General features: G+C 54.8%; 51 protein-coding genes (1 of these 51 cut by a window edge). 22 read left to right on the top strand and 29 right to left on the bottom strand.

Annotated elements, in window-relative coordinates; genetic code table 11:
• A partial coding sequence (locus tag Q0N43_RS04825; protein WP_295443291.1) for a hypothetical protein occupies positions 1–563 on the top strand: 563 nt, incomplete at its 5' end.
• A 27-nt stretch (positions 564–590) separates the two neighbouring features.
• Complete coding sequence (locus Q0N43_RS04820) at positions 591–857, top strand: hypothetical protein (protein WP_295443289.1); 267 nt, start codon at positions 591–593, stop codon at positions 855–857.
• A gap of 48 nt (positions 858–905) precedes the next feature.
• On the opposite strand, the gene Q0N43_RS04815 is transcribed toward Q0N43_RS04820, so the two are convergent.
• Positions 906–1250: a hypothetical protein gene (locus Q0N43_RS04815; protein WP_295443286.1), complete on the bottom strand. Its 345-nt coding sequence runs from the start codon at positions 1248–1250 to the stop codon at positions 906–908.
• 239 nt (positions 1251–1489) lie between these two features.
• Between Q0N43_RS04815 and Q0N43_RS04810 the strand changes: the two genes are divergently transcribed.
• Entirely contained in the window at positions 1490–2086 is a 597-nt protein-coding gene (locus Q0N43_RS04810; RefSeq protein ID WP_295443311.1) for a DJ-1/PfpI family protein, read from the top strand.
• On the opposite strand, the gene Q0N43_RS11490 is transcribed toward Q0N43_RS04810, so the two are convergent.
• The 6 genes from Q0N43_RS11490 to Q0N43_RS04785 all read right to left on the bottom strand — a co-directional run bounded on the left by Q0N43_RS11490 (position 2044) and on the right by Q0N43_RS04785 (position 6729).
• Complete coding sequence (locus tag Q0N43_RS11490; RefSeq protein WP_366845947.1) at positions 2044–2388, bottom strand: 3'-5' exonuclease; 345 nt, start codon at positions 2386–2388, stop codon at positions 2044–2046. The two genes, Q0N43_RS04810 and Q0N43_RS11490, sit on opposite strands and share 43 nt — an antisense overlap.
• Positions 2385–2831: a hypothetical protein gene (locus tag Q0N43_RS04805; protein ID WP_295443283.1), complete on the bottom strand. Its 447-nt coding sequence runs from the start codon at positions 2829–2831 to the stop codon at positions 2385–2387. Before Q0N43_RS04805 ends, Q0N43_RS11490 begins: the two co-directional genes overlap by 4 nt.
• A gap of 79 nt (positions 2832–2910) precedes the next feature.
• Positions 2911–4395: a tyrosine-type recombinase/integrase gene (locus Q0N43_RS04800; RefSeq protein WP_295443280.1), complete on the bottom strand. Its 1485-nt coding sequence runs from the start codon at positions 4393–4395 to the stop codon at positions 2911–2913.
• Positions 4396–4556: 161 nt separating this feature from the next.
• Complete coding sequence (gene rpsI, locus Q0N43_RS04795) at positions 4557–5048, bottom strand: 30S ribosomal protein S9 (RefSeq protein ID WP_295443277.1); 492 nt, start codon at positions 5046–5048, stop codon at positions 4557–4559.
• Positions 5048–5527: a 50S ribosomal protein L13 gene (gene rplM, locus Q0N43_RS04790; RefSeq protein ID WP_183938967.1), complete on the bottom strand. Its 480-nt coding sequence runs from the start codon at positions 5525–5527 to the stop codon at positions 5048–5050. Before rplM ends, rpsI begins: the two co-directional genes overlap by 1 nt.
• 143 nt (positions 5528–5670) lie before the next feature.
• Positions 5671–6729 carry a COX15/CtaA family protein gene (locus Q0N43_RS04785; RefSeq protein ID WP_295443274.1) on the bottom strand — a complete coding sequence of 353 codons (1059 nt, stop codon included), beginning with the start codon at positions 6727–6729 and terminating at the stop codon, positions 5671–5673.
• Between the two features lie 124 nt (positions 6730–6853).
• Between Q0N43_RS04785 and Q0N43_RS04780 the strand changes: the two genes are divergently transcribed.
• The 3 genes from Q0N43_RS04780 to dxs are packed head-to-tail and all read left to right on the top strand — an operon-like array spanning position 6854 to position 9717.
• Positions 6854–7219 carry a MerC domain-containing protein gene (locus Q0N43_RS04780; protein ID WP_295443271.1) on the top strand — a complete coding sequence of 122 codons (366 nt, stop codon included), beginning with the start codon at positions 6854–6856 and terminating at the stop codon, positions 7217–7219.
• 53 nt (positions 7220–7272) lie between these two features.
• Positions 7273–7731: a transcriptional repressor gene (locus tag Q0N43_RS04775; protein WP_295443268.1), complete on the top strand. Its 459-nt coding sequence runs from the start codon at positions 7273–7275 to the stop codon at positions 7729–7731.
• A 54-nt stretch (positions 7732–7785) separates the two neighbouring features.
• Positions 7786–9717 carry a 1-deoxy-D-xylulose-5-phosphate synthase gene (gene dxs, locus Q0N43_RS04770; protein ID WP_295443265.1) on the top strand — a complete coding sequence of 644 codons (1932 nt, stop codon included), beginning with the start codon at positions 7786–7788 and terminating at the stop codon, positions 9715–9717.
• Between the two features lie 21 nt (positions 9718–9738).
• On the opposite strand, the gene Q0N43_RS04765 is transcribed toward dxs, so the two are convergent.
• From Q0N43_RS04765 to Q0N43_RS04710, 12 genes are all read right to left on the bottom strand, one after another.
• Positions 9739–10152, bottom strand: coding sequence for a DUF3035 domain-containing protein (locus Q0N43_RS04765; protein WP_295443263.1), 414 nt, complete (start codon positions 10150–10152; stop codon positions 9739–9741).
• A 24-nt stretch (positions 10153–10176) separates the two neighbouring features.
• Positions 10177–10434, bottom strand: a complete 258-nt coding sequence (locus Q0N43_RS04760) for a DUF3035 domain-containing protein (protein ID WP_295443260.1) — start codon at positions 10432–10434, stop codon at positions 10177–10179.
• Complete coding sequence (gene lspA / locus Q0N43_RS04755; protein ID WP_295443308.1) at positions 10431–10943, bottom strand: signal peptidase II; 513 nt, start codon at positions 10941–10943, stop codon at positions 10431–10433. The genes Q0N43_RS04760 and lspA overlap by 4 nt, the downstream gene beginning before the upstream one ends.
• A gap of 232 nt (positions 10944–11175) precedes the next feature.
• Entirely contained in the window at positions 11176–14160 is a 2985-nt protein-coding gene (gene ileS / locus Q0N43_RS04750) for an isoleucine--tRNA ligase (RefSeq protein ID WP_295443257.1), read from the bottom strand.
• Between the two features lie 244 nt (positions 14161–14404).
• The gene (locus tag Q0N43_RS04745; protein WP_295443254.1) at positions 14405–15337 is read right to left on the bottom strand and encodes a bifunctional riboflavin kinase/FAD synthetase; all 933 of its coding nucleotides are present in this window, start codon (positions 15335–15337) and stop codon (positions 14405–14407) included.
• A 138-nt stretch (positions 15338–15475) separates the two neighbouring features.
• The gene (locus Q0N43_RS04740) at positions 15476–16657 is read right to left on the bottom strand and encodes a dipeptidase (RefSeq protein ID WP_295443251.1); all 1182 of its coding nucleotides are present in this window, start codon (positions 16655–16657) and stop codon (positions 15476–15478) included.
• Positions 16658–16680: 23 nt separating this feature from the next.
• Entirely contained in the window at positions 16681–17178 is a 498-nt protein-coding gene (locus tag Q0N43_RS04735) for a dihydrofolate reductase (RefSeq protein WP_295443248.1), read from the bottom strand.
• Between the two features lie 23 nt (positions 17179–17201).
• Positions 17202–18272 carry a 5-(carboxyamino)imidazole ribonucleotide synthase gene (locus tag Q0N43_RS04730; RefSeq protein WP_295443245.1) on the bottom strand — a complete coding sequence of 357 codons (1071 nt, stop codon included), beginning with the start codon at positions 18270–18272 and terminating at the stop codon, positions 17202–17204.
• 9 nt (positions 18273–18281) lie between these two features.
• Positions 18282–18770, bottom strand: a complete 489-nt coding sequence (purE, locus tag Q0N43_RS04725; protein WP_295443242.1) for a 5-(carboxyamino)imidazole ribonucleotide mutase — start codon at positions 18768–18770, stop codon at positions 18282–18284.
• 103 nt (positions 18771–18873) lie between these two features.
• Positions 18874–19557, bottom strand: coding sequence for a 2,3-diphosphoglycerate-dependent phosphoglycerate mutase (gene gpmA, locus Q0N43_RS04720; protein ID WP_295443240.1), 684 nt, complete (start codon positions 19555–19557; stop codon positions 18874–18876).
• A 108-nt stretch (positions 19558–19665) separates the two neighbouring features.
• Positions 19666–20802, bottom strand: a complete 1137-nt coding sequence (locus Q0N43_RS04715) for a M14-type cytosolic carboxypeptidase (protein WP_295443238.1) — start codon at positions 20800–20802, stop codon at positions 19666–19668.
• A 25-nt stretch (positions 20803–20827) separates the two neighbouring features.
• Positions 20828–21427, bottom strand: a complete 600-nt coding sequence (locus Q0N43_RS04710; RefSeq protein WP_295443235.1) for a DUF4136 domain-containing protein — start codon at positions 21425–21427, stop codon at positions 20828–20830.
• A gap of 153 nt (positions 21428–21580) precedes the next feature.
• On the opposite strand from Q0N43_RS04710, the gene ykgO reads away from it, so the two are divergent.
• The 5 genes from ykgO to Q0N43_RS04685 all read left to right on the top strand — a co-directional run bounded on the left by ykgO (position 21581) and on the right by Q0N43_RS04685 (position 25655).
• Positions 21581–21706 carry a type B 50S ribosomal protein L36 gene (gene ykgO, locus Q0N43_RS04705; RefSeq protein WP_125229386.1) on the top strand — a complete coding sequence of 42 codons (126 nt, stop codon included), beginning with the start codon at positions 21581–21583 and terminating at the stop codon, positions 21704–21706.
• 123 nt (positions 21707–21829) lie between these two features.
• The gene (locus Q0N43_RS04700; protein WP_295443228.1) at positions 21830–22441 is read left to right on the top strand and encodes an HAD family phosphatase; all 612 of its coding nucleotides are present in this window, start codon (positions 21830–21832) and stop codon (positions 22439–22441) included.
• 165 nt (positions 22442–22606) lie between these two features.
• On the top strand, positions 22607–23815 hold the full coding sequence (gene sucC / locus Q0N43_RS04695) for an ADP-forming succinate--CoA ligase subunit beta (RefSeq protein ID WP_295443226.1): 1209 nt from the start codon (positions 22607–22609) through the stop codon (positions 23813–23815).
• A 167-nt stretch (positions 23816–23982) separates the two neighbouring features.
• Positions 23983–24729 carry an electron transfer flavoprotein subunit beta/FixA family protein gene (locus tag Q0N43_RS04690; RefSeq protein WP_295443223.1) on the top strand — a complete coding sequence of 249 codons (747 nt, stop codon included), beginning with the start codon at positions 23983–23985 and terminating at the stop codon, positions 24727–24729.
• Positions 24726–25655, top strand: coding sequence for an electron transfer flavoprotein subunit alpha/FixB family protein (locus tag Q0N43_RS04685; protein ID WP_295443220.1), 930 nt, complete (start codon positions 24726–24728; stop codon positions 25653–25655). The genes Q0N43_RS04690 and Q0N43_RS04685 overlap by 4 nt, the downstream gene beginning before the upstream one ends.
• A gap of 74 nt (positions 25656–25729) precedes the next feature.
• Here the strand turns inward: Q0N43_RS04685 and Q0N43_RS04680 are convergent, their stop codons facing one another.
• Positions 25730–26617, bottom strand: coding sequence for a histone deacetylase family protein (locus Q0N43_RS04680; protein ID WP_366845946.1), 888 nt, complete (start codon positions 26615–26617; stop codon positions 25730–25732).
• A 322-nt stretch (positions 26618–26939) separates the two neighbouring features.
• Here Q0N43_RS04680 and Q0N43_RS04675 point away from each other — a divergent pair, with 322 nt between their 5' ends.
• Positions 26940–27167, top strand: coding sequence for an AbrB/MazE/SpoVT family DNA-binding domain-containing protein (locus Q0N43_RS04675; protein ID WP_295443218.1), 228 nt, complete (start codon positions 26940–26942; stop codon positions 27165–27167).
• 9 nt (positions 27168–27176) lie between these two features.
• Positions 27177–27572 (top strand): type II toxin-antitoxin system death-on-curing family toxin, encoded by a 396-nt coding sequence (locus Q0N43_RS04670; RefSeq protein WP_295443215.1) that lies wholly within the window; start codon positions 27177–27179, stop codon positions 27570–27572.
• Here Q0N43_RS04670 and Q0N43_RS04665 read toward each other — a convergent pair.
• Positions 27569–28891, bottom strand: a complete 1323-nt coding sequence (locus Q0N43_RS04665; RefSeq protein ID WP_295443212.1) for a hypothetical protein — start codon at positions 28889–28891, stop codon at positions 27569–27571. The two genes, Q0N43_RS04670 and Q0N43_RS04665, sit on opposite strands and share 4 nt — an antisense overlap.
• Positions 28888–30108: a Na+/H+ antiporter NhaA gene (gene nhaA, locus Q0N43_RS04660; RefSeq protein WP_295443210.1), complete on the bottom strand. Its 1221-nt coding sequence runs from the start codon at positions 30106–30108 to the stop codon at positions 28888–28890. The genes Q0N43_RS04665 and nhaA overlap by 4 nt, the downstream gene beginning before the upstream one ends.
• A gap of 212 nt (positions 30109–30320) precedes the next feature.
• On the opposite strand from nhaA, the gene Q0N43_RS04655 reads away from it, so the two are divergent.
• The 3 genes from Q0N43_RS04655 to Q0N43_RS04645 all read left to right on the top strand — a co-directional run bounded on the left by Q0N43_RS04655 (position 30321) and on the right by Q0N43_RS04645 (position 33816).
• Positions 30321–31235, top strand: coding sequence for a sulfite exporter TauE/SafE family protein (locus Q0N43_RS04655; RefSeq protein ID WP_295443207.1), 915 nt, complete (start codon positions 30321–30323; stop codon positions 31233–31235).
• Positions 31232–31996, top strand: coding sequence for a TIGR02186 family protein (locus Q0N43_RS04650; RefSeq protein ID WP_295443204.1), 765 nt, complete (start codon positions 31232–31234; stop codon positions 31994–31996). Before Q0N43_RS04655 ends, Q0N43_RS04650 begins: the two co-directional genes overlap by 4 nt.
• A gap of 119 nt (positions 31997–32115) precedes the next feature.
• The gene (locus Q0N43_RS04645; RefSeq protein WP_295443201.1) at positions 32116–33816 is read left to right on the top strand and encodes a DUF87 domain-containing protein; all 1701 of its coding nucleotides are present in this window, start codon (positions 32116–32118) and stop codon (positions 33814–33816) included.
• A gap of 166 nt (positions 33817–33982) precedes the next feature.
• Here the strand turns inward: Q0N43_RS04645 and metH are convergent, their stop codons facing one another.
• The 4 genes from metH to Q0N43_RS04625 are packed head-to-tail and all read right to left on the bottom strand — an operon-like array spanning position 33983 to position 39608.
• A complete protein-coding gene (gene metH / locus Q0N43_RS04640) occupies positions 33983–36607 on the bottom strand; it encodes a methionine synthase (RefSeq protein WP_295443198.1) in 2625 nt (874 codons plus the stop codon).
• A gap of 21 nt (positions 36608–36628) precedes the next feature.
• A complete protein-coding gene (locus Q0N43_RS04635; protein ID WP_295443195.1) occupies positions 36629–37675 on the bottom strand; it encodes a homocysteine S-methyltransferase family protein in 1047 nt (348 codons plus the stop codon).
• Positions 37672–38613, bottom strand: coding sequence for a methylenetetrahydrofolate reductase [NAD(P)H] (gene metF, locus Q0N43_RS04630; RefSeq protein WP_295443192.1), 942 nt, complete (start codon positions 38611–38613; stop codon positions 37672–37674). The genes Q0N43_RS04635 and metF overlap by 4 nt, the downstream gene beginning before the upstream one ends.
• On the bottom strand, positions 38610–39608 hold the full coding sequence (locus Q0N43_RS04625) for a metalloregulator ArsR/SmtB family transcription factor (protein WP_295443190.1): 999 nt from the start codon (positions 39606–39608) through the stop codon (positions 38610–38612). The genes metF and Q0N43_RS04625 overlap by 4 nt, the downstream gene beginning before the upstream one ends.
• Positions 39609–39837: 229 nt before the next feature.
• Here Q0N43_RS04625 and Q0N43_RS04620 point away from each other — a divergent pair, with 229 nt between their 5' ends.
• A complete protein-coding gene (locus tag Q0N43_RS04620) occupies positions 39838–40107 on the top strand; it encodes a hypothetical protein (protein WP_295443187.1) in 270 nt (89 codons plus the stop codon).
• 159 nt (positions 40108–40266) lie between these two features.
• Here the strand turns inward: Q0N43_RS04620 and Q0N43_RS04615 are convergent, their stop codons facing one another.
• Entirely contained in the window at positions 40267–41325 is a 1059-nt protein-coding gene (locus Q0N43_RS04615) for a serine hydrolase (protein WP_295443305.1), read from the bottom strand.
• A gap of 226 nt (positions 41326–41551) precedes the next feature.
• Positions 41552–42010 carry a preQ(1) synthase gene (queF, locus tag Q0N43_RS04610; RefSeq protein WP_295443184.1) on the bottom strand — a complete coding sequence of 153 codons (459 nt, stop codon included), beginning with the start codon at positions 42008–42010 and terminating at the stop codon, positions 41552–41554.
• A 150-nt stretch (positions 42011–42160) separates the two neighbouring features.
• On the opposite strand from queF, the gene Q0N43_RS04605 reads away from it, so the two are divergent.
• Genes Q0N43_RS04605 through metC form a run of 3 tightly spaced genes read left to right on the top strand, consistent with a single transcriptional unit; the run spans position 42161 to position 45765 of the window.
• Positions 42161–43684: a cryptochrome/photolyase family protein gene (locus tag Q0N43_RS04605; protein ID WP_295443181.1), complete on the top strand. Its 1524-nt coding sequence runs from the start codon at positions 42161–42163 to the stop codon at positions 43682–43684.
• A gap of 60 nt (positions 43685–43744) precedes the next feature.
• Positions 43745–44587, top strand: coding sequence for a 3-mercaptopyruvate sulfurtransferase (gene sseA, locus Q0N43_RS04600; RefSeq protein WP_295443178.1), 843 nt, complete (start codon positions 43745–43747; stop codon positions 44585–44587).
• Entirely contained in the window at positions 44584–45765 is a 1182-nt protein-coding gene (gene metC, locus Q0N43_RS04595; protein WP_295443175.1) for a cystathionine beta-lyase, read from the top strand. The genes sseA and metC overlap by 4 nt, the downstream gene beginning before the upstream one ends.
• Before the next feature lie 3 nt (positions 45766–45768).
• Here the strand turns inward: metC and Q0N43_RS04590 are convergent, their stop codons facing one another.
• Positions 45769–46638: a 3-hydroxyacyl-CoA dehydrogenase NAD-binding domain-containing protein gene (locus tag Q0N43_RS04590; RefSeq protein WP_295443172.1), complete on the bottom strand. Its 870-nt coding sequence runs from the start codon at positions 46636–46638 to the stop codon at positions 45769–45771.
• Positions 46639–46827: 189 nt separating this feature from the next.
• On the opposite strand from Q0N43_RS04590, the gene Q0N43_RS04585 reads away from it, so the two are divergent.
• Together Q0N43_RS04585 and glpX are read left to right on the top strand one after the other, a co-directional pair.
• Entirely contained in the window at positions 46828–48147 is a 1320-nt protein-coding gene (locus Q0N43_RS04585) for a homoserine dehydrogenase (RefSeq protein ID WP_295443169.1), read from the top strand.
• 307 nt (positions 48148–48454) lie between these two features.
• Positions 48455–48897 carry the start of a class II fructose-bisphosphatase gene (gene glpX, locus Q0N43_RS04580; protein ID WP_295443166.1) on the top strand. It continues 541 nt past the right edge of the window, so 443 of the gene's 984 nt are visible here — the first part of the coding sequence; the start codon lies at positions 48455–48457; its stop codon lies off the right edge, out of view.

Genomic DNA, 48897 nt, shown 5'->3' with positions numbered 1-48897 from the left:
ATGGGGTGCAGGGCAACATAGACACGAACCGTTGGATTGCGAGTGAACCTGAAGATTTAGATGCTGAGCTTAAGGCTAATGGCGAGGGTCGGTTGTCGATTTTTCAGTCTGTTCGATTTTACTGCGCTCTTGCTGGCTTGAAGAATAATGAGGGTCGTATTTCCTACCTACTTAGCAGCAGCGACATTGCAGAACGTTCTGCTGCTTATCGTTGTGGGAAGTTTTCAGCATGGAAAGTTTGGTGGTCGTTGCGCAAGGACGGTATGTTCGCTTTTGGTCAATTTTTAAATAACGACGACATATGGCAAAGCAGAGTAAAAATAAAAATTATTGATCGATACTACACGAATAATGCCACTGATTTGCTGGAATGCGAATTCGATTATGGAGAAATTTTCGAAAAAAGAATGCGAGAAGCCCCGCATAATTTTTCCAAATCCGATTTGGATTTTTATGAAGAAAAGAATATTTCTAGTGCCGATCAAAAACTCGAAAAAATCAATAAAATCATGAGTATAATTTTGATAGTGCTAGCCGTAATTTTATATCAAACTTTTCGTTGAAATTTCAGGCTTTGGGGGAACGAAAAAATGGGACCAAATTCTAGAGCTTTGATCGGGGTTGGTTTGGCGTTTACGTTTCTGCTGGGCAGTTGCGCTCAGGATTCCACAGATAAATCTGAATTCACCGATGCCCAACGAGATGAAATAACCGATATCGCAGGCGATGCAGCAGGGGATGCGATCGCTGACGATGAAAAAATTCTAGAGCTAGAACAAAGCATCGAGGAGAAGGACCAAAAAATTCAAGAAATTGAAGGGCGAATTTATGAGATCGAGCGGCGTTTAGAAATGTAAGAGAAAGGTTGCGGTTCTACAACATTCGATCGGCATCTTTGCCCTTCTTTATGCCTGCAGAAAGCTAGAGAAATCCTCCAGCACCACATCCGTTGGACGACAACATTCAAGCTGTGCATTCGTCACACCCAAGATACTCTCGGCTTCTGCGGACAAAGCCACAGACGGCTTCGCCCACTCATCAAATTCGTCCTCTTCATCCCAACGATTGACAGCGTAGTAGTGAATTATCTCACCCTTCTCTGGCGTAAGTGCGCTTGTCTCAAGCCGTATGATCAACTCACGCTTCAAGCCACGAGTACCAGCAAGATAGAGTTCCAAGCCACCATCAATGTAGAGTTCAAACAGACTGTCATGGAGCCGCTTCTGGCTTTGGACGAGCTTTTCACTCATCGTGAGATTGCCTGTGCAGCTTTGCGAAACGCAACCTCATCATTCTGAGCTCCATAGACATAACCGCGCAACGCATACAAGCTGCTCTATGGCGAGAGCCTGATATCGCAATCTGCAAACCTTTCTTGAGCTTATACGTACAAAGAGCTATCGCATCTGATTGCGCTTTGAGCTAAGAAATCTTCTGTGGCTCTCGAGGTGATCGATTGATCGCAGATCAGAGATTTATGGAGGTTTTTGTGCAGATTGCAGTTCTCACTTTCGATGGCTTCAACGAGTTGGACTCGTTCGTGGCTGCTGCAATCTTGAATCGTCTCAAAGCTAAGGGGTGGGCAGCACACATCACTTCGCCTTCACATGAAGTCACGTCGATGAATGGCGTAACGATTCAGCGTCAAAAGCCTCTTGAGTTCGCAACTGAAGCAGATGCCGTGATTATTGGCAGCGGCATCAAGACGAGAGAAATCGCAGAAGATCAAGAGCTTATCTCGAAGATTGCGCTCGACCCTTCGAGACAACTGATTGGAGCGCAATGCTCAGGCACGTTGCTACTCGCAAAGCTAGGTTTGATTGGAAGTCTCCCTGCTTGCACTGATCTGACGACAAAGCCTTGGGTGATAGAAGCTGGTGTTGAAGTGCTAGACGCACCGTTCGTTGCTCACGGCAATATAGCAACAGCAGGTGGCTGCTTGGCATCGCAGTATCTTGCAACATGGATCATCGCTCGTGGCGCATCGATGAAGGACGCAGAAGAAGCGATGCATTATGTTGCTCCAGTTGGTGAGAAGCAGATTTACATCGAACAAGCACGATCAGTTGTGGCGCCGTTTCTGTAGCTCATTACAGCTTGCTTCAGAAATCGTAGGTCAAAGTCTACGCTATCAGACATAAGCTCTGCACCATCGAGAAAATTCGAAAAATGGGGCATTACAGCTTCAATGGAGGGCGCATCTCCAAGCATTTCGTTCGTAATCTCTGTGATTTGCTGAACAAGATTCGATAGTGGGTGTTTGGGCTTCACGAGCTGATTGAACGTTGAGCAAGGGTCATCGAGATCACGAGCATAGAGACGAATAATCTCGCCACGCTGAGGTGTCAGCGCAGTCGTCTCAATGTCGATCAAAACTCTGCGCTTCATCGTGTGATAGCCTGTGCAGCTTTACGAAATGCGACTTCATCATTCTGAGCTCCATAGACATAGCCACGCAACGCTTGTTGCTGATCTGCAAGCGATGGCTCAGCTTGACGAATGCCCTGCTGAATTGAAGAAATCGCCTTAGAACGGTCCTCAGAGTCATTCTTACTATGAAGGGTATCTGCATTGCTTGGCTTGGGCTTTTGTGTCTGAGCAGTCTTCTGTGGAGCGGGTTTCGGTGGTTTCGCGGCACGGGGTTGTTTCTGGTTCGCTAGCTGAACGCATCTTCGTTGGAAAATCGTTCCAAGCTGCGAAGTGCCAGCCAGCAATATATCCATCGCCAGCTTCACATTATCGTTACTAGCATCATCAGCCATATCTATGACCGCAATCACAGCATCTCGTAGTAAATGAATTGCGTCATTTTCGTCAGTTTTAGCGCCCATATTCTACACTCCGTTACGAGTGTATTTATCACGATGGTGCAGAGCAGCTGGGCAGATGAGCTTACTTAAAAGTTTTAAGTTAGCTCTGGGTTTCGTTGGGTTTCAGCAACGCAAGCAATGTCTCTTTATCAATCTGCCCAGCTTGGAATCGCTTCATAGCTTCAAGCAAAAATGGGTCGCTCGTATCAGTAGCGACAGGAGCAGCAGCTTTCGCTTTTGGGTTCACTTTCACAATATTACTACGACGGCTGTTGGATGTAGAATGGTCATAGTGCTTCTCTAACTGCTCACGCCTGCAGCCCATGTTCAAAGCTAAATCGGGGTATTCTACGCCATGTGATCGTCGGATTGTCGCATATGTATGCCGAAGTGAGTAAATAGAACGCTTTTCGTTTTCCTTGTTGTAGAGCAATCCGTCTTTGGCGCCTTCAACAGGAACACGGCTCAAAAAGGTCTGGAAGGACTTGTTCAGGTCGGTGAACGGCTTCGGTGCGCTGCCTGCTTTCTGCTGACCAAACCACACCAGATCGTTATCGCCAGTATATGGTGATTTGTCTTTCCATTCTTTCAATGTCTTGTTCGCATTGGGTTGAGTCTGAACATCGCGGTTCTGGCTGGTCTTGGTCGCTTTTCTGACACCGACAACGCAAATTGGCTCAGCATGCTCCTTATCAACTTCATCAAACTTAATGTCACGCCAACGCATCTCACGAGCCTCTCCCAGCCTTAGACCTGAGTTCAGCATAAAGATGATAAAGTGATAGAGTTGCGTTCGTTGCATCTTGTGCCAAGCATTCACTTTATCATTCTTAAAGTGACCTATCACGTCGCGGTAGCTTCGCAGGTAAGCTGTCAGTGACTTGTGTTCGTCTGGTTCAAAATGCGGTCTGCGATTATGTGGTCTACTGTCAGCTGGCGGCTTGAGCTTGAACACTTGCTGTATGCGTCCACGCTCCCGCGCATCGTGAAAAATCTGATTGAGCGCAGTCTGGTCCATTTGCAGCGTCTTTTTACTAGGCACTTTAGCTGCGTTATGTGTGGAGACGGTTTTGGCTCGGCGTCGTTTAGGGTTGTAGTCAGACAGATTCTCTCCGCGCTGCGTTGACCAGTAGCTAATTCGCCAGTCCCAATATGCGTGTGCAAAAATCGGGGTAATATCGTTGAGTCGCATGGATGTGCCGTCTGCATAACGGAAATACGCTTTGTAGTAGCGACCAGCTTGATTCTTGTGCCAACGCTGACGATCAGCAGCCCAAGTGCGATTGTTCAAATTGCGCTGATACCAATCTTCCCAGTGCTTCTCAAAAGTGAAGTCCTCCAGCGTGTGACCCAGCGCCACCGCATTACTAAGACGATCATATTCCTTACGAGCGAATGCATAAGCATCTTCATAAATCGTCAAGCCAGTGCTGCGATTTACAAATTTGCGCGGACCTAATCGCAGTTTCATATACCATTTAGCTTTGCGATGGGTTTTCACATTGGGAGCGGCAGTGGCAAGATTGCGTTGATAGAGAATCAGATCCCCATCCAGATGCTCCATCCTGTTCTCATAATATGCCATCGCAGATCCCCAAAAGATGCCCTGACTGCTATGATACTGCTATATCTGAGAACCCAGAACGTCAACGTTTCTGCGAACCTGCTACGATTCTGCTACATAGAAAAAGGGGCTGCGATTTCTCGCAACCCCTTGATTTTGTTCGGAAAAACCGACTTTTCGGTTTAACGCTTCGAAAATTGGAAGCTCTTACGCGCTTTGGCCTTGCCGTATTTCTTACGCTCGACCACGCGGCTGTCGCGGGTCAGGAAGCCTTCAGACTTCACGGCGCTGCGCAGCAGTGGCTCATATTTCGACAGTGCTTGCGCGATGCCGTGCTTTACGGCGCCGGCTTGGCCCGAGAGACCACCGCCCTTGACGGTTGCGATGACGTCATATTGACCGGTACGCTCGGTAACGCCGAACGGTTGGTTGATCACGAGACGCAACGAAGGGCGTGCGAAATAGATTTCCTGATCGCGGCCATTGACGACAATCTTACCAGTGCCAGGCTTCAACCATACGCGGGCCACCGCGTCCTTGCGGCGGCCAGTTGCATAAGCGCGGCCTTGCGCATCGATTTCCTGTTCACGAATGACAGCAGCGATCTGTGCAGGCGCTTGAACGTCGGCGCCCAAGGTTTCGAGATCAGCGAGCGAAGTTGCAGTATCAGACATTATGCACCCACCTTATTCTTGCGGTTCATGGAAGCGACGTCGAGCGTCGTTGGCTGTTGACCGGCATGAGGATGCTCGGTGCCATTGTACAAATGCAGCGCGCGCATTTGCGCACGACCCAAAGGACCGCGTGGAACCATGCGCTCAACGGCCTTTTCAAGGACGCGTTCAGGGAATTTGCTGTCCAGCACCTTGCCAGCAGTGATACCCTTGATACCGCCAATGTAACCAGTGTGACGATAATAGACCTTGTCGGTCAATTTCTTGCCTGTGAACTTCACCTTGTCCGCATTGATGACAACCACATGGTCGCCGCAATCCACATGCGGGGTGTAGCTTGGCTTGGTCTTACCACGCAGGATGTTGGCGATAAGGCTGGCCACACGGCCGACAACCAAACCTTCTGCGTCAATGAGGATCCACGATTTCTCGACGTCCTGTGGACGGATCGATTTCGTAACTCTGGATAGCGTTTTCATCGCTAATCGCACCTTTCGAAATTTTGTAGATATGTAGAATCATCACTGACCCACATGCGAAGCGGAGCCAATGGCGATGAAAGCCCCTTTAGTCAAGCAAAAGCAAGGGTCTCACGACGGGTATAATAATACCTTTTGGAAAATTATGCGGTTTTGTTCCCCAATATATGCGCACCCCAAACGGTGGACGCGACCAGCAAAGCGCCGACCGCCTGATGCGATACCGCCAACACAATGTTCACGCCGGTAATGACGGTAGCAATGCCTAAGATAATCTGAACGCCAAAGCTGCTGTGGATGGCAATAAAGGCGCTACGGCCGCCTGCTTTTTTGACGCGGCGCGCCAGCAGGATCAAGGCAAACACCGCGACCCACGCCCACCAGCGATGAACAAAATGCGTGAGATAGGGGTCGTTCACCAACGCATAGAACGCGCCTTTGGTGGTATCTACCCCGTCAGGGTACAGCCGGTCATTCATCAAAGGCCAACTGTTGGACACATAGCCCGCGTTTAAGCCCGCAACCCATGCGCCAAATAGCATCTGGATAAACAGGATGGCAAAAACCAACGCCGTAAAAAGGTTGATCCTCGCTGGCTTCGCAGCTGGGTTTTTGACCAGCGCCTTTAGGTCAAGCGCTGTCCAAACCAGCCCGCCAAGAATGATGAAAGCGGTGAGCAAATGGACCGCAAGGCGGTAATGGCTGACATCGGTGCGCGCAGAAAGACCCGAAGATACCATCCACCAGCCAATGGTGCCCTGAAGCCCGCCCAAGGCCAGCAACGCAAGCAAGCGCGGCTTGTACCCTGCGGGAATGGCTTGCTTTACCCAGAACCATGCCAACGGAAGCGCAAAGGCCAAACCAATCACGCGGCCAAGCAAGCGGTGCACCCATTCCCAGAAATAGATAAATTTGAATTCGGCCATCGTCATACCAGCCGGACCGTTAATCTGGGTATATTCCGGAATCTGCTTATATTTCTCAAATTCCGACATCCAGGTGACCTCGCTGAGCGGAGGAAGCGTGCCGGTTATGGGTTTCCATTCGGTGATAGATAATCCCGATTCGGTCAGACGCGTGATGCCGCCGACGACGACCATTGCAAAGACCAAGGCAGCAACGCCCATCAGCCAGTTGATCAAAGCAGTGGGTCCTGCTGATGCGGTTTCGGACGCGGGGTGTGAGGTGAGCGCAGTATCCATGCGCAGCGATATGCCGCTTAATGCGGATTGCCGCAAGCAAAGGAGGTTGCAAAATTTGCTAACCAAGCTGCAATTTAGCGATGTAATGTTGTAACGTGCATCGAATCGGTGTAGGGACCACGTCATGGCACAGGTATGGCAAAAATGGCGGTGGGACGGGCTTGGCCTCAGCATCGCCGGACTGTGCCTGTTGCATTGCCTGATAACGACGGTTGTGCTGGCCATTCTTGCGTCTGCGGGTGGCGCTTTATTGAACCCCATGATCCATGAGGTAGGGCTGGTTCTCGCCATCCTCTTGGGTGTTTTGGCATTGGGCCAAGGCTTCCGCATGCATGGCTTGTTCCTGCCCGCCTTTGTCGGCGCGCTTGGTATCGGCATGATGGGCGGCGCACTGACGCTGCCACATGGCACCATGGAAATCGCTTGGACGGTAATTGGCGTCGTCTTTCTTGGACTTGGCCATTTGCTTAATCATCGGGCCAAAGGCTGAACCTTAATCGCGCAGTGATTGACCCGCCGCATGCCAGCGCCTACATCGACAACATGGCAGCACATCACCATCATGAGCATGCAGGCGCATCGCTTGCGCAAGCCGCAGAAGCCGCGCTGGTCGAGGCTGGCGAACAATGGACAGATATGCGGTCAGATATTTTCGCGGTACTCGCAACATTTGAAAAGCCGGCGTCGGCTTATGATATTGCCGACCTTGTGTCGCAAAGGCGCGGCAAACGTGTTGCCCCCAACAGCGTCTATCGCATCTTGGACCTATTTGTGACAACTAACCTCGCGCGCCGCGTGGAAAGCGCAAACGCATATATCGCCAACTCGCACCCAGGATGTTTGCATGACTGCATTTTCCTGATTTGCAATAGCTGCGGCACCGCAACGCATATTGACGATGATGCACTAACCATGAGCGTGCGTGCAGCAGCCGAACATGCTGGCTTTGCGCAAGTACGCCCCGTCATCGAAGTGCGCGGCAAATGCGCCGATTGTGATTGAAATATTTGCAATTACCCGTTCGACAGCCAGATAAAACGCCGCTAAGCTTAAACAATGACTCATTCGCCTGACACGCCGTTACTTGATACGGTTAAAGTGCCCTCGGACCTTCGTAATCTTGCCGCATCGCAGCTTCGCCAGCTTGCCGACGAATTGCGCGCCGAAACTATTTCCGCCGTATCCGTCACGGGTGGCCATTTGGGCGCTGGGTTGGGCGTTGTCGAACTGACGACCGCCATCCATTATGTCTTCAATACACCCGACGATCGGTTGGTCTGGGATGTGGGCCATCAATGCTATCCGCACAAAATTCTTACCGGACGCCGCGGCCGCATCCGCACCTTACGCACTGGCGGAGGGCTCTCGGGCTTCACGAAGCGCAGCGAGAGCGAATATGATCCGTTCGGTGCAGCCCATAGCTCAACGTCGATTTCCGCAGCTTTGGGCTTTGCCGTCGCCAACAAGATCGCTGGCAAACCCGGCAAGGCGATTGCCGTGATTGGCGATGGGTCCATGTCCGCTGGCATGGCGTATGAGGCCATGAACAACGCGCAAGCCGCGGGCAACCGCTTGGTCGTCATCCTGAACGACAATGACATGTCAATCGCGCCGCCCGTCGGCGGACTGTCGGCGTATTTGTCGCGTTTGGTATCGTCAAGCGAGTATCTGGGCCTGCGCAGCCTGGCGAGCAAAGTCGCCAAGCGCCTGTCGCGCCGTATCTATACTGCGGCGTCAAAGGCCGAAGAATTCGCCCGTGGCATGGCGATGGGCGGCACCTTGTTTGAAGAGCTTGGCTTTTATTATGTCGGCCCCATTGACGGCCATAATTTGGACCAGCTGATTCCCGTCCTCGAAAATGTCCGCGACAATGCCGACGGTCCTGTCCTGATCCATGTCGTCACGCAAAAGGGCAAGGGCTATGCCCCTGCCGAAGCAGCCGCCGACAAATATCATGGCGTTGTGAAATTCGACGTCATCACCGGCAAGCAGGAGAAAGGCCCCGGTGGCGGGCCACCTTCTTATCAAAATGTGTTTGGCGAAACACTGGCGAAGCTTGCGGAAACCGACCCCAAAATCTGTGCGATCACCGCCGCCATGCCCGGCGGGACGGGCGTTGACAAATTCTCCGCCGCGCACCCCGAACGCTCTTTTGATGTAGGCATCGCAGAACAGCATGCCGTGACCTTTGCCGCTGGCCTCGCGGCGCAGGGGATGCGCCCATTCTGTGCGATTTACTCGACCTTCCTGCAACGCGCTTATGATCAAGTCGTCCATGACGTCGCGATTCAGAATCTACCCGTACGTTTTGCCATCGACCGCGCTGGCTTGGTCGGTGCCGACGGCAGCACGCACGCCGGATCGTTCGATATTACCTATTTGGCGACGCTACCAAATATGGTCGTCATGTCACCAGCCGATGAGGCGGAGTTGGTCCACATGACCTATACGGCCGTCTTGCACGACAGCGGCCCAATCGCGTTCCGCTATCCGCGCGGAAATGGCACGGGCATTGCCTTGCCCGAAGTGCCTCAGCAGCTCGAAATCGGTAAGGGCCGCATTGTCCGTGAAGGCAAAAAGGTCGCGATCCTGTCGCTCGGTACGCGCCTCGCCGAAGCGATGAAGGCAGCGGACACGCTGGACGCTAAGGGTCTTAGCACCACCGTTGCAGATTTGCGCTTTGCCAAGCCACTTGACGAAAAACTAATCCGCCACCTTATCGCCACGCATGAAGTTGTCGTCACTGTCGAAGAAGCGTCAATTGGCGGCCTTGGCGCGCATGTGTTGACGCTGGCCAGCGACGCTGGCCTGATGGACGCAGGCCTAAAAATCCGCACTATGCGTCTGCCAGATTTTTTCCAAGAGCATGATAGCCCACAGAAGCAATATGACGAAGCGGGCCTCAATGCGCCACAGATCGTTGACACTGTGTTGAGGGCCCTGCGCCACAATAGTGCAGGCATTGAGGAAGCGAGCGTGCGCGCTTAAGGGCGCGCCGCTGTCACCCCATTAACCCGGTATAATCGCCTGCGCGGTTTGGCCATCGCCTTCCGGTGCGGCGATGATATCGCGTGTGATGCTGCCTTTATTAACCGTGGTGGTCTGCGGATCACCGACCGATGAACGGATGCCCAATTCGGCAGTACCCGACGTCGTCGAAATCGCACGTTCAGCAGCAGAGCGCGTCGCAGTACCGCCAAACAAAGTCTCCAACATCTGCTCTTGCCCTGCCTGAGCAGGGCGAATGGCCGAGGCTACCGTTGGTTCAAGCGCAAAATCAGGCGGAACCACCAAGGGCGCAGCGCGGCCAACCGACGGCGCAGCGGCTTTATTGCCGCCTAATATGTTACCCATCGACCCACATCCCGACAGCAAAGGAAGCGTCATCAGGGCAACGGCGAAAAGGACAGGTTTTGTGTTCATATATTTATCCACTTTCAGGCCGGGTTACGGGCGGGGCGCAGTTGCAGGCGCAGTGCCGCCAAACATGGCGTCCAAAACCTGCTCCTTCGTGTCTCCATCCTGCGGACGCGGGGCGTTAGGGGTCGGCGTTGGCAGGGTGAAGGTCTTAGGGACCTCGATTGGCTTTGACCGGCTAACGGCAAATTCATCGGGGCGATCACGGTCATAGATACTGGTCGTTCCGCAGCCCGACAGCGCAAGAATAGCAACTGACGCCGCCGCTAAGATAGATATCCGCTTCATGACTTCTCCACTATATCGGCATTGCTTGCAGGTTCCTGAACATCAGGCCCGCGATCATTATCCTTGTCACTTATCAGGAACGCGCGGGCAAGCAATATCAATACGCCAATGCTAATGCAGGCATCGGCCAGATTGAAAATATAAAAAGGCCGGAAAGCGCCAAAATGCAAATCGGCATAATCCACAACATAGCCATAACGCGTCCGATCAACGATGTTACCAAGCGCACCGCCCAAGACCAACGACAAAGCCAGTATATCGCCGCGCAGCTTCTCACGCCACATCCATACCCCTACGCCAGCCGCAATCACCGATGTGAGTGCAACCAGAGCCCAGCGTTCGCCATCACTGTCCGCAGTTAGGAAACTCATCGAGACACCACGATTTTCGGCATAGCGCAGGTCGAAAAACGATATGATGTGAATGACGCCACGCTCTTTTAACTGCAGCGGCCCAAGCATCGCAAGCTTCACCATTTGATCGGCGATGAATACGAGGCTGGCAAGCATGAGGCCCTGAAGGCGGAATTTAGAATTGGGGTTCATGCGTGCGTCCTAACCCACCAAAGCTGCATCGTCACCCTGAACTTTTTTCAGGGTCTTAATATTAATCCGTCCAAAGTAAGATGCTGAAACAGGTTCAGCATGACGGGCTTTAGTCGGTCTTCGTGCCGTCGTGGCTTTGTGCGAGCCCTTCATGCTTTTTGGTTCGCACAAAGGCACAAAGGCACGAAGAGGATCATTACCCACCAACAACATCCGCACACCGACCGCACAATGCGCCGTCGTCCAAAACCTCAGGCAGATGCCGCCAGCAACGACCGCATTTATGGTTGGTGGTTTTTTCCACTTGGACGTTCCCATTAAAGTCCTCAGGAATTGCCCAAGCGAAATCAGAAACGATGGCCACCTCAGCCATATCTACATTGGACAAATCGGAGCGGACATCGGTATTCCGCAGTTCGACCTTAACGGCTGCTTGAAGACTTGAACCTACCACTTTGTCTCGCCGAAGAGGTTCTATCGCCTCATTGACGGCATGTCTGAAATGTCGAACGTCAGACCATTTAGTGGAGAGTTCGTCGGACCAATCTACTTCGGCGAGTTCCGGCCAATCCGAAAAATGCACGCTGTCCGCATCGGGGAAACGCGTCTGCCACACTTCTTCGCTGGTAAACACCAACACCGGCGCGGCGTAGCGGACGAGGGCGTGGAACAGCGTGTCCAACACCGTGCGATACGCCATCCGCTTTGCGTCGGTCGGCGCGTCGCAATAGAGGCAATCCTTGCGGATATCGAAGAAGAAGGCCGACAAGTCTTCGTTGCAAAACTCGGTCAGCAAACGGACATAAGTATTGAAGTCAAAGTCATTGACGGCGACCTTCAACTTCGCATCCATGTCGGCGAGCAAATGAAGCATATAACGCTCCAGCTCGGGCATATCCGCAACCGCAACCTTTTCCGCGTCCGTGAACCCGTCGAGCGCGCCGAGCAAATAGCGGAAGGTGTTGCGCAATTTGCGATATTGGTCGGAAACGCCCTGCAGGATTTCCTTGCCGATCCGATGATCCTCGGTGAAGTCCACGGTCAACGCCCATAGCCGTAAGATATCCGCGCCATTATCACGCATCAGGTCCAACGGGTTAATCGTATTGCCCAAGGATTTGGACATTTTCATGCCCTTTTGGTCCATGGTAAACCCATGCGTCAGCACGGCATTATAGGGCGCACGGCCACGCGTGCCGCAGCTTTGCAGCAGGCTTGATTGGAACCAACCGCGATGTTGGTCGCTGCCTTCCAAATAAAGATCAGCAGGCCATTGCAGATCAGGCCAGCGTCCGCTTTCGAGCACAAATGCATGCGTGCAGCCTGAATCGAACCAGACGTCGAGAATGTCGGTAACACGCTCATAATCGGCAAGCGCATAGTCGCTGCCCAGATATTCCTGTGCGCGTTCGTCGCTCCAGCCATCGACGCCATTTTCGCGAATGCCCGCGATGATGCGGGCGTTCACGCCTGCGTCGCAGAGATATTGGCCGGACTTGCGATCCACAAAAAGCGTGATCGGCACGCCCCATGCGCGTTGGCGCGACAGCACCCAATCGGGACGGCCTTCGACCATCGCAGTGATGCGGTTCTGGCCCTTTTCGGGCACCCAGCGGGTTTCGGCGATGGCGGTCATCGCGGTTTCTCTCAAAGACCGAAGCCCTGAGCCTGTCGAAGGGCGGCTCTCGTCCGTGGGGCGTGCTTCGACAAGCTCAGCACTACGGTTTAGGTCTAACGGCTTATCCATCGGCACAAACCATTGCGGGGTGCAGCGGTAAATGACTTTCGCCTTTGACCGCCAGCTGTGCGGATAGCTGTGCTTGTAATCCGCCGATGCCGCAAGCAATCCGCCAGCCGCGTGCAACGCAGTGCAGATGGGGCCATCAGGCGCGTTGAATTTGGGGTTGATGACGCTGCCCTCACCGCCGAGCCAGAGCCAATCGGCGCGATATTTGCCATCGCCTTCAACCGCGAAGACCGGTTCAATGCCATTGGCCTTGCACAGGTCAAAGTCATCCTCGCCATGGTCAGGCGCCATATGGACAAGGCCGGTGCCGCTGTCCGTGGTGACGAAATCGCCTGCAAGCATCGGACGCGGCTTAGAAAAGAAACCACCCAGTTCGTGCATCGGGTGGCGGACGATGGTTCCGGCGAGGTCGGAGCCTTTGTATCTTGCTCCAGCAGTCTCAAAGATTGGATAACCAGTCAAATCGACAGCTTCCCCATGCACCTCCTTCAAACGTTGCCGCACCAAACTTTCAACACGATTAAAGAACTGACCTTCAAGGTCAGATGCAATCAAAAACCTTCTGTCTCGCAACGAAGAAAGAACAGGATCTTCGGCAATCCCAAAAGGATCAGGTCTACCAATTTCAAATCCCTTGCCGCGGATGCCGACAAGCACATAATCAACATCCGGCCCGTAAGCGATCGCCTGATTGACCGGAATCGTCCAAGGCGTCGTTGTCCAGATCACCGCGTGCGCGCCAACCAATTCATCAATCGGCGATCCAACAATCTCAAACGCCACATCGATCTGCGTCGATGTGATGTCCTCATACTCAATCTCAGCCTCAGCCAAGGCGGTCTTTTCAACCGGCGACCACATCACGGGCTTTGCGCCGCGATAGAGCTGCCCGCTTTCGGCAAATTTCAGCAACTCGGCAACAATCGTCGCCTCGGCCTGAAAATCCATCGTCAGATAGGGATTGTCCCAATCGGCATTGATGCCCAGACGCTTCAATTGTTCGCGCTGCGTATCGACCCAATTTTGTGCATAAGCGCGGCATTCGGCACGAAACTCTTGCTGCGGCACTTCATCCTTGTTGAGCTTTTTCTTACGATATTGCTCTTCGACCTTCCACTCGATGGGCAAACCGTGACAATCCCAACCGGGCACATAAGGCGCGTCTTTGCCCAACAATGTCTGCGTGCGGACAACCATGTCTTTCAGGATATGGTTCAACGCATGGCCAATATGCATGTCGCCATTGGCATAAGGCGGGCCATCATGCAGGATGAACTTTTCGCGCCCACGGCGACGATTGCGCAACTCAGCGTAGAAATCCTGCTCTTGCCAGCGTGTGAGAATGCCCGGCTCCTTCTGCGGAAGGCCAGCCTTCATAGGGAAATCTGTTTTCGGCAGGAAAACGGTGTCGCGATAGTCGATAGGATCAGTCATGTTAGAAGCGCCCTTAGCGCAAAGATGAGGAGAATTGAAACCTCCTTGTCACTCCACGCGTGTGTCATTCCCGCGAATGCGGGAATCCATGGCATGACATGTCAGCGTAAACTGCGCAGACAGACCATGGACCCCCGATCAAGTCGGGGGTGACAAATGGTATAACTATCAATTATCGCCATGCACGCAGAGTAAATACACCGCATCGAACTACCGCCGCAACGCCGGGCCAAGCTCTTCGATATTATGCGCTCAATATCCGGCGGGCTTCGTCGCAATCCTTTGCCATTTGCTTTATCAACGCGTCGAGGCTGTCAAACTTCGCCTCCCCGCGAATGAAGGCATGAAATTCGATTTCGATATTTTGGCCATAGAGATCTTCGGCAAAGTCAAAGAAATGTGGCTCAAGCAATTCCTTGGGCGGGTCAAAGGTTGGGCGGATGCCCAAATTTGCCGCGCCGTTCAAAACGCGGCCATCGGGCAAGCGGCCCTTCACCGCATAAATGCCGTAACGCGGGCGTAAATAATGGCCCATGTCGATATTGGCGGTGGGAAAGCCCAGAAGACGACCATTTTTGTCCCCATGCTGGACAACGCCTTGGACGGTAAAGGGTCGCGTCAGCAAGGCAGTGGCGGTTGCGCAGTTGCCATCTTGCAATGCCGTGCGGACGCGGCTTGACGAGATGATGCCCGCGTCATCGACCACAGGGCCCATCGCCGTCGCGGAAAGCCCGTGCGCGCCACCAATATCGCGCAGCACATCGATATTGCCGCCGCGCGCTTTGCCAAAGGTGAAGTCTTCGCCTGTAACAACAGCCGAAATCCCCAGCCGTTCAACGAGCAATTTGACAATGAAATCTTCCGCGCTGGTCGCCGCCAGTTCAGCATCAAAATCAAACACCAACATGGCGTCCGCGCCCGCATTTTCGAACAACCGCTGCCGCTGGTCCAATGTCGTCAACCGGAACCAAGGCGATTGCGGCGCGAAAAAACGCACAGGGTGCGGGTCAAATGTGGCGATGATGGCGGGACGGCCTGCTGCCTTCGCCTGCGCGATGGCTTCACCTGCGACGGCCTGATGCCCCAGATGGAATCCATCAAAATTGCCCAAAGCAACGACAGCGCCGCGCAAGGCATTGGGCATGCGATCTTTGGCGGAAAGGCGGGGAATCATCATGTCAATATTACCTTAGCCCTGAGCAGCAATCGTTTTGCGATTGCGTCCGTCGAAGGGTGGCTCTCGACCTTGCAACGCCCTTCGACTTTTCGCCGACGCTTCGCATCGACGGCTCAGGGCTAAGGTTTTGCTTATTGGTCATTTTGCAACATTCACCTTCGGTACCAAGCCAGCGCGGATAACGCGCAGTGCATTTTCGCCCATCACGGCCCGGATTTCTTGCGCCGTAAAGCCTTCGTCCAGCAATGCTTGCGTGACTTGAACCAGTTGCGAGGTGTCGAACCGCACGGTGGTCGCGCCATCATAATCTGAACCTAAGGCGACATATTCTATGCCCACCAGATCGCGGACATGCTTCATTGCTTTTGCGGCCGCACGCGGGCTGGTATCGCACAAGGCGCCGTCCCAATAACCAATGCCAATGATGCCGCCCGTTTTGGCCACACCGCGCACTTCGTCATCGGTCAAGTTGCGGTTGACCTTACAGGTCGCCTGCACGCCGCCATGGCTAGAGACGACCGGCCGCGTGGCCATCGCCAGCACTTCGGCAACGCCGCTATGCGACAAATGGGCGATGTCGATGATCATGCCCTTTGCTTCCATCCGCCGGACAATGTCCCGGCCAAAGGGGGTCAATCCGGCTTTTTTCAGGCCATGCATGGAACCGGCCAGTTCATTATCAAAGAAATGGGTGAGGCCAGCCATACGAAAACCAGCGTCATACAAACGGTCCAAATTGGCCGCCTTGCCTTCCAGATTCTGGAGGCCTTCAATGGTCAGCATGGCGCCGACGGGGCGCTTATCTTTCTGCCGCGCGGATAGTAACGCATCCAACTGGCCTGCGGTATCGACGGCCTTGATCGCGCCGGCGGAAGCAACAACGGCGTCATCACGCTTTTGGGCATGATATAAGGACCGCTCGGCCAAAGAGCTCCAGGTCTTCACTGGTTGCAACTGCGCAATAGTCAACAAGGTGATGTTGTCGGTATCGGCCCCATTGCCGTCATAATTTTGGTTCTTTGGCGTCTTTGTCACCGACGAGAATAATTGCAGGGCAACATTGCCGTCTTGCAAACGCGGCAAATCCATATGGCCGCGTGATACACTGTCGTTTAGGTCGCGGTTCCACATCAACGTGTCGCTATGCAGGTCAACGATGTTAAGTGTCTTGTGCAAAGCCTTGGCTTCGGCGCTGACCGCGATCAGTGGCTTGTCATCGATCTGGTTCATTGACCCTTCGACATAGCCAGGTGCAAAACCGAAAAATCCCACAGCCGCCGCGGCAATCAACGTCGCCGGTATCCATATTTTTTTACGCATAATCCCCCTATGACCCCCGACGTTTACTCCGCAGCCCGCCGCAATAACGTTACAAAATCATACGCAGGAGCGCCGCCCTGTGCCGCATGGCTTTCGCGTGCGCTTTCCTGCCAGATCGACATGTCAAACGCGGGGACGGTGGCGTCAGCATCGGGGCTGGCCGCGATTTCGGTGAGCTCCACCCGGTCCGCCAGCGGCAGGAACAGGCTATAGATTTCGGCCCCACCGATGACGCAGACATGCGGCCCATTGGCGCGCTTCAATGCTTCTCCGACCGAATGCACAACTTCGGCGCCCTCTTCTTCCCAATCTGGATCGCGAGTCAGCACAATATGGCGGCGGCCATCCAGTAAGCCCGGCAGGCTGTCAAAGGTCTTGCGTCCCATAATCATGGGACGCCCCTTGGTAACTTGCTTAAAATGCCGCAGGTCGGCCGGGATATGCCATGGCATGCCGCCATCCTTCCCGATTGCTCCATTGGCGGCGCGGGCGAGGACAAGAACGATTTCGGGATGATTCATGCGCCCGTCTTGCCGACTTTTTCTTACCTATACAAGCGGGTGACATGGCCTATTTTTCGGCCAGGTCTTGCTTCTGCCTTGCCATATAGATGCAGATGCGCCGCAGGATCTGCTAAAATTTGTTCAAAATTATCGCCATCTGCGCCAAGCAAATTTTCCATTTCAACCCGCGCAGCAATCGATTCTGTGGCACCTAAGGGCAGTCCGCAAATGGCACGGATATGGTTCTCAAACTGGCTGGTGGCCGCACCTTCGATGGTCCAATGCCCGCTATTATGCACGCGAGGCGCTATTTCGTTGAATAAGGGTCCTTGCGCGCTAGCGAAGAATTCAGCGGTAAAGACGCCGACATAATCCAGCGCCGATGCAACAGAAGCTGCCATATCCCGCGCCGCTTGCTGCTGGCTTTCTACCAATGGCCCGGCCGGCAGCGTCGATTTTGCGAGGATACCGCCGATATGCAGATTTTGCGAACTGTCCCAAAAACGGATTTCACCGTCTTGACCGCGGACCAATATCACTGAGAATTCTGCATCAAACGACACCATGGCTTCGGCGATGAGCGGCTGTCCGCCTGTGCGTTCCCACGCACCTGCTATGTCACCATCGTGGGTGATCCGCGACTGGCCTTTGCCGTCATAGCCCATGCGTATGGTTTTGAGGATGCACGGGATGCCAACCGCTCCAATCGCCGCCGCCACGGCGCATTCGTCCTGCGCAACCGCAAACTCCGCCGTTTTCCCGCCAAGGGCGCGGACAAACTGCTTCTCGACGGCCCGGTCCTGCGCAACCTCCAATGCCTTGAGCGGCGGGTAGACCGAAACAAGGCCAGTAATCGATCCCAGCGGCGTCACGGGCACATTTTCAAATTCAAAAGTCACCACGTCGCAGGCCATTGCAAACGCCTTTAGCGCGACCAGATCATCATATTCGGCGACCGTATAAGCAGCAGCGACATCGCAGGCGATATTGTCCCCCGGCGGCGCGTAAATATGGCAACGATAGCCCAATTGCGCAGCCGCAGTCGCCAGCATGCGGCCAAGCTGACCACCGCCCAATATGCCAATCGTCGATCCCGGGGGTAACGCCGCCATAAATGAACCTTATTCAGGCGTTTCGGCGACTGAGGCCGTCTGTGCCGCGCGCCAAGCGTCCAACCGTTCGGCCAGTGCGGCATCTTCATTCGCCAACATGGCCGCCGCCAAAAGCGCGGCGTTTGTTGCGCCCGCTTTGCCGATGGCCAATGCACCAACCGGAATGCCAGCGGGCATTTGCACGATGGACAAAAGGCTATCCATGCCATCCAGCGCCTTCGACTGTACGGGTACGCCCAACACGGGCAGGCGCGTCATGGATGCTGCCATGCCCGGCAGATGCGCCGCGCCGCCAGCGCCCGCGATGATGCATTTTAGACCACGGTCAACGGCAGTTTTGGCGTAATCATAAAGACGTTCAGGCGTGCGATGCGCAGACACCACTTTGCATTCATGCGGAATGTGCAGCGCAGCAAGCGTCGCCGAAGCCTCTCGCATCGTTTCCCAGTCCGAACGGCTTCCCATGATGATGCCAATGATCGGCGCTGCGTCGGTCATATGTCACTCCCCTGACAAGTTCGTTGGCGATGGCCTTAGCCTTGTGGTGCAAAAGGCGCAATCCAGCAACTAGGCGTTAACCGGCCAAGTGGTTAAAGCGAACTTAACGCTCGGACAGATAGTAATATTCACCGTTCAGATGGTCATCCAATTCATACACAATTGGCTGCCCCGTCGGGATTTCCAAGCCGTTAATGTCCGCATCAGAAATACCCGACAAATGCTTGACGAGCGCGCGCAGGCTATTGCCATGCGCCGAAATCAATACGGTTTTTCCGGCCTGTAACTCCGGCACTATCGCGCTGTCCCAATAAGGCAGCACACGATTGATGGTGTCTTTGAGGCTTTCAGACGCCGGAATATTGATACCGGCATAACGCGGGTCAGACGAAAGATCATATGGCGACCCTGCCGCAAGCGGCGGCGGCGGAATGTCGAAACTGCGGCGCCAGATCTTCACCTGATCTTCGCCATGCTTTGCTGCTGTCTCTGCTTTATCGAGACCCGTTAGCCCGCCATAATGCCGTTCGTTCAACTGCCAATTTTTGGTTGCCGGAACCCACAGGCGCCCCATCGCCTCAAGCGCCAGATTGAGCGTCTTGATTGCCCGTGTCTGCACGCTGGTAAAGGCGGTGTCGGGCGCGATGCCCTTTTCCTTCATAAGCTCGCCTGCCGCCCAAGCCTCTGCCGCACCTTTTTCGGTGACATCCACATCCCACCAGCCAGTGAAGCGGTTTTCAAGGTTCCATTGCGATTGGCCGTGACGGATGAGGATAAGTTTTGGCATGAGAGGCTCCTGAATTATGTTCCCACGCCCTAACGCAAGTTGGTTAAATCGCCAAGGTCATGAAACAACTGAAAGGGGTTTTGCGCGCGACCGAGCACACAGCTATATCTACACCATCTCCGCAAGGGTCGCGAGGCATTCGCGGGCCAATAAGCGGCAGCGTTCGGGGGACCAGCCTTGGTCGGGGTCGTTGCCGTGGACGGTGTCCTTATAGGGCATTTCCAACGTCATGGAGACGCACTGATGCGAAGGGCCAAAACGTTCGGCCAGTTGGTTGGTGGACATGGAAAGATTGGCCCTGCCGGGACCAGCTTTGGTGTAGCCGAGCTCGGTCTGGAAATCGGGGGTGCGCGCCGAAAGGCGGTTGATGAAAGCATTATAGCGATCACCCTGATCATCGGTCCATGAAGGAATACCTTCAAACCCCGCCATAAACGCGGCTGGAATGGCTTCGTCGCCATGCACATCTATGGCCCAATGCACGCCTTTTTCATCCATGGCGTTGCGGATGGACAACACTTCGGGGCTACGCTCTGCGGACGGTTCAGCCCATTCGCGGTTCAGGTTGACGCCCAGATAATTGGTCCGCAAATGCCCGCGACAGCTTCCATCCGGATTACAATTGGGTACAATGTGGAAGCGGCATTTATCGAGCAGTAGGCGCGTGTGCGGGTCGCTGAGGTCCGTCAGCATGTCGATGGCGCCTTCCATCCAATATTCGGCCTGAGTCTCGCCGGGATGCTGCCGCGCATAGAGCCAGACCTGCATATCGCCATGGCCCATTTCGAGGCAATCAATGGGCTGGCCTTCAATGCTATGGCCAAGGCAGCGATAGGTCACGCCTTCCAGCGATGCCGTCTCGGCAATCAAGTCATGGTGCCGTTCCATGCTGTAAGGGGCGAAATAAGCAAAGCATGCAAGATCGCTTGCAGGGGTGTAACGGATGGTCAACGTGCCGCCGTCCTTCGCCTTGTCATAGGTCGTATCGGCGCGGCCCCAATAATCGCGGTCTTCAGAAACGCAAGCGCGGTAATCGGGCCAGCCACCGGGATAGGCGCTGCTTTCCAGTCCAGTAATCCGCAATTCCAGTTCTTCGCCTGCGGTAGACGCCACGCGGAAGTGAAACCATTGGGCGAATTCCGAATCCTTGTCCTTGCGGATGCCCAGCGTCGCAACATTGCCATCAATGGCATGAACGATGATGTTACCGCTATCTAAGACGGCATTGATGTCCGTAATTGGCATTTTGGGTTCGCTCTCGCAATGAAGTTTATGGCACGCGGATAGTCTCCCCCGACACGCCGGGGAAGTCCTTAAACAAGGCTTCGGCCAATTTTGATGCAGCGATGCCAGGTTGCGCGGCGGGTGAGCCGGCCTTGGCAGATTGCACCGCCGTACCTTCCCAAATCACCACTTGGTCGCTGCGCCGCAATATGCGGACGGCCAAGCTGGATTGTAACTGCGCCGCTGAACCGCTAGCCAGATTGAAACCAAGGCTAACACCCGCCCCCGATCCATAGCTACCTGTCGACCCTCCGACGCCAACCGACACGGGCGCGGGCACAGGGCCGTCGGGGCGGATCACGGTTGTGCCAAAACGCACTTCGGCCATGAAGTCCGCGTTGTTTATAGTGTCGCCATAGCCAATGTGCTGCATCTCGCGCGCCACAGCGGCCAGATAGGGCGATCCGGCAAGTGACCGGTCCGAAGCCGATTCGCCCGTGAGCGTGACCATGAAACTTCCCTTGCCATAGGACACCCCTTCGGCAGCGCGGTTGAAGCGGGTAACCTCGACTGGTCCCGTTGGCACGACGCAAGCGGTCAACACAGAAAGTATGATAAGTGGCAAAATTCGGACAATTTTCATCATGCACCTATCCTTAGGCTTGTCATATTGCATATCAAGCCATGTATGGGGGCCGAATCCGCAAAAAGGGCCAATCCCGCTTGACTTTCCGGTGCCCGACCCATAGGAGCGCGCCTTCAATTCAAGCTTCTTGCATTTATTAGACGGGTAAATCCGATGAAAGTCGTTAATTCTCTTAAGTCGCTCAAGGGCCGCCATCGCGATAACCGCGTGATTCGCCGCCGTGGCCGCACCTATGTCATCAACAAGACCCAGCCACGCTTCAAGGCGCGCCAGGGTTAATTTGGCCCTGCCTGCGCGATGCGGGCGGTTGGATCAGGCAAAATGCCGCTCCGGATCTGACTCGTGGGCGGTTTTTTTGCGCCTTAACCTCGACAAAATCCCTTCTGCGAAGAGGTGGTATGCATGACCAAAATAACCACTGCGGTCTTTGATGTCGGCAAAGTGCTTTTTGAATGGGATCTCAGGCATCTTTTTGCAAAGCTGATCACGGACAAGGACGAGCTGGAATATTTCGTCACAGTCATTGTGACGCCGCAATGGCATTTTCAACATGATGCGGGTCGCGCTTTGGACGATATGGTTGCCGAGCGGGTCGCTGAATTTCCAAAATATGCAGCTTGGATTGCGGCTTACGCCAGCCGTTTCAATGAAACCATTCCCGGGCCCATCACAGGGTCGCTGGAGATTATAGAGGAACTCGCCGAACGCGATGTGCCGTTATTTGCGATCACCAATTTCGGCGCAGAATTCTGGGATAGTTTCCGTCCGACAGAGCCGATATTCGACCGTTTTCAGGACATAATTGTATCAGGAGTCGAAAAATTGGTGAAGCCGGACCCAGCCATTTACGCGCTGGCGTTGCAGCGTTTCGGACTAAAGCCGGGCGAGGCGATTTTTATCGACGATAATCATGACAATGTCATCAGCGCGCGCCAAAACGGTTTTGTTGCCCATCACTTTATGGACGCCAATTCACTTCGTCGTGAATTGCTTGCCCTCGATTTATTACATTGAATTTTTGCACGCAGCTGCGTGAATGACGCAAAAATTAGTACAGATTCTCCGCACGCTCTGCCCCTGTGCGTGAACCAAAAAACATGAGCGCAAGCCCTTCCATTCAATGCCCTTCTGTGCTTAAGCGACCGGCGATACTTTCCATTTGCAAGGATGCAATCTCCCATGAATATCCATGAATATCAGGCCAAAGAACTGCTCGCAAAATTCGGTGTGGCTGTGCCTGCCGGCATTGCGGCGTTGAGCGTGGAGGAGGCGGTTGCCGCCGCGAAACAACTTCCTGGCCCGCTTTATGTGGTGAAATCCCAGATTCATGCCGGTGGACGCGGCAAGGGCAAGTTCAAGGAACTTGGACCCGATGCAAAGGGCGGCGTGCGTTTGGCCTTCAATCTGGATGAGGTTGAGGCCCATGCAAAAGACATGCTTGGCAACACGCTGGTGACAATCCAGACTGGCCCCGAAGGCAAGCAGGTCAATCGCCTCTACATCACTGATGGCGCCGACATTAAGCAGGAATTCTACCTCGCTTTGCTCGTCGACCGCGCGACGAGCCGTATTGCCGTCGTGGCGTCGACCGAAGGCGGCATGAATATCGAAGACGTGGCACATGACAGCCCCGAGAAGATCCACACCATCGTCATTGATCCGGCCGCTGGCCTGCAACCCCATCATGGCCGCAGCGTTGCCAAGGCGCTTGGCCTGACTGGTGATCTGGCCAAGCAAGCGCAGACTGTGCTTGCTGGCCTCTACAGCGCGTTCATCGGCACCGATGCCGAACAGATCGAAATCAACCCGCTTGCGGTTTGCGAAGGCAAGAATGGCGACGAGCTTCTGGTGCTTGATGCCAAGGTCAGTTTTGACGGCAATGCGATGTTCCGGCACAAGGATCTCGCCGAACTACGCGATTTGACCGAAGAGGACCCTGCTGAGGTTGAAGCTTCGGAATATGACCTTGCGTACATTAAACTGGACGGCAACATTGGCTGCATGGTCAATGGTGCGGGCCTTGCCATGGCAACTATGGACATCATCAAGCTGAACGGTGAATTCCCTGCCAACTTCTTGGACGTGGGCGGCGGCGCATCGAAGGAAAAGGTCACGGCCGCCTTCAAGATCATTCTGAAGGACCCCGCCGTAAAGGGTATCCTCGTGAACATTTTCGGTGGCATCATGAAATGCGACATCATCGCCGATGGTATTGTTGCTGCGGCCAAGGAAGTGAATCTGTTAGTGCCGCTCGTGGTGCGCCTTGAAGGCACCAATGTGCAGCAGGGCAAAGACATTTTGGCCAATAGCGGCTTGCCCATCGTATCGGCCAATGATTTGGGCGATGCGGCGGAGAAAATAGTCGCTGAAGTACGCAAGGCGGCGTAAAATTGACTTCTGGCGGTTCCTGCAAGGTGCAAGAATCGTCAGCATGTTAAACGCTTGGCAGGGTGTGTAGATCAGGCACTTGACGTTCACGTAAACGTTAAGCATAGGCGCAACAGTTTAAGCAGGCATCCAATTGCCTTATTGAGTCGGTATGGAAGGATGAGCACATGAAGATCATCGTCCCCGTGAAGCGGGTCATCGATTATAACGTAAAGCCGCGGGTTAAGCCTGATGGTTTGGGTGTGGATTTGGCGAATGTCAAAATGAGCATGAACCCGTTTGACGAGATTGCGGTGGAAGAAGCGCTGCGTTTGCGTGAAAAGGGTGTTGCAACCGAGGTTATCGCGGTGTCGATTGGGCCGGACAAGGCGCAAGAGACGCTGCGCACGGCCTTGGCCATGGGCGCGGATCGCGCGATCTTGGTTGTTGCTGAAGATGTTGAGCCTTTGGGCGTTGCCAAGATCCTTGCAAAGATCATGGGCGAAGAACAGCCCGGCCTTGTCATATTGGGCAAGCAAGCGATTGACGATGATAGCAACCAGACAGGCCAAATGCTCGCTGCGTTGACGGGGCGTCCGCAGGGCACATTTGCCAATACGGTAAATGTATCGGGCGATGCAGTGCATGTCGCACGCGAAGTCGATGGCGGTTTGCAGACCGTGGCGTTGAAGATGCCAGCAATCATCACGACGGATTTGCGCTTGAACGAACCACGTTATGCGTCGTTGCCAAACATCATGAAGGCAAAGTCCAAGCCACTCGCGCAGAAAACCCCTGCCGATTATGGCGTCGACGTCAGCCCACGCCTTAAGACGTTGAAGGTAATCGAGCCACCTGTGCGCAGCGCAGGTATCAAGGTTGCCGACGTCGATGCGTTGGTTGCAAAGCTTAAGGAAATGGGAGTGGCCGCATGAAGACCCTCGTTTATGCCGAACATGACAATGCATCGTTGAAGGATGCAACATTGGCCGTCGTCACCGCTGCATCGCAAATTGGCGAAGTGCATATCCTCGTTGCAGGCTCTGGCTGCGGCGCGGTTGCCGAAGCGGCTGCCAAGATTGCGGGCGTGACCACCGTGCATGTTGCCGATGATGCGGCTTATGCGCAGCAATTGGCCGAAAATGTCGCGCCCTTGGTTGCGTCATTGATGGCAAGCTATGACGCGTTTTTGGCGCCTGCAACATCGAACGGCAAGAACATCGCACCACGCGTTGCGGCTTTGCTGGATGTCATGCAAATCTCGGACATCCTCAGCGTTGAAAGCGCGGACACGTTCACGCGCCCGATCTATGCCGGTAACGCGATTGCCACGGTGCAGTCGTCAGATGCCAAGAAGGTTATCACTGTGCGCGGCACGGCCTTTGCCAAGGCACAAGAAAGCAGCGGTTCGGCGACGATCGCAGCGGTTGCAAGTACAGGCGATGCTGGCACCTCGACGTTCATCTCGGCAGAGATTGCTAAGCAAGAACGCCCTGAACTCACATCTGCCAAGATCATCGTATCGGGCGGTCGTGCGTTGAAGGATGCGGACACTTTTGCGGCAACCATCTTGCCTTTGGCGGACAAGCTTGGCGCAGGCGTTGGCGCAAGCCGCGCGGCCGTGGACGCAGGCTTTGTGCCCAATGACTATCAGGTTGGCCAAACGGGTAAGATCGTCGCGCCAGAAGTATATGTCGCGGTCGGCATCTCCGGCGCTATCCAGCATCTGGCCGGCATGAAGGACTCCAAGGTTATCATCGCCATCAATAAGGACGAAGACGCCCCGATATTCCAAGTGGCAGATATCGGCCTTGTCGGCGACCTGTTTACCGTCGTGCCTGAAATGGTTGGCAAGCTGTAAGTACGTTCAATTTGAGCTTTAAGGGGGCGGTCAGAGATGGCCGCCCTTTTCTTTTGAGCAACAGAAACGCAGCTTCAAAACCCGCTTAAAAAGCTGCCGAGATTTTCGCCCAAATTATCGACCGCATAGCCGCCTTCGGTCAGGACAACTGTCGGCAATCCGGTCGCGGCAATGTCCCTGGCCAGCGTGGCATAATCCGATGTCTTCAGTGCGAAATTGGCGATGGGGTCGCGTTCAAACGTATCCGCGCCGAAGCTGACAATCAGCAAGCCGGGGTCAAACCGGGCAATGGCGTCTAGCGCTGTCGCTTGTGCGGCGCAAAAGGCATCGAGCGTTGTCCCTTGCAGCAATGGCAGATTCAGCGTTGCGCCTGCCCCCGCGCCGTCGCCGACTTCATCGGCATGGCCCCAGTAAAACGGGAAATCGGTCGCCGGATCTGCGTGGACAGAGGCATAAAAAACATCGCCCCGGTCCCAGAAAATGTCCTGCGTGCCGTTGCCATGATGATAGTCAATGTCGAGAATGGCCACGCGCGCGATACCTGCGTCGCGCGCCGCTTGCGCCGCAACCGCTGCCTGATTGATGAAGCAATATCCGCCAAGATAGTCGGCCCCTGCATGATGCCCCGGCGGACGGCACAAAGCGGTGGCAACGCGGTCGCCAGCCAGCACCGCATCAAGCGCCGACAAGGCCGACTGCGTGCTCCAATAGGCCGACGTCCAGCTATCGGCGGTCAATGGCGTAGAGCTGTCCATGCTGTAGCGACCGGCCAAGGCGTCAATACGCTTTAAGTCCAACGCGCGCCAACGCACCACTGGCCATATATAGCCCATCACATCACCTGACCGTCCGGCGGCAACCCAACGGTCATGCGCAGTCTTGAGATATGCGATGTAACCAGCATCATGCACCGCCAATATCGGTGCCTCTCCATGCTCGGTGGGCCGTGCCGTAGCGGGCACGCGTGCACATAGCGCCTATGCGCGTGCGGGCGTTTCGGCATAAGGGACGAACGCACCATTATGGAGCTCTTGAACCGGCGCATGGTCAAGCTGGCGGGGATCAAAAAACAGGCGCATCGTTCGGGATATTCCAGTTTACACTATGCCACCGCACAGCCCGTCAAAATGCACTTTGCGAGAGCTTGCGCGGCTCTGGTAAATGACCGATGCAACCGACATCAGCTTTATGGCGATCTTCGGCACGGCCAACATGATTTCGCAATCGGTGAATGTCAATATGCCGGACTTGCAGTTGTAGCAATGTTTGCGTTATAACATATGTATGAACAAGCCAATTAAAGTTATAAAAGTCGGCAACAGCGCCGGTATGATTCTTCCCAAAGAGATACTCGCCAAGCTGCGGGTGTCGCTTGGCGACGACCTGTATCTGACGGAAACCGCTAACGGCTTTCACCTTACCCCAAGCGACCTCGGCTTTGAGACAAAGATGGCGTTGGCTGAAACGATCATGCGTGAGGACCGCGACATATTGCGCGTGTTGGCGCAGTAAGGGCCGCAATTGCCACCGGCCATTCGAATTGAGCCCCATTGGCTCGACGCACGCGATGCGCTTGCCATCCACGACCGGCAGATTGCCGAGCATGGCGGGATTAGCGGTGTGCGCGATTCCAACTTGCTGGACTCGGCATTAGGACGACCCGTGAACCAGTGGAATTATGGCACGGACGATCCCGCTGCACTGGCAGCGGCTTATGCTTATGGTGTTGCTCGGAACCATCCTTTTGCCGATGGCAACAAACGCACAGCATGGGTACTTGCGCGTTTGTTTTTGGCGCTCAACGGGCATGCACTGACATTCGACCCACAGGACGCGACACGCATTGTTTTGGCTTTCGCCGAGGGTGAATTGTCCGAAAAAGAACTAACGGCCTGGTTCCGCGATCACCTTGCCTAGGGTAGCAAATCGGCGGGCTGCGTTGGCTCGCTGAGTATCTTTTCCATCCGGCGCCAGCGCTCGGCTTGGTCGGGATTGCCGCGCTCGACATAACCACGCACGAGGTCTTTGCCCCAGCCATAGTTGATAACATAGCTGCGATAATGGTCCGTAAACGCCACCGATTGTCCGGCGCGCGCGGGCGACAAGAGCAGATATTTCAGGGTCAGTTCAAGTGCCTGAGCACGGGATATTTCCCCATCGAGATACATTTTCGCAATGGTCAGGCGCGCGCCCGCGAGCGCTTCGGTCATTTGCTGCATTTCCCAAAAGGCTTGAGCAGAATTGGGATTAAGGCCAGCCATCGGGTACAGAATATCGCGTTCAAATGCCAAGCGTTCCGCGGCTGGAAAGGCGAGATCAATGCCGTAATTGGCGCTGCCTTCGGACAAAACGCTGGTCGGGCTGTAGAGTGGATTAACTTCATATTCCTTCCACCCATTTTTTCGTGCGAGCCGTTCTTCAACCATCAGGTTCAGCACATGGTGGCCCGGATAGCCTTCATGACAGCCCAGATCGACGGCATGGCTGATACGGATCGGCAGGTCGGTATTGATCTGGATCAGGCTTTTATAATTGCCCTTATAATAATTATAGCCTGACCACGGCTTGCCCGTGACAAACTCCATCACGAACGTCTCGCCCGCTGGTAATTGGATATATTGCGCCGTGCGGCGCTTACATTCGGCAATGGCGACATCAAACACCATCTGCAAGCGGTCCTTGGGAATGACATAACGCTCATTAAAGGTATCGACGCGTGCGGCGAGTGGGCCATCACCCGGAATCAGCGTTTCAAGATTGGCCAATATGGCGTCATAATGCGACAGAGGTTTCAAGTCCGGCACCGTTGCAAACTGACCCTGCGCTTCATCATTGAACGAAAATTTCCGCCCCTCAAGCATCCGCAGCCGTGTGTCAGCAGCCACCAGCATGCCGCGCAACGCAACCGCGCGGCGGCGGTCCGATTCGGTGCGTAATGATGGCAAGGCCGCATCAATAGACGCCCTCAGCGCGCGGGCTTCAGCAATTAACTGTGCCAAAGATCGCGGATTTGCTTTAGCTGCTTCTTGCAGCGCGGGTGGGCCGTAATATGCATCGACATATTCCGCTTCATGGGTACCTGCATCAAGCGTCAACCGGATATACGCATCAGAAATATCAGCGATCGATATCGCTGGCGTGGCCACATTTGAAGAGGCTGGGGCCATTGGGGCAATAGTGGCGCAACCCGACGCAAGCAGTATCACCGGAATGATGAGGGAAAATCGCAAGTTCATATCCTGCCTCCAGAATGGGTTTTGTGCGGCGCGGCAAAGCGCAAAACGAGATAGCCTAGAATGGCAGAGAGGATAGACCCCATCAAAACCCCAATTTTGACATCATCCACCTGCTCGGGACCAGTGAAGGCAAGGCCGCCGATAAACAAGCTCATCGTAAAGCCGATACCGCACAGCAAGGCTACACCATATACTTGCGTCCAGCTTGCCTTTGACGGACGCGCGGCAATGCCAAGTTTGACCGCGATCCAGACGCTGGTAAAAATTCCAAGTTGTTTGCCCAAAAACAGGCCCATAGCGATGCCGAGAGGCAGCGGCGCAGCCAATGCCGTAAAGCTGATACCCGCCAAGGAAACGCCCGCATTTGCGAACCCAAAGATCGGTACGATAAGGAAGGCAACTGGCTTCGCCAGCGCATGTTCAAGACGGTGGAGTGCCGAATCTTCCGCGTCAGGTGCCGCGAGTGTTCGGCGGAAGGGAGTAGCAAATGCCGCCATCACGCCCGCAATGGTGGCATGTACGCCGGATAATAATGTCGCATACCATAAAAGGGCCGCGAGGATGAGATAGGGCCAAAGGGCATTTACCCGAAAACGGTTCAGCAGCATCATTGCGACCCAAATGCCACCTGCCGCAGCCAGCGCGACGATGTTCAACTCGGCTGTGTAGAATAAAGCTATGATCGCCACCGCACCCATGTCGTCAACAATAGCAACGGTCGTCAGGAACAGTTTCAGCGAAGCAGGTGCCCGACTGCCCAAAAGCGCAAGCACGCCAATGGCAAAGGCAATGTCGGTAGCAGCCGGTATAGCCCAGCCACGCTGTAATGCAGGATCGCCGCCTGCGACCGCAAGATACACAAACGCGGGAACAGCCATGCCTGCCGCAGCGGCAAGCATTGGAAGCGTGCGGTCGGCCCAAGTCGACAAATGCCCGTCGATAAATTCGCGCTTAATCTCCAGCCCGACGAGCAAAAAGAAAATCGCCATCAGACCGTCATTTGTCCAAAGATGGACGGTCATCGGGCCAAGCTTTGGTGTTAACTCCGGCCCGATTAGCAAATGTAGAAAATCATTATAGTTTTCAGCAATAGCCGAATTGGCAATAATGATAGCCAATGCAGCGGCCGCCATCAACAAAATACCGCCCGCGGCTTCACTCGACAAAAATGCCCGCAATGCAGAGTTTTTGGCGGGTTGTTTTATAGTTTCAATCATCGCCATCCCTTATGGCGAAGCAGCCAAAAGATGGCAAGCAAAGGGGGGAAATAGAGCGATTGCCTTGTTGTGGCATCTTATCTTAGTTTATAGTCCTAGGTAAGAGTGGCGTCGCTCGGCACAGCGGTGGTGCCACGATCACCTTGTCCACCAGTTTCTAAAACCCCGCCTTTATCCTGCCGTCAAATGCCGTTAGGGTGCCATCGTCGATCATGGATATTTATCTTCCCATAGCCAATCTGTCGGTCAACGCGCTGGTGATCATCCTTCTGGGTGGCGGCGTCGGCGTGCTGTCGGGTATGTTTGGCGTCGGTGGCGGCTTCCTGACCACGCCTTTGCTCATATTCTACGGTATCCCGCCAGCGGTTGCCGCGGCGTCCGCATCCACGCAGGTGACAGGGGCCAGCGTCTCGGGCGTATTCGCACATATGAAACGCGGCGGGGTGGATTTTCAGATGGGCGGCGTGCTCGTGGTCGGCGGTATATTCGGCACCGGCGCAGGCGCAGCGATATTTGAAATATTGGAGGCGCTTGGCCAGATCGATACCGTCATCAACATCCTTTATGTGCTGATGTTGGGCAGCATCGGTGGCTTGATGGCCAAAGAAAGCTTAACCAGCGTTCTGGCTGTGCGCGCGGGAAAGCCAGTCGCTGCGGCCAAACGGCGGCATCATCCGTTGGTAGCCAATTTGCCGATGCGCTGGCGTTTCTATCGTTCCGGTCTTTATATTTCGCCTATCGCGCCGTTAATATTGGGTTTTATCACGGGCATTATGACAATGTTGCTTGGCGTGGGCGGGGGCTTCATCATGGTGCCCGCTATGCTCTATCTATTGGGCATGGGCGCGCAGGTAGTGGTAGGGACATCCTTATTCCAGATTTTGTTCGTGACGATGGCATCAACGATGATGCACAGCCTGACCACCAAAGCGGTCGATATTGTTCTGGCCGTTTTCTTGCTCATTGGTAGTGTGACAGGGGCGCAAATCGGCGCGCGTCTGGCGCAATGCATGCGGCCAGAATATCTTCGTCTCTTTCTCGCCGCGATCGTTCTGCTTGTCGCAATCCGTATGGCGCTTGGTCTGGGCTGGCGTCCCGACGAAATCTACACGTTGCAGGCGTTATGATCCGTTTATTCGCCCTGATATTGTTTTTGCTGCCGATGACGGCGAGCGCGCAAAATGTGCCCAAATTGGTGCCTGACGTTTCACAACGGCAAATCAACATCCAGTCGGGATTCACGGGCGCCGAAATGCTATTATTCGGAGCCATCATCTATCCACGCGGCGTCGCGCCAGACGGGCAAGTGGATGTTGCGGTTGTTCTGCGCGGGCCAACTCGGTCGGTAACGTTGCGTGAAAAGCAGAAAATTGCAGGCATCTGGATCAACGCCGACAGCACCGATTTCCGGTCCGTCCCCGCATATTACGCAATAGCATCATCACGTCCGCTCGATCAAATCATCAGCAGCAAAACAGCCGCGATTTACGAGCTTGGCCTTGACCGCCTGCAATTGTCGCCCAGCGGCGAAGTCAACGCCACCGAACAACGCCGCTTTGTCGATGGGCTGGTGGACTTAAATCGCCGCAACGGCCTTTTCCGCCAAGATGCGGGCACGGTCGAGATAACCGATCAGGTGCTGTATCGTGCGCGTCTCAACATTCCGTCCAGTGTTCCGGTCGGTGTGTATACTGCGGAAACTTTGCTCATTCGCGATGGCCGAGTCATTGTGGCCGATGATAATGTTGAAGTCCGCATCCGCAAAACAGGGTTCGAACAATTGGTCACCGTATTGGCGCAAGACTATGCCCTTTTTTACGGCGCGATGGCGGTACTTGTATCGTTGCTACTTGGTTGGTTTGCCGGATTTGTCTTCAACCGGCTCTGATTTTTAAAACGATCTAACGCCTTTTAGTTGCCCGACCTTTCTCCTGTTGCGCTGGTAAATATATTTTTACCTTCTTGGCCTATTGCCCGACGCTTCTTTATGAAAGAGGCGGAAACTTTATGGACATTTCGGTATATCGGCAGACCGATGGGATAGGCCGCCCAGATCAATCGGCACCTTTGCCCATAGCCGCACCGGTGGACGCCCCAGTCGTTGACGCAACGCTCAACCCTATTGGCTTCGTCATGGAGATTTCGGGTTCGCAGTCACAAGTGACGCTTGATGCCGCCTTGTTGACAAGCCTCAGCGCGCATAGTGACGCAAGCATCGCGATGTCAGGGCAAGTCGGCAGTCAGATTAAAATCCGCGTCGGTAATATCTGGCTTCTTGCCAACATTCGTACGCAAAAAATGCACGAGCGCGACCATAAAATCATCACGGCGCAAGTCGATTTCCTCGGCGAAGGCGATGAGGAAAAGCTGACGGGCAAGATTTACAATTTCCGGCGCGGGGTAACGCGCTATCCGGTCCCTGGCAGCGAAGTATTTGCGGTTTCCAGCACCGACCTCAAACAAGTCTATGCCGCCGACGCGCGGGCAAATGTCGAGATTGGCACGGTGTTTCCGACGAAGGATATTCGCGGCGCGCTCTATGTTGATGCCATGCTTGGCAAGCATTTTGCGCTGCTGGGTTCAACCGGTCCGGGTAAGCCGACCGGCGCGGCGCTGATTTTGCACAAGATCTGCGACATCGCGCCAGAAGGGCATATCGTGATGATTGACCCGCATGGGGAATATAGCGCCGCGTTTAAAAATAATGGCGCTCTGTTCGACGTCAACAACCTAGCCGTGCCCTATTGGATGATGAATCTCGCCGAACATTGCGAAATTTTCGTCACTTCCGATGGCGACGACAGGCAAACAGATTACGATATTCTCGCCAAATGCCTTCGCCAAGCGCGGTCAAAAAACCGGATTGCCGAGACGATTGGCAAGCTGACGGTTGACGCCCCTATTCCCTACCTCCTGTCCGATTTAACGAACATCATTCAAAATGAAATGGGACGGCTCGACAAGGCGACATCGTCTGCTCCATTCATGCGGTTGAAGAACAAAATTGACGAGTTAAAGCCAGACCCGCGTTACAATTTCATGTTCTCAGGCATGCTTGTTGGGGATACGATGGCAGAGTTTGTCGGCAAGATTTTCCGGCCGCCTTCATATGGCAAGCCCATTTCCATCATCGACGTTTCGGGCGTGCCGTCGGACATCACCTCGACAGTTGTTGCTGTGCTCTCGCGCCTCGTATTTGACTATGCCCTGTGGTCACGCAACGAACCGCAAAGGCCCATCTTACTCGTTTGTGAAGAGGCGCACAGATATATCCCGTCGGAACATCTGTCGAAAGACAGCGCCGTGCGCTCCATCCTTGAAAGAATTGCCAAGGAAGGCCGTAAATATGGCGTATCGCTGGGCCTGATTACGCAGCGGCCCTCAGATTTGGCAGAAGGCGTGCTGTCGCAATGCGGCACAATCATTTCGATGCGTTTGAATAACGAGCGCGACCAAGCCTTTGTTCGCGCCGCAATGCCCGAAGGCGCGCGAGGCTTCCTCGACTCTATCCCCGCGCTGCGAAACCGCGAATGCATTATCTGCGGCGAAGGCGTCAGCATTCCCATCCGCGTTGCGCTCGATACTCTCGAAGAAGAAAAGCGCCCTGCTTCGGACGATCCGCTGTTTAGCCAGTTGTGGCAGGAAACGGGCGGAGAGGCCGAGATGCTGCAACGCGTGGTCAGAAGGTGGCGCGCGCAAGGCCGGTAAGGCCTGCCTCGCTTTTGCAGTGTAGAGATTGCCGAGAGGCCTTCAGTTGGATACGCGCGCCCTGCCCAGAAAGGACAGCGCGAAAGGCAATAATGCCCGATGTCTGCACGGCGCATTGGCGGAAAGCGAGTAGTGTAAAGCGGGGTTTCTAAAACCAAGACCATCCTTATTCGTTAAGGTTGGGCCTTAGATATTGCCGTGCACGATCCATATCCAACCCACGGCGCGCCGCATAATCCAACACCTGATCATCACCAATACGCGCAACGCCAAAATATTCAGATTGCGGGTGGCCAAAATACAGCCCGCTCACCGCGGCGGTCGGTAACATGGCAAAGCTTTCAGTCAACGTGATGCCAGTTGCATGCGTCGCATCCAGCAGGTCAAACAATGTCGGCTTCAGGCTGTGGTCTGGACAGGCGGGATAGCCCGGGGCTGGCCGAATGCCGCGATATTCCTCGCGGTTCAGAGCCTCGGGCGTGAATTGTTCTTCAGGGGCATAGCCCCACAGATCCTTGCGAACATGTTCGTGCATCCGCTCGGCAAAGGCCTCCGCCAACCGGTCGGCCAACGCCTTGAGCATGATGTCCGAATAATCGTCGATATTGGCTTTGAACTGCGCCAAATGCGTCTCAATGCCGTGGCCAGTGGTCACCGCAAAGCCGCCAATCCAGTCGCCATCGCGGCTGATGAAATCGGCAAGGCACATGTTCGCTTTGCCTGCGCGCTTGGTAATTTGTTGTCGCAAGAACGGCAGGCGCACATGCGCCTCAGTCTGTTCGCAATAGACAAGCACATCATCGCCATCACGCCGACAGGGCCAAAGGCCCGCAACGCCCTTTGCGCGCAGCCATTTTTCGTTGATGATCTTGTCGAGCATCGCATTGGCATCGGCAAATAGGCTGGTTGCGCTTTGGCCCACAATTTCATCGGTCAAAATCGCCGGAAAATTGCCATGCAATTCCCACGCACGGAAAAACGGGGTCCAGTCGATATAGTTGCGCAGGTCGGCCAAGTCCCAGTCATCATAGACATGGACACCGGGCTTTTGCGGCGCGGCTGGATTCATGCTTTCGTCGATTTCAAATGCGTTCGCGCGGGCTTCTTCCAGCGTGGCGAGTGGCTTTGCGGTCTTACCAGCGCGCGCTTCGCGGATCTGGCTGTATTCGGCGCGGGTGTCGGCAACAAACTTGTCCGCCATCGTATCGCTAACCAATGTGCCCGCAACACCGACAGCGCGCGACGCGTCGAGCACATGGATGACGGGACCGGAATAGACAGGCTCAATACGTAAGGCCGTGTGTGTTTTCGACGTCGTTGCGCCGCCAATCATCAGCGGCATTGACATGCCTGCTTTTTCCATTTCCTCGGCAACGGTCACCATTTCGTCAAGCGAAGGGGTGATAAGGCCCGACAGCCCGATTATATCGGCATCATGTTCGACCGCCGCTTGCAAAATTGTCGGCCACGGGACCATGACGCCCAGATCAACAATCTCAAAGCCATTACATTGCAGGACAACGCCGACAATGTTCTTGCCAATATCATGCACGTCGCCCTTCACGGTCGCCATGATGATCTTGCCCTTGCCCTTGGCGCCCGCCTCTTTTTCCGCCTCAATATATGGGAAGAGATGCGCGACTGCTTTCTTCATGACGCGCGCGGACTTCACCACTTGCGGCAGGAACATGCGGCCCGACCCGAACAGGTCGCCAACGACGTTCATACCGTCCATCAACGGTCCTTCGATCACTTCGATGGGGCGACCGCCTGCTTCCTTGATCGCAAGCCGTGCTTCTTCGGTGTCATCGACGATATGCGCGTCAATGCCTTTGACCAAGGCATGCTCCAACCTTTTGGTCACGGGCCAGCCCCGCCATTCAGCCTCGGCCTTTTCCTGTGCCACGTCAGTCCCGCGATATTTCTCGGCAAGCGCAATCAGGCGCTCAGTCGCATCGGGGTCGCGATTGAGGATCACATCTTCGCAGGCGACACGCAGTTCCGTGTCAATATCATCATAGATATCAAGCTGCCCTGCATTGACGATGGCCATATCAAGCCCTGCAGGGATGGCGTGATAGAGAAAGATCGAGTGCATCGCGCGGCGCACGGGTTCATTGCCACGGAAACTGAACGACAGGTTGGAAAGCCCGCCCGAATAATGCGCGTGCGGGCACAAGACGCGCAGTTCCTTTATCGCCTCGATAAAGTCGACGCCGTAATTATTATGCTCCTCAATGCCCGTGGCCACCGCAAAGATGTTGGGGTCGAAAATTATGTCCTCGGGCGGAAAACCGATACCAATCAGCAAGTCATACGCTCGTTTGCAAATCTGCACCTTGCGTGCTTGCGTGTCGGCTTGGCCAGTTTCATCGAAAGCCATGACAACGACCGCAGCGCCATAAGCCATGCACAAGCGCGCGTGGTGCAAAAACGCCTCTTCGCCTTCTTTCATCGAAATCGAATTCACGATGGGCTTGCCCGAAACGCATTTCAGCCCAGCCTCAATCACGCTCCATTTGGAACTGTCGATCATTAACGGCACGCGGGCGATGTCGGGTTCTGCCGCGATGCGCTTGATGAAAGTGGTCATCGCTTCATGCGCGTCCAGCAGGCCTTCATCCATGTTGATGTCGATAATCTGCGCGCCATTTTCGACTTGGTCGCGCGCAACCTCAACGGCAGCTTCATAATCGCCAGCAAGGATCAGTTTTTTGAACTTGGCACTGCCAGTGACATTGGTGCGCTCGCCGATATTGACGAAGCGGGAAGAGGAAATAATGGGGGACATTTTTGTTCTGCTTTATAAGGCTTAGGCGGCCATGATGAAGGGTTCGAGCCCCGCTAGCCGTGTCACTATATCCGCCTTGGGAATGGCACGTGGCGCACGGTCCGCAGCCGCCTTGGCGATTGCGGCGATATGCGCAGGCGTGGTGCCACAACAGCCGCCGACGATATTCACCAGCCCATCGTCAAGCCATTGGCCAATCAATTGCGCCGTGGTCTCAGGCAGTTCATCATATTCGGCAAGATCATTAGGCAGGCCTGCGTTCGGATATGCCATGACCAGCGTATCGGCTTGCTTGGACAATGCGGCCAGATGCGGACGCAGCAGATCTGCACCGAACGAACAATTCAACCCGATTGTCAGTGGTTTGACATGCCGGATCGCAGCCCAGAATGCTTCTACCGTATGGCCGGACAGATTACGGCCGGCCATGTCAGTGATGGTCATCGATATCATCAACGGCACATCGCGCCCGCAGGCCGCAGCAGCCTCTTGCGCAGCCATCGCAGCACATTTGGCGTTGAGCGTGTCGAAGATGGTTTCGATCAACAGGAAATCGACGCCGCCTTCGATCAGCGCGTCGCATTGTTCGCGATAGACTTCTTTCAGATAGTCGAAGTCTATTTCACGATAGCCCGGATCGTTGACGTCGGGCGACAAGGACAAGGTTTTATTGGTTGGGCCAACCGATCCAGCGACGAACCGCTTTATGCCATCCTTCGCCTCCACAGCCTCGCAACACGCGCGGGCGAGCTTCGCCGACTCTATGTTGAGCTGCCGCACCAAATGTTCGCAGCCATAATCGGCCATGCTGATCTTGGTTGCGCTGAAGGTGTTGGTCTCGATCATATCAGCACCCGCCTCCAGATAGGCGCTATGGATTGCGCCAACGACATCAGGACGGGTGATAGACAACAGGTCGTTATTGCCCTTTTGATCATGCGTCAGCTCAAGGTCGCCGCGATAATCAGCCTCAGACAATTTATAACCTTGGATCGCAGTGCCATAGCCACCGTCGAAAACGAGTATCTGTTGTGCCGCACGGGCGACAAAGGTTTCTCGCGCGCTCATGCTGCTGCCTTTTGTGCTACAGTGGCTGGCCGCTTGCCCAGTAAATGGCAAATCGCGTAGGACAATTCCGCGCGGTTCAGGGTGTAGAAATGAAATTCCCGGACGCCGCCTGCATATAATTTCCCGCACATTTCTGCCGAGACAGTGGCGGCCACCAATTGCCGTGCGGACGGATGGTCATCCAATCCATTGAACACATCCGCCATCCAGTTGGGAATAGCTGTGCCCGTCAACTGCGACATGCGCGTAATCGCCGCAAAGTTCGACACTGGCATAATACCCGGCACGATCTCCGCATCGATGCCGGCCGCAGCAGCCGCATCGCGGAAACGGAAGAAAGTTTCGGGTTCAAAAAAGAATTGCGTAATCGCGCGGCTGGCACCGGAGCCCAGCTTGCGCTTCAAAAAATCAATGTCTGACGCAGCAGACAAGGCCTCTGGATGGGTTTCGGGATAGGCGCTGACCGATATTTCAAACGGGTGCAGTTTGCGCAAACCTTCGACCAGTTCCGCAGCGCTGGCATAGCCGTCGGGATGCGGCACAAATTGTCCGTCGGAGCCTGGCGCGTCCCCGCGCAGCGCGACGATATGGCGGACCCCTGCTTCCCAATAGGCGTTGGCGACATCGGCAATTTCGCCCTTGGATGCCTCGACGCAGGTTAAATGCGCGGCCGCCGGAATATCGGTCTCGCGGGCAATGCGCGCCACTGTGTTATGTGTGCGTTGGCGGGTTGTGCCGCCTGCACCATAAGTGACCGAAACAAAGCGTGGACCCAACGGTGAGAGAGTGACGACCGATTCCCATAATTGCTCTTCCATCTTTTCCGTTTTGGGCGGGAAGAATTCGAAACTGATCTCGCAATTACCGGCAAGCTCAGCAAAAAGGGGGGAGGCAACAGCTCGGCTTGCCTCCTGCATCTGTGCAAGGGGAAGAATCATGCGACAATCCTTAAATTGTTTTTTGGGCTGATATTATCTGCCGGACGCGGCTGCAAGGCAGACAGCTTTTCGCCCATCCAGACTTTAACCACCAGTTCGCCAGCCTCAAGCGCAGTTTGGTGCACCATCTGCAGGCCGTGACTGATAAATGCTTTTCGCATGAAATCATCGGAAAAGCCTAGCCGGGCATGGGCATGTACCGTGCGTAACTCCTCCAGATCGTGCGCTGCAAAATCAACGATGACGAGCCGGCCACCCGGCGCAAGCGTGCGGATCGCTTCGGCGATAACGGCTTCGGGGTGCTGCGCATAATGCAGGACCTGGTGGAAGATGACGGTGTCGAATTCACCATCCCCCAGTGGCAACATGTTAAAGTCGCCAAGCTTTATGTCGATTTTACTCGCGGTCTCCGGGTGTAAGTTGGCAATTTTTGCGCGTGCAAGCCGAAGCATTTCTGGGCTGCTATCGATCGCCACAAGTCGGCTGGAATCCGCCGCAAACAATTCGACAATGCGCCCCGTGCCCGTGCCGACATCAAGGACTTGGCCTAATGGTGCACTGTGCAGAACTTGCGCCAAGCGTGCTTCAACTTCCGAATCGGCAATGTGCAATGATCTGAGCGAGTCCCACTCTTCCGCATGCGCCGCAAAATAATGTGCCGCCATGTCCGTGCGCGCGTTGCGGACTTCATCAAGTCGAAGCAGGTCCCGCTGGAACGCCTTTGCCTGCGACACATCCGCCTCTGCCAATAATGATGAAAGCGGGCCGTTCGTTAACAGGCCGCTTGGCCTCAGGAATACCCAGCTTCCCTCCTTACGACGCTCCAAAAGCCCAGATTCATCCAAAATCCGGATATGCCGGGAAACGCGCGGCTGACTCTGGTCGAGTATCTGGACCAACTCGCCCACAGACAGCTCCAGCCGAAGCACCAGAAACACGATTCGTAACCGCGTAGGATCGGCTAAAGCCCGCATGATATTTAACAAACTGATCATTTGAAATAGATATAAAGAATTCTTTATATAAAGTCAACCCGCACAAATTAGCCATATTTTCTACTGTTATAGTAGACATAAGCCCCAAACAGCTATGCAACATATTGTCAGAATGAAAAAGCGCATTGCCAGCGAATTATGAACGGGCTAGAGGGCTTTTCGCAGGCAAGCTGCAAGTATTGTAGCGTGCCTGTCAGGTTTTCATAAGTTTTGCTAGGGGGTTTCCCATATGAAGAAAATTGCTGTATCTCTCGTTCTTGCCGCTTCGCTCGGTTTGGCCGCTTGCTCAGGTGCTGAAGAAGCAACCACAGAAGCAACCACAGAAGCAACCACAGAAGCTGCTGATGCCGCTGTTGAAGGCGCTGAAGTAGCTACCGATGCTGCTGCTGCAACTGAAGCCGCTGCAACCGACGCTGCTGCAACTGACGCTGCTGCACCTGCCGATGCGGCCGCTGCTGCTGGTGCACCTGCAGAAGCTGCGAAAGAAGCTGCGAAGTAATATTCGCGCTTTCTAAGCGAAAGCATTTTGAAAAGGGCTGTCCTGTTTACAGGGCGGCCCTTTTCTTTGTCTGCGGCAATTTCTATGTCGGGGGCCCTTTTCCTTATCGGCGGTAACGGGCTGGACCATGTCTTTGGCAACCCGAATGCGCGGCTATGATTATTGTCCGTGATATGTGGCGATCGTACGCGACACGAACTGCATGAATGACATGCGTTGCGGAATAGGCGCGGTTGTGCTGCCCATCATAACGGCCACGGCATAGCGCGTGCCGTCAGGCGCCGTCATTATCCCGATATCATTATAGCCCGTTGAAACCGGAGGCAGAATTTGCCCTGTCCCCGTCTTGTGTACAAACTGCCAACCTGCTGGCACACCAGCCCTCAACCGGTTTGGACCGCTGGATGTGCGTGACATTATCCCCAAAATTAGGCGCGTCGATGAAGCAGAGAGCAGCTCGCCTTTAGCCAATTTCGCAAGCGCACGGACTATCGCCTCGGGACTTGCGCCGTCGACGGGATCAGCAAGATAGCGATCTAACGCTGCTTTGCGCGTCGCCGCTGGAACCTCTGCACGCGCAGCGTAAAAGCGGCGTCCAATGGCATATTCTTGACGCCACTCCAGCCCGGCTATCGCGCTTTGCATCAAACGCTCACCAGGACCAAAACGGATGGCACCCAGTTTTTTGCGCAGCAGGAAATTCTGCACAGCCTGCGGACCACCTGCTGTACGCAACAGAGAATCATTGGCGGTGTTGTCGCTGCCGATAATCGCTTGTTCGAGCAGCGAGAGCACCGTCACTTCGATCTCGCCATTGGCGATAACGCGATCGCGAATGGGTTGATGAAAGACCGCAAGGTCATCGCGCGTAATACGTACTTTTTGGTCCAGCCGAAGCTTATTTTGGTCGACCAAGTCCAAAATCGTCAGCGCCACCCATGTTTTGGATACGCTTTGCTGGGGAAATAGCGCGTCAACGCGTTTGCCGGTTAGCCATTCGCCACCATCGATACGCATAATAGCTACGCCTGTGCGGCCTGGGAAAATACGCCATTGGTCGTTCAGCAGATTTTCAAGTCCCAAAGGTGCGCGGACCACCGCTGGGCGGACTTGAGCGGCTGGTGCAGCTTGCTTTTGCGCGGGCAGCGCGATTGGCGCTGGCTGTGTTCGTGATGGTGCGCGCTCTGCAGCGACACATGCCGACAGCACGGACAGCATAGCCAATGAGATTATGCTTTTGCGACGCGCGCCTTGAACGCATGTTTCCCAAGTTTTTGCTATTTGCACCATGCAGAAGTGATAAAGCAGCCCCTGGGTGGAGAACAGCGATTACAGATATATTGCGACGAACGATTCTTCAGCGTCGACGAAATGAGGAAGTATGGCCCAGCAGGGTTGAAATTGGTTACTATTGACGCAAAATTGGTCGGGCCGATTAAATAGCCTATCCGCGACCGCGATAGGGCTGAACACCTTGGTCGGGCAACCACAGACCCTTGGGCGGTTCGCCGGATTGCCAGAACACATCAATCGGGATGCCGCCGCGCGGATACCAATAGCCACCAATGCGTAACCAATGCGGTTTCATCTCCGAGAAAAGACGCTGGCCGATGCCAACGGTGCAATCTTCATGGAAAGCAGCGTGGTTACGGAATGAACCCAAAAACAGCTTCAACGATTTCGATTCGACGATCGTCACATTTGGCGCATAATCGATGACCAAATGCGCAAAGTCCGGCTGCGCCGTAACCGGGCAAAGCGACGTGAATTCAGGCACGGCAAAGCGCGCAAGATACAGCGTGTCCGGGCGCGGATTAGGAACATAATCAAGTTGCGCCTCTTCAGGCGTTTGGGGAAGCGCGCTTTGCGCACCAAGAAATTTGGGCTTTAATGTGTCAGTCATGATCGCGCATTTAGCGGTTTCGCCGCGCGAAGCAAACGAGTGATGTCAGATATCGCCAATGGATTGGGAATAAATAGGTCCTGACCCTAAGCCCCGTCTTTCTTGAAACCCTGTATCGCCCTTGCATGCGCGCCGCGCTATAGCCCCGCTATGACCATTCTCATTCCCATATTTGGTGACCAGCTAAGCCATGGCCTGTCTTCTTTGGCTGGGCAGGACAAAAAAGCATGCGTCATCTTGATGGCGGAGGTGGACGAAGAAACTGAATATGTGCCGCACCATAAATCCAAAATGGCGTATATTCTGTCCGCCATGCGCCACCATGCTGAGGATCTGCGCAGCGCAGGTTGGACCGTCGATTACGTAAAACTGACCGAGGCCGAAAACAGCGGTAGCTTCACCGGCGAAGTTGCGCGCGCAATTGAGCGGCACAAAGTCTCCACACTGCGCGTGACTGAGGCGGGCGAATGGCGCGTAAAGGCCATGCTCGATAGCTGGCCCGACCGTTTTGATATTCCGGTGACAATCCTGCCCGACGACCGGTTTTTGTGCACGCATGGCGAATTTGAAAACTGGGCCAAAGACCGCAAGCAGTTGCGCATGGAGTATTTTTATCGCGATATGCGCCGCAAGTCCGGCCTGCTCATGAACGGAGATGCGCCCGAAGGTGGGCAATGGAATTTTGACGCAGAGAACCGCAAGCCCGCCAAGCGCGATCTGACGATGCCAAAGCCCCTGCATTTTGCGCCCAATGTCGTGACGCAAGACGTCATCGAGATGGTAGAGAGCCGTTATGGCGACAATATCGGACAGACGGCCAATTTTGGCTTTGCCGTGACCCGTGAAGATGCGTTGAAGCAGCAAAAGCATTTCCTGGCGCATGCTTTGCCGAATTTTGGCGATTATCAGGACGCGATGCTTACTGGCGAGCCGTTTTTATGGCACTCGATCCTCTCGCCTTATATCAATTCCGGCTTGCTTGACCCACTTGAGCTGTGCCGCGCGGTTGAGGTGCAATATCAGGCGGGAAAGGTTCCGATCAACGCCGCCGAGGGCTTTATTCGCCAAGTCATTGGCTGGCGCGAATATGTACGCGGAATTTATTGGTATGCTGGCCCCGAATATGTCGAGAGCAACGCCCTTGACGCAACGCGGCTACTGCCCGAATTTTACTGGACGGGCAAAACCGACATGCTTTGCCTGTCGCAAGCCATTGGCCAGACAATCGCGCATAGCTACGCGCATCATATCCAGCGACTGATGATCACCGGCAACTTCGCTCTGCTGGCAGGGCTTAACCCCAAGCAAGTGCATTTATGGTATCTCGCGGTCTATGCCGATGCCTATGAATGGGTGGAATTGCCCAACAGCCTTGGGATGAGCCAGTTTGCCGATGGCGGCATGTTGGCGTCAAAACCTTATGCGGCAAGCGGTGCCTATATCAACCGCATGTCCGATTATTGCACAAATTGCCGTTATGACGTCAAGCAACGCGTTGGACCAAAAGCGTGCCCGTTCAACGCGTTATACTGGGAATTCATCGCCCGGAACGCAGGCAAGCTGTGCAAAAACCCACGCATGGCGATGCCATACAAAAATTGGGAGCGGATGGCGGACGCAGATAAAGTAAAGCTTCGCAGCCATGCGCAGCAGTTTCTGGAAACACTTGGATAGTTTGAAAAAGCAGCTTATCCCCTCGCAACAAGAATCACAAATACGGGCAAGGACTAAATCATGGAATTGTTAGTAAGCACCGATTGGTTAGCGAGCGAAATCGGCGCGTCCGACCTTCGCGTGGTCGATGCAACATGGTTCATGCCCGATGCGGGCCGCAATGCGCAGGCCGAATATGAAGGTGGGCATATTCCATCGGCCGTGTTCATGGACCTAGAGGAACTCGCTGACGCAAATAGCAGCCTGCCAAACACTTTGCCGCCGCCTGAAAAATTCGCAAGCCGCATGCAATCGCTCGGGCTTGGGGACGGCAGCCGTATCGTGGTGTATGATGACAGCCCTTTCAAGTCTGCCGCCCGCGCTCGTTGGATGCTCACGCTTTTCGGCGCACATGCTGTGGCAATCCTCGATGGCGGCATTGCCAAATGGAAAGCGGAAGGTCGCCCGCTCGAAACCGGCAAACCCACTTTGCGCCATCGCCACTTTACCGTGTGGAAAGATGACAAGGCCGTGCGTAGCAAGGCTGACCTGCTGGCAAATTTGCATAGCAAGGACGCAGATGTCGTCGATGCGCGCGGTGCTGGCCGCTTTACCGGCGAAGAGGCCGAGCCACGGCCTGAAATGGCGTCCGGGCATATTCCGGGCAGCCGCAACCTGCCTTTTGGGAAGCTATTCAATGCAGATGGCACATGGAAGCGCGGTGATGAACTTGCCCAAGCATATGCCGATGCAGGCGTTGACCTCAGCAAGCCGATGATCACCACCTGCGGTTCAGGCATGACCGCAGCGGTAATCCTGTTCGGCGCGCAGATGACCGGCAAGACGGACGTCGCATTATATGACGGCAGCTGGTCCGAATGGGGCCTCGATAAGGACACCCCAAAAGCGCAGGGTGCGGCTTGAGTTCTGACAAGCCCCAGAAGCCAGCTACCAAAACAGTCACTGCAGGGCGAAGCAGCTCGTTAACCGGCCCAGTCGTCAACGTGCCTGTCTGGCGCGCCAGCACGCATTTATATGAGAACGTAGCTGCGTTGGAGGCAGGCAAGACGGGCAATCAAGACGGCCGCTTTTTCTATGGCCGCCGTGGCTCGCCAACGCAATGGTCGCTGGCCGAAGCGCTCACCGAAATGGAACCCGGCGCGCATGGTACGATGCTATATCCATCGGGTGTAGCCGCCATTGCTTGCGCGTTACTGTCCGTTTTGAAGAGCGGTGACGTCCTGTTAATGACCGACAATGCTTATGACCCAAGCCGTTCGTTGGCGGACGGTTTTTTGAAGCGTTTCGGTGTGGAAACACGCTATTTCGATCCGCTTACCGCTGATTATGACACGCTGTTTTGTGGTCGCACCAAAGCGACCTTGTTGGAGTCGCCGGGAAGCCTGACCTTTGAGGTTCAAGACATTCCCGCCATTTGCGCAGCGGCCAAAAAACACAATATTGTCACTTTGCTCGATAACACTTGGGCGACATCTTATTTCCACACTGCGCTCGACAAGGGCGTTGATATGGCGATCCTATCGTGCACCAAATATATTGTGGGCCATAGCGACGTCATGATGGGCAGCGTCACCACGCATGCAAAATATTGGCCGCGATTGCGCCAAACCGCGCAGCAACTTGGCCAGACAGTGTCACCCGACGATGCCTATCTCGCCAGTCGCGGCCTGCGGACATTGTCGGTGCGGATGAAGGCACATGAGGCCTCCGCACTAAAGATCGCCACATGGTTACATACACAGCCAGATGTTGCGGGGGTATTCCACCCCGCGCTGCCCGACTGTCCGGGGCATAACATTTGGAAGCGCGACTTTACTGGCGCGTCGGGCCTGTTCTCGTTCATCTATAAAGGTGACGCCGCAACCGCAGCCACCTTTGTAGATGCACTCGGCCTATTCGGCATTGGCTATAGCTGGGGCGGCTTTGAAAGCCTTGCTTTGCCCGTCTACCCGGAAAAATACCGGTCAGCAGTGCCTTGGGACAAGGAAGGCACCCTCATCCGCTTGCAAATCGGGCTGGAAGATACCGACGATTTGATAGCTGATCTTGCGGCAGCCTTTATTGCGGCACGCCTTGCGTAAGCCTCAGCGTGTCGGCACGGGCACGTCCCCAGAATAATCGTAAAATCCGCGCTTCACCTTGCGGCCATACCATCCGGCCTCAACATATTTTTGCAGCAAGGGCGCAGGACGGAACTTTGGGTCGCCCGTCGATTGAAACAGCACATTGGTGATTTCAAGACAGGTATCGAGCCCGATAAAATCCGCCAAGGTCAACGGCCCCATGGGGTGATTGAGGCCAAGCTGGCAGGCGGTATCAATATCGCACATGTTGGCAACGCCTTCGCCAAGCGCAAAGATGGCTTCGTTGATCATAGGCATCAACACGCGGTTGACGATAAAGCCCGGCGCATCATTGGCAAAAACCAATTGCTTGCCAAGCGCTTCGCCATATTGGCGCACAACGTCGACGGTGGCGTCCGTCGTCGCAAGCCCACGGATGATTTCAATCAGGCCCATGACGGGCACGGGATTGAAGAAATGGACGCCAATAAAGCGTTTCGGGTCAGGCGACGCCTGCGCCAAACGGGTAATCGGGATGGACGATGTGTTCGATGCCAATACAGCCTGATGGCCAAGGATTTTGCCCACAGCCTCAAATATCTTGCGCTTGATGTCCTCGCGCTCCGTCGCCGCTTCGATGATCAGCCCAGCATCTGCCATCGGTTCATAGCTGGCGACAGGCTCAATCCGCGACAACATTGTGTCGGCCTCGACCTGCCCCATTTTCTCTTTGGCGACCAAACGGGCCAAGGCGCTAGCAATGCTGGCTTTGCCAGCTTCGGCCTTGGCCAGATCAAGGTCGGACAGATAGACATGGTAGCCAGCAGCAGCGCTCACTTGCGATATGCCTGCACCCATTTGACCCGCCCCGATAACACCAACTGCACGCATTTTTTCACTCCGATTTTGCATATCTCCGGGCTCTAGCGAACCCCAGGCCCAAGCGCCAGCCTTGCGCTTGTCTTATGCCTTTGGCACGCGCACCGGCAAGGGCATCGCAAGCTTGGGCTAGCGTTTCCATCGAATTCCACTTAAGCACGGCGTAAATCCTCCAGAATCAAGGCAGAAAGTCGTTTAGCCATGTCCACACCCGTTCGTCATGCACCGCTTAAAGTGGGCCTCGCTGGACTTGGAACCGTGGGCAGTGGTGTCATTCGCCTGATTGAAGAAAATGCGGCGCTTATTGCACGCAGGGCCGGCCGCGAGATTAAGATTGTAGCTATCACCGCGCGTGACCGGACACGGGATCGCGGCGTTGATCTGTCGCCTTATCGCTGGGTCGACGACATGGGTGCGCTTGCGACCGCGGAAGATATTGACGTTGTGGTTGAGCTCGTCGGGGGATCCGATGGTCCTGCCCTGACCTTGGCCCGTGAAACTTTGTCCAACGGACGCGCTTTGGTGACCGCCAACAAGGCGATGATCGCGCATCATGGTTTCGAGCTTGCGGCATTGGCGGAGAACAAGCAGGCGGCGCTGAAATTTGAAGCGGCTGTTGCCGGAGGTATTCCTGTCATTCAAGGTCTGCGCGATGGTGCAGCCGCCAACCGCATTGACCGAGTCTATGGCATTCTCAATGGCACATGTAATTTCATCCTGTCCAGTATGGAGCGCGACGGGCTGGATTTTGCGCAGGTTCTTGCCGATGCGCAGGCCAAGGGCTTTGCCGAAGCCGATCCGTCGTTCGACATTGACGGGATCGATGCTGCGCATAAGCTTTCCATTCTTGCGTCGTTAAGCTTTGGCTCTGTCATCGACTTTGGCGGAGTTGAGGCGCGCGGCGTGCGCAAAATCCTAGCGGCCGACATCGCGCAGGCCAAAACCTTGGGCTATCGTATACGGCTGATTGGCCTTGCTGAAATTGACGGCGACAATGGATCGTCGACTATTTTTCAGCGTGTTGAGCCGTGCCTTGTGCCTTTAAGCCACCCGCTCGCAGTTGTCACAGGCGCAACCAACGCCGTCGTCGCAGAGGGCAATTTCTCGGGCCGTTTGCTGTTCCAAGGCGCAGGTGCAGGCGACAAGCCAACAGCATCAGCGGTCGTTGCCGATTTGGTCGATATTGCGCGCAAGGAAACCGGCCCTGCATTCTCCATGCCGTCGGCTGAACTTGAAAAGCTGCCGCGCGCAGCCTCGGCGCACCGGATCAGCAAAACCTATTTGCGCATGTTGGTGGCCGACCGGGTCGGTGTGCTCGCAGAAATCACTGCAGCGATGCGCGATGCGGGGCTGTCGATTGAAAGCCTTATCCAAACCGAGGCAAGTGACGATGGTTCGGCGTTGATTGCCATGGTCACGCATGCCGGGCCAGAACAAGCCATCAGCGATACCATTGGTGCTTTGGCAACCTCGGACAGCTTGCTTGGCGAGCCGATGGTTATGCACATTTTGGGCGAATGATCAGGGCGGGGCGTTCTCGCCGTTGGTGACAATCATATCAGGTTCAGGCAGTCCTTTGAGGACCTCCTCAAGCGGAATGGCGACTATTGGGACATAGCCGAAACTCGCGCTAGCGCCCTTCATGTAAATCTTGCAGTTAGTATCACCGCGCAAACATGCCGGAGGTAGAAAGTACCACGGCAGCAACAAGTAATCTCGACATTTGGCTACACCTTCCCTATCGGAACCGCAGTGCCGACCTAAACGCCCCAGATGCCGAAATTTCTTTCCCCAGAAACCCGATATTTCAAATAGCTAGGAAATTCAGATGACTACCGCAAGCCAAATCCTCGACCGCGTCCTTGTTTTGGAAATGGTGCGCGTGACTGAGGCTGCAGCTATCGCAGCGGCGAAGCTTATTGGTCGCGGCGATGAGAAGGCAGCTGATGCCGCCGCCGTCGAAGCGATGCGCGCCGCCCTGAACGAATTATATATGGATGGAACCGTCGTCATCGGTGAAGGCGAGCGGGACGAAGCGCCGATGTTGTTCATTGGTGAAAAGGTTGGATCGGCGATTGGCACTGGCCCCAAAATTGACATCGCCCTGGATCCTTTGGAGGGCACAACCATCACCGCAAAGGCCGGCCCGAACGCACTGGCCGTTCTGGCTGTGGCCGAAGAGGGCAATCTGTTGAACGCGCCTGATGTCTACATGGACAAGATCGCAATTGGCCCCGGCTATTCCCCCAACATCGTCAACCTCGACAAAAC

It is taken from the genome of Sphingorhabdus sp. EL138, assembly GCF_945882965.1.
Lineage (GTDB): Bacteria > Pseudomonadota > Alphaproteobacteria > Sphingomonadales > Sphingomonadaceae > Sphingorhabdus_B.
Note: the sequence above shows the minus strand (reverse complement) of the source record. Positions and strands in the feature narration are given on the sequence as shown.

Coding starts and splice junctions, on each gene's coding strand:
- Q0N43_RS04590 (WP_295443172.1), bottom strand. CDS start 46,638: ATGCGTGCAGTTGGTGTTATCGGGGCGGGTCAAATGGGTGCAGGCATA.
- Q0N43_RS04735 (WP_295443248.1), bottom strand. CDS start 17,178: ATGAATCATCCCGAAATCGTTCTTGTCCTCGCCCGCGCCGCCAATGGA.
- Q0N43_RS04805 (WP_295443283.1), bottom strand. CDS start 2,831: ATGGGCGCTAAAACTGACGAAAATGACGCAATTCATTTACTACGAGAT.
- gpmA (WP_295443240.1), bottom strand. CDS start 19,557: ATGCCAAAACTTATCCTCATCCGTCACGGCCAATCGCAATGGAACCTT.
- dxs (WP_295443265.1), top strand. CDS start 7,786: ATGACTCATTCGCCTGACACGCCGTTACTTGATACGGTTAAAGTGCCC.
- Q0N43_RS04645 (WP_295443201.1), top strand. CDS start 32,116: ATGGACATTTCGGTATATCGGCAGACCGATGGGATAGGCCGCCCAGAT.
- ileS (WP_295443257.1), bottom strand. CDS start 14,160: ATGACTGATCCTATCGACTATCGCGACACCGTTTTCCTGCCGAAAACA.
- Q0N43_RS04700 (WP_295443228.1), top strand. CDS start 21,830: ATGACCAAAATAACCACTGCGGTCTTTGATGTCGGCAAAGTGCTTTTT.
- Q0N43_RS04655 (WP_295443207.1), top strand. CDS start 30,321: ATGGATATTTATCTTCCCATAGCCAATCTGTCGGTCAACGCGCTGGTG.
- Q0N43_RS04625 (WP_295443190.1), bottom strand. CDS start 39,608: ATGATCAGTTTGTTAAATATCATGCGGGCTTTAGCCGATCCTACGCGG.
- Q0N43_RS04820 (WP_295443289.1), top strand. CDS start 591: ATGGGACCAAATTCTAGAGCTTTGATCGGGGTTGGTTTGGCGTTTACG.
- rpsI (WP_295443277.1), bottom strand. CDS start 5,048: ATGTCTGATACTGCAACTTCGCTCGCTGATCTCGAAACCTTGGGCGCC.
- rplM (WP_183938967.1), bottom strand. CDS start 5,527: ATGAAAACGCTATCCAGAGTTACGAAATCGATCCGTCCACAGGACGTC.
- metH (WP_295443198.1), bottom strand. CDS start 36,607: ATGTCCCCCATTATTTCCTCTTCCCGCTTCGTCAATATCGGCGAGCGC.
- Q0N43_RS04710 (WP_295443235.1), bottom strand. CDS start 21,427: ATGATGAAAATTGTCCGAATTTTGCCACTTATCATACTTTCTGTGTTG.
- queF (WP_295443184.1), bottom strand. CDS start 42,010: ATGACTGACACATTAAAGCCCAAATTTCTTGGTGCGCAAAGCGCGCTT.
- purE (WP_295443242.1), bottom strand. CDS start 18,770: ATGACCGACGCAGCGCCGATCATTGGCATCATCATGGGAAGCCGTTCG.
- metF (WP_295443192.1), bottom strand. CDS start 38,613: ATGATTCTTCCCCTTGCACAGATGCAGGAGGCAAGCCGAGCTGTTGCC.
- Q0N43_RS04785 (WP_295443274.1), bottom strand. CDS start 6,729: ATGGATACTGCGCTCACCTCACACCCCGCGTCCGAAACCGCATCAGCA.
- sseA (WP_295443178.1), top strand. CDS start 43,745: ATGGAATTGTTAGTAAGCACCGATTGGTTAGCGAGCGAAATCGGCGCG.
- lspA (WP_295443308.1), bottom strand. CDS start 10,943: ATGCTTGCCAGCCTCGTATTCATCGCCGATCAAATGGTGAAGCTTGCG.
- Q0N43_RS04620 (WP_295443187.1), top strand. CDS start 39,838: ATGAAGAAAATTGCTGTATCTCTCGTTCTTGCCGCTTCGCTCGGTTTG.
- ykgO (WP_125229386.1), top strand. CDS start 21,581: ATGAAAGTCGTTAATTCTCTTAAGTCGCTCAAGGGCCGCCATCGCGAT.
- sucC (WP_295443226.1), top strand. CDS start 22,607: ATGAATATCCATGAATATCAGGCCAAAGAACTGCTCGCAAAATTCGGT.
- Q0N43_RS04585 (WP_295443169.1), top strand. CDS start 46,828: ATGTCCACACCCGTTCGTCATGCACCGCTTAAAGTGGGCCTCGCTGGA.
- Q0N43_RS04815 (WP_295443286.1), bottom strand. CDS start 1,250: ATGAGTGAAAAGCTCGTCCAAAGCCAGAAGCGGCTCCATGACAGTCTG.
- Q0N43_RS11490 (WP_366845947.1), bottom strand. CDS start 2,388: ATGAAGCGCAGAGTTTTGATCGACATTGAGACGACTGCGCTGACACCT.
- Q0N43_RS04685 (WP_295443220.1), top strand. CDS start 24,726: ATGAAGACCCTCGTTTATGCCGAACATGACAATGCATCGTTGAAGGAT.
- Q0N43_RS04740 (WP_295443251.1), bottom strand. CDS start 16,657: ATGCGTAAAAAAATATGGATACCGGCGACGTTGATTGCCGCGGCGGCT.
- Q0N43_RS04715 (WP_295443238.1), bottom strand. CDS start 20,802: ATGCCAATTACGGACATCAATGCCGTCTTAGATAGCGGTAACATCATC.
- Q0N43_RS04635 (WP_295443195.1), bottom strand. CDS start 37,675: ATGAGCGCGCGAGAAACCTTTGTCGCCCGTGCGGCACAACAGATACTC.
- nhaA (WP_295443210.1), bottom strand. CDS start 30,108: ATGATTGAAACTATAAAACAACCCGCCAAAAACTCTGCATTGCGGGCA.
- Q0N43_RS04675 (WP_295443218.1), top strand. CDS start 26,940: ATGAACAAGCCAATTAAAGTTATAAAAGTCGGCAACAGCGCCGGTATG.
- Q0N43_RS04800 (WP_295443280.1), bottom strand. CDS start 4,395: ATGGCATATTATGAGAACAGGATGGAGCATCTGGATGGGGATCTGATT.
- Q0N43_RS04765 (WP_295443263.1), bottom strand. CDS start 10,152: ATGAACACAAAACCTGTCCTTTTCGCCGTTGCCCTGATGACGCTTCCT.
- Q0N43_RS04780 (WP_295443271.1), top strand. CDS start 6,854: ATGGCACAGGTATGGCAAAAATGGCGGTGGGACGGGCTTGGCCTCAGC.
- Q0N43_RS04730 (WP_295443245.1), bottom strand. CDS start 18,272: ATGGCGGCGTTACCCCCGGGATCGACGATTGGCATATTGGGCGGTGGT.
- Q0N43_RS04650 (WP_295443204.1), top strand. CDS start 31,232: ATGATCCGTTTATTCGCCCTGATATTGTTTTTGCTGCCGATGACGGCG.
- Q0N43_RS04615 (WP_295443305.1), bottom strand. CDS start 41,325: ATGCTGTCCGTGCTGTCGGCATGTGTCGCTGCAGAGCGCGCACCATCA.
- Q0N43_RS04775 (WP_295443268.1), top strand. CDS start 7,273: ATGGCAGCACATCACCATCATGAGCATGCAGGCGCATCGCTTGCGCAA.
- Q0N43_RS04760 (WP_295443260.1), bottom strand. CDS start 10,434: ATGAAGCGGATATCTATCTTAGCGGCGGCGTCAGTTGCTATTCTTGCG.
- Q0N43_RS04605 (WP_295443181.1), top strand. CDS start 42,161: ATGACCATTCTCATTCCCATATTTGGTGACCAGCTAAGCCATGGCCTG.
- Q0N43_RS04745 (WP_295443254.1), bottom strand. CDS start 15,337: ATGATGATTCCCCGCCTTTCCGCCAAAGATCGCATGCCCAATGCCTTG.
- Q0N43_RS04665 (WP_295443212.1), bottom strand. CDS start 28,891: ATGAACTTGCGATTTTCCCTCATCATTCCGGTGATACTGCTTGCGTCG.
- Q0N43_RS04690 (WP_295443223.1), top strand. CDS start 23,983: ATGAAGATCATCGTCCCCGTGAAGCGGGTCATCGATTATAACGTAAAG.